Annotated in this window: 55 protein-coding genes (1 of these 55 running past the window's edge); 25 read left to right on the top strand and 30 right to left on the bottom strand. The window is 59.4% G+C overall.

Annotated elements, in window-relative coordinates:
• The 4 genes from rlmN to AC2FF7_RS11165 form a co-directional block, all read right to left on the bottom strand.
• A protein-coding gene (rlmN, locus tag AC2FF7_RS11150; protein ID WP_353394159.1) for a dual-specificity RNA methyltransferase RlmN crosses the window boundary here: on the bottom strand, positions 1 to 201 show its 5' end (the start). It extends 990 nt beyond the left edge of the window; the window shows 201 of its 1,191 coding nt (coding positions 1-201); it begins with the start codon at positions 199 to 201; its stop codon lies off the left edge, out of view.
• Between the two features lie 79 nt (positions 202 to 280).
• Positions 281 to 658 (bottom strand): lysozyme inhibitor LprI family protein, encoded by a 378-nt coding sequence (locus AC2FF7_RS11155; RefSeq protein WP_496905642.1) that lies wholly within the window; start codon positions 656 to 658, stop codon positions 281 to 283.
• 110 nt (positions 659 to 768) lie between these two features.
• Complete coding sequence (locus tag AC2FF7_RS11160) at positions 769 to 936, bottom strand: hypothetical protein (protein WP_480866555.1); 168 nt, start codon at positions 934 to 936, stop codon at positions 769 to 771.
• A gap of 172 nt (positions 937 to 1,108) precedes the next feature.
• Positions 1,109 to 1,642 (bottom strand): invasion associated locus B family protein, encoded by a 534-nt coding sequence (locus AC2FF7_RS11165; protein WP_170754671.1) that lies wholly within the window; start codon positions 1,640 to 1,642, stop codon positions 1,109 to 1,111.
• Positions 1,643 to 1,819: 177 nt separating this feature from the next.
• Here AC2FF7_RS11165 and AC2FF7_RS11170 point away from each other — a divergent pair, with 177 nt between their 5' ends.
• The gene (locus AC2FF7_RS11170; protein ID WP_480866557.1) at positions 1,820 to 2,818 is read left to right on the top strand and encodes an asparaginase; all 999 of its coding nucleotides are present in this window, start codon (positions 1,820 to 1,822) and stop codon (positions 2,816 to 2,818) included.
• Between the two features lie 3 nt (positions 2,819 to 2,821).
• Here AC2FF7_RS11170 and AC2FF7_RS11175 read toward each other — a convergent pair whose 3' ends face one another.
• The 8 genes from AC2FF7_RS11175 to hutI all read right to left on the bottom strand — a co-directional run bounded on the left by AC2FF7_RS11175 (position 2,822) and on the right by hutI (position 10,127).
• Positions 2,822 to 3,142 carry a YciI family protein gene (locus tag AC2FF7_RS11175; RefSeq protein ID WP_480505175.1) on the bottom strand — a complete coding sequence of 107 codons (321 nt, stop codon included), beginning with the start codon at positions 3,140 to 3,142 and terminating at the stop codon, positions 2,822 to 2,824.
• Between the two features lie 33 nt (positions 3,143 to 3,175).
• Entirely contained in the window at positions 3,176 to 3,604 is a 429-nt protein-coding gene (locus AC2FF7_RS11180; protein WP_496905643.1) for an SRPBCC family protein, read from the bottom strand.
• Complete coding sequence (locus tag AC2FF7_RS11185; protein ID WP_480866559.1) at positions 3,592 to 3,921, bottom strand: ArsR/SmtB family transcription factor; 330 nt, start codon at positions 3,919 to 3,921, stop codon at positions 3,592 to 3,594. Before AC2FF7_RS11185 ends, AC2FF7_RS11180 begins: the two co-directional genes overlap by 13 nt.
• Before the next feature lie 46 nt (positions 3,922 to 3,967).
• The gene (gene serB, locus AC2FF7_RS11190) at positions 3,968 to 4,846 is read right to left on the bottom strand and encodes a phosphoserine phosphatase SerB (RefSeq protein WP_496905644.1); all 879 of its coding nucleotides are present in this window, start codon (positions 4,844 to 4,846) and stop codon (positions 3,968 to 3,970) included.
• A 70-nt stretch (positions 4,847 to 4,916) separates the two neighbouring features.
• Positions 4,917 to 6,599 carry a urocanate hydratase gene (gene hutU, locus AC2FF7_RS11195; RefSeq protein ID WP_480866562.1) on the bottom strand — a complete coding sequence of 561 codons (1,683 nt, stop codon included), beginning with the start codon at positions 6,597 to 6,599 and terminating at the stop codon, positions 4,917 to 4,919.
• Positions 6,596 to 7,393 (bottom strand): N-formylglutamate deformylase, encoded by a 798-nt coding sequence (gene hutG / locus AC2FF7_RS11200; RefSeq protein ID WP_480866563.1) that lies wholly within the window; start codon positions 7,391 to 7,393, stop codon positions 6,596 to 6,598. Before hutG ends, hutU begins: the two co-directional genes overlap by 4 nt.
• A complete protein-coding gene (hutH, locus tag AC2FF7_RS11205; protein ID WP_496905645.1) occupies positions 7,393 to 8,922 on the bottom strand; it encodes a histidine ammonia-lyase in 1,530 nt (509 codons plus the stop codon). The genes hutG and hutH overlap by 1 nt, the downstream gene beginning before the upstream one ends.
• Entirely contained in the window at positions 8,922 to 10,127 is a 1,206-nt protein-coding gene (gene hutI / locus AC2FF7_RS11210) for an imidazolonepropionase (RefSeq protein WP_496905646.1), read from the bottom strand. Before hutI ends, hutH begins: the two co-directional genes overlap by 1 nt.
• Before the next feature lie 81 nt (positions 10,128 to 10,208).
• Here hutI and AC2FF7_RS11215 point away from each other — a divergent pair, with 81 nt between their 5' ends.
• The 3 genes from AC2FF7_RS11215 to AC2FF7_RS11225 all read left to right on the top strand — a co-directional run bounded on the left by AC2FF7_RS11215 (position 10,209) and on the right by AC2FF7_RS11225 (position 13,885).
• Positions 10,209 to 11,561: a formimidoylglutamate deiminase gene (locus AC2FF7_RS11215; protein WP_496905647.1), complete on the top strand. Its 1,353-nt coding sequence runs from the start codon at positions 10,209 to 10,211 to the stop codon at positions 11,559 to 11,561.
• A gap of 26 nt (positions 11,562 to 11,587) precedes the next feature.
• The gene (hutC, locus tag AC2FF7_RS11220; RefSeq protein WP_170754690.1) at positions 11,588 to 12,292 is read left to right on the top strand and encodes a histidine utilization transcriptional repressor HutC; all 705 of its coding nucleotides are present in this window, start codon (positions 11,588 to 11,590) and stop codon (positions 12,290 to 12,292) included.
• Between the two features lie 81 nt (positions 12,293 to 12,373).
• Positions 12,374 to 13,885 (top strand): malonate--CoA ligase, encoded by a 1,512-nt coding sequence (locus tag AC2FF7_RS11225; protein WP_480866572.1) that lies wholly within the window; start codon positions 12,374 to 12,376, stop codon positions 13,883 to 13,885.
• Here AC2FF7_RS11225 and AC2FF7_RS11230 read toward each other — a convergent pair.
• From AC2FF7_RS11230 to AC2FF7_RS11240, 3 genes are all read right to left on the bottom strand, one after another.
• The gene (locus AC2FF7_RS11230) at positions 13,878 to 14,603 is read right to left on the bottom strand and encodes a metallophosphoesterase family protein (protein ID WP_496905648.1); all 726 of its coding nucleotides are present in this window, start codon (positions 14,601 to 14,603) and stop codon (positions 13,878 to 13,880) included. The two genes, AC2FF7_RS11225 and AC2FF7_RS11230, sit on opposite strands and share 8 nt — an antisense overlap.
• A gap of 120 nt (positions 14,604 to 14,723) precedes the next feature.
• Entirely contained in the window at positions 14,724 to 16,319 is a 1,596-nt protein-coding gene (serA, locus tag AC2FF7_RS11235) for a phosphoglycerate dehydrogenase (protein ID WP_496905649.1), read from the bottom strand.
• A 71-nt stretch (positions 16,320 to 16,390) separates the two neighbouring features.
• Entirely contained in the window at positions 16,391 to 17,545 is a 1,155-nt protein-coding gene (locus AC2FF7_RS11240; protein ID WP_480866577.1) for a phosphoserine transaminase, read from the bottom strand.
• Between the two features lie 285 nt (positions 17,546 to 17,830).
• On the opposite strand from AC2FF7_RS11240, the gene AC2FF7_RS11245 reads away from it, so the two are divergent.
• The 8 genes from AC2FF7_RS11245 to AC2FF7_RS11280 all read left to right on the top strand — a co-directional run bounded on the left by AC2FF7_RS11245 (position 17,831) and on the right by AC2FF7_RS11280 (position 29,488).
• Positions 17,831 to 18,415, top strand: a complete 585-nt coding sequence (locus tag AC2FF7_RS11245) for an ANTAR domain-containing response regulator (protein WP_170754698.1) — start codon at positions 17,831 to 17,833, stop codon at positions 18,413 to 18,415.
• Positions 18,412 to 19,584, top strand: coding sequence for an ABC transporter substrate-binding protein (locus AC2FF7_RS11250; RefSeq protein ID WP_480866578.1), 1,173 nt, complete (start codon positions 18,412 to 18,414; stop codon positions 19,582 to 19,584). Before AC2FF7_RS11245 ends, AC2FF7_RS11250 begins: the two co-directional genes overlap by 4 nt.
• A gap of 272 nt (positions 19,585 to 19,856) precedes the next feature.
• The gene (locus AC2FF7_RS11255; RefSeq protein WP_480866580.1) at positions 19,857 to 21,224 is read left to right on the top strand and encodes a CmpA/NrtA family ABC transporter substrate-binding protein; all 1,368 of its coding nucleotides are present in this window, start codon (positions 19,857 to 19,859) and stop codon (positions 21,222 to 21,224) included.
• A 99-nt stretch (positions 21,225 to 21,323) separates the two neighbouring features.
• Positions 21,324 to 22,409 (top strand): ABC transporter permease, encoded by a 1,086-nt coding sequence (locus AC2FF7_RS11260; protein WP_480866582.1) that lies wholly within the window; start codon positions 21,324 to 21,326, stop codon positions 22,407 to 22,409.
• Positions 22,410 to 22,414: 5 nt separating this feature from the next.
• Entirely contained in the window at positions 22,415 to 24,100 is a 1,686-nt protein-coding gene (locus AC2FF7_RS11265) for an ABC transporter ATP-binding protein (RefSeq protein ID WP_496849555.1), read from the top strand.
• Between the two features lie 5 nt (positions 24,101 to 24,105).
• Complete coding sequence (nirB, locus tag AC2FF7_RS11270) at positions 24,106 to 26,538, top strand: nitrite reductase large subunit NirB (RefSeq protein WP_480866585.1); 2,433 nt, start codon at positions 24,106 to 24,108, stop codon at positions 26,536 to 26,538.
• A complete protein-coding gene (nirD, locus tag AC2FF7_RS11275) occupies positions 26,535 to 26,867 on the top strand; it encodes a nitrite reductase small subunit NirD (protein ID WP_480866587.1) in 333 nt (110 codons plus the stop codon). The genes nirB and nirD overlap by 4 nt, the downstream gene beginning before the upstream one ends.
• Positions 26,864 to 29,488, top strand: coding sequence for a molybdopterin-dependent oxidoreductase (locus AC2FF7_RS11280; RefSeq protein WP_496905650.1), 2,625 nt, complete (start codon positions 26,864 to 26,866; stop codon positions 29,486 to 29,488). Before nirD ends, AC2FF7_RS11280 begins: the two co-directional genes overlap by 4 nt.
• 2 nt (positions 29,489 to 29,490) lie before the next feature.
• On the opposite strand, the gene AC2FF7_RS11285 is transcribed toward AC2FF7_RS11280, so the two are convergent.
• On the bottom strand, positions 29,491 to 30,582 hold the full coding sequence (locus AC2FF7_RS11285; RefSeq protein ID WP_496905651.1) for a Gfo/Idh/MocA family protein: 1,092 nt from the start codon (positions 30,580 to 30,582) through the stop codon (positions 29,491 to 29,493).
• 12 nt (positions 30,583 to 30,594) lie between these two features.
• Positions 30,595 to 31,305: a GntR family transcriptional regulator gene (locus tag AC2FF7_RS11290; protein WP_480866592.1), complete on the bottom strand. Its 711-nt coding sequence runs from the start codon at positions 31,303 to 31,305 to the stop codon at positions 30,595 to 30,597.
• Positions 31,306 to 31,413: 108 nt separating this feature from the next.
• Here AC2FF7_RS11290 and AC2FF7_RS11295 point away from each other — a divergent pair, with 108 nt between their 5' ends.
• From AC2FF7_RS11295 to AC2FF7_RS11320, 6 genes are read left to right on the top strand one after another with little or no spacing between them, the layout of a single operon-like run.
• Positions 31,414 to 32,568 (top strand): LLM class flavin-dependent oxidoreductase, encoded by a 1,155-nt coding sequence (locus AC2FF7_RS11295; protein ID WP_480866594.1) that lies wholly within the window; start codon positions 31,414 to 31,416, stop codon positions 32,566 to 32,568.
• Positions 32,568 to 33,458: an aldo/keto reductase gene (locus AC2FF7_RS11300; protein ID WP_496905652.1), complete on the top strand. Its 891-nt coding sequence runs from the start codon at positions 32,568 to 32,570 to the stop codon at positions 33,456 to 33,458. Before AC2FF7_RS11295 ends, AC2FF7_RS11300 begins: the two co-directional genes overlap by 1 nt.
• Positions 33,458 to 33,973, top strand: a complete 516-nt coding sequence (locus AC2FF7_RS11305) for a flavin reductase family protein (RefSeq protein WP_496905660.1) — start codon at positions 33,458 to 33,460, stop codon at positions 33,971 to 33,973. The genes AC2FF7_RS11300 and AC2FF7_RS11305 overlap by 1 nt, the downstream gene beginning before the upstream one ends.
• Positions 33,974 to 34,026: 53 nt before the next feature.
• Positions 34,027 to 34,614: a TRAP transporter small permease gene (locus tag AC2FF7_RS11310; RefSeq protein WP_170355479.1), complete on the top strand. Its 588-nt coding sequence runs from the start codon at positions 34,027 to 34,029 to the stop codon at positions 34,612 to 34,614.
• A complete protein-coding gene (locus AC2FF7_RS11315) occupies positions 34,615 to 35,904 on the top strand; it encodes a TRAP transporter large permease (protein ID WP_209196873.1) in 1,290 nt (429 codons plus the stop codon).
• A 25-nt stretch (positions 35,905 to 35,929) separates the two neighbouring features.
• Entirely contained in the window at positions 35,930 to 36,991 is a 1,062-nt protein-coding gene (locus AC2FF7_RS11320; protein WP_170355481.1) for a TRAP transporter substrate-binding protein, read from the top strand.
• A 30-nt stretch (positions 36,992 to 37,021) separates the two neighbouring features.
• On the opposite strand, the gene AC2FF7_RS11325 is transcribed toward AC2FF7_RS11320, so the two are convergent.
• Entirely contained in the window at positions 37,022 to 37,492 is a 471-nt protein-coding gene (locus AC2FF7_RS11325) for a tetratricopeptide repeat protein (RefSeq protein WP_480866597.1), read from the bottom strand.
• 42 nt (positions 37,493 to 37,534) lie between these two features.
• Between AC2FF7_RS11325 and AC2FF7_RS11330 the strand changes: the two genes are divergently transcribed.
• Complete coding sequence (locus AC2FF7_RS11330) at positions 37,535 to 38,776, top strand: cytochrome-c peroxidase (protein WP_480866599.1); 1,242 nt, start codon at positions 37,535 to 37,537, stop codon at positions 38,774 to 38,776.
• A 32-nt stretch (positions 38,777 to 38,808) separates the two neighbouring features.
• Here the strand turns inward: AC2FF7_RS11330 and gcvP are convergent, their stop codons facing one another.
• The 3 genes from gcvP to gcvT form a co-directional block, all read right to left on the bottom strand.
• Positions 38,809 to 41,664 carry an aminomethyl-transferring glycine dehydrogenase gene (gene gcvP, locus AC2FF7_RS11335; protein ID WP_496905653.1) on the bottom strand — a complete coding sequence of 952 codons (2,856 nt, stop codon included), beginning with the start codon at positions 41,662 to 41,664 and terminating at the stop codon, positions 38,809 to 38,811.
• Between the two features lie 107 nt (positions 41,665 to 41,771).
• Positions 41,772 to 42,137 carry a glycine cleavage system protein GcvH gene (gene gcvH / locus AC2FF7_RS11340; RefSeq protein WP_170355485.1) on the bottom strand — a complete coding sequence of 122 codons (366 nt, stop codon included), beginning with the start codon at positions 42,135 to 42,137 and terminating at the stop codon, positions 41,772 to 41,774.
• An 18-nt stretch (positions 42,138 to 42,155) separates the two neighbouring features.
• Complete coding sequence (gcvT, locus tag AC2FF7_RS11345; RefSeq protein ID WP_353394221.1) at positions 42,156 to 43,250, bottom strand: glycine cleavage system aminomethyltransferase GcvT; 1,095 nt, start codon at positions 43,248 to 43,250, stop codon at positions 42,156 to 42,158.
• 353 nt (positions 43,251 to 43,603) lie between these two features.
• On the opposite strand from gcvT, the gene AC2FF7_RS11350 reads away from it, so the two are divergent.
• Genes AC2FF7_RS11350 through AC2FF7_RS11365 form a run of 4 tightly spaced genes read left to right on the top strand, consistent with a single transcriptional unit; the run spans position 43,604 to position 47,093 of the window.
• Positions 43,604 to 44,254: a histidine phosphatase family protein gene (locus tag AC2FF7_RS11350; RefSeq protein WP_480866604.1), complete on the top strand. Its 651-nt coding sequence runs from the start codon at positions 43,604 to 43,606 to the stop codon at positions 44,252 to 44,254.
• 10 nt (positions 44,255 to 44,264) lie between these two features.
• Entirely contained in the window at positions 44,265 to 44,879 is a 615-nt protein-coding gene (locus AC2FF7_RS11355; protein WP_496905654.1) for a glutathione S-transferase family protein, read from the top strand.
• Between the two features lie 15 nt (positions 44,880 to 44,894).
• Complete coding sequence (locus AC2FF7_RS11360; RefSeq protein WP_496905655.1) at positions 44,895 to 45,947, top strand: saccharopine dehydrogenase; 1,053 nt, start codon at positions 44,895 to 44,897, stop codon at positions 45,945 to 45,947.
• 3 nt (positions 45,948 to 45,950) lie between these two features.
• Positions 45,951 to 47,093: a saccharopine dehydrogenase family protein gene (locus tag AC2FF7_RS11365; RefSeq protein ID WP_480866607.1), complete on the top strand. Its 1,143-nt coding sequence runs from the start codon at positions 45,951 to 45,953 to the stop codon at positions 47,091 to 47,093.
• A gap of 109 nt (positions 47,094 to 47,202) precedes the next feature.
• Here AC2FF7_RS11365 and AC2FF7_RS11370 read toward each other — a convergent pair whose 3' ends face one another.
• The 5 genes from AC2FF7_RS11370 to parA form a co-directional block, all read right to left on the bottom strand.
• Complete coding sequence (locus AC2FF7_RS11370) at positions 47,203 to 47,406, bottom strand: DUF1127 domain-containing protein (RefSeq protein WP_170625461.1); 204 nt, start codon at positions 47,404 to 47,406, stop codon at positions 47,203 to 47,205.
• Positions 47,407 to 47,445: 39 nt separating this feature from the next.
• The gene (locus AC2FF7_RS11375; protein ID WP_170355492.1) at positions 47,446 to 47,682 is read right to left on the bottom strand and encodes a DUF1127 domain-containing protein; all 237 of its coding nucleotides are present in this window, start codon (positions 47,680 to 47,682) and stop codon (positions 47,446 to 47,448) included.
• A 403-nt stretch (positions 47,683 to 48,085) separates the two neighbouring features.
• Positions 48,086 to 49,291 (bottom strand): acyl-CoA dehydrogenase family protein, encoded by a 1,206-nt coding sequence (locus AC2FF7_RS11380; RefSeq protein ID WP_170355493.1) that lies wholly within the window; start codon positions 49,289 to 49,291, stop codon positions 48,086 to 48,088.
• Positions 49,292 to 49,461: 170 nt separating this feature from the next.
• The gene (locus AC2FF7_RS11385; RefSeq protein WP_480866609.1) at positions 49,462 to 50,490 is read right to left on the bottom strand and encodes an AraC family transcriptional regulator; all 1,029 of its coding nucleotides are present in this window, start codon (positions 50,488 to 50,490) and stop codon (positions 49,462 to 49,464) included.
• A 61-nt stretch (positions 50,491 to 50,551) separates the two neighbouring features.
• Entirely contained in the window at positions 50,552 to 51,190 is a 639-nt protein-coding gene (parA, locus tag AC2FF7_RS11390; protein ID WP_170355495.1) for a ParA family partition ATPase, read from the bottom strand.
• 79 nt (positions 51,191 to 51,269) lie between these two features.
• Here parA and AC2FF7_RS11395 point away from each other — a divergent pair, with 79 nt between their 5' ends.
• Entirely contained in the window at positions 51,270 to 51,683 is a 414-nt protein-coding gene (locus AC2FF7_RS11395; protein ID WP_496905656.1) for a hypothetical protein, read from the top strand.
• A 48-nt stretch (positions 51,684 to 51,731) separates the two neighbouring features.
• Here AC2FF7_RS11395 and AC2FF7_RS11400 read toward each other — a convergent pair whose 3' ends face one another.
• Complete coding sequence (locus tag AC2FF7_RS11400) at positions 51,732 to 52,139, bottom strand: universal stress protein (protein WP_480866611.1); 408 nt, start codon at positions 52,137 to 52,139, stop codon at positions 51,732 to 51,734.
• A gap of 57 nt (positions 52,140 to 52,196) precedes the next feature.
• Positions 52,197 to 52,646: a phasin family protein gene (locus tag AC2FF7_RS11405; protein ID WP_170355497.1), complete on the bottom strand. Its 450-nt coding sequence runs from the start codon at positions 52,644 to 52,646 to the stop codon at positions 52,197 to 52,199.
• Positions 52,647 to 52,845: 199 nt separating this feature from the next.
• Between AC2FF7_RS11405 and AC2FF7_RS11410 the strand changes: the two genes are divergently transcribed.
• Positions 52,846 to 54,003 carry a cation:proton antiporter gene (locus AC2FF7_RS11410; protein ID WP_480866615.1) on the top strand — a complete coding sequence of 386 codons (1,158 nt, stop codon included), beginning with the start codon at positions 52,846 to 52,848 and terminating at the stop codon, positions 54,001 to 54,003.
• Between the two features lie 15 nt (positions 54,004 to 54,018).
• On the opposite strand, the gene AC2FF7_RS11415 is transcribed toward AC2FF7_RS11410, so the two are convergent.
• Together AC2FF7_RS11415 and AC2FF7_RS11420 are read right to left on the bottom strand one after the other, a co-directional pair.
• Positions 54,019 to 54,426 carry a c-type cytochrome gene (locus AC2FF7_RS11415; protein WP_480866616.1) on the bottom strand — a complete coding sequence of 136 codons (408 nt, stop codon included), beginning with the start codon at positions 54,424 to 54,426 and terminating at the stop codon, positions 54,019 to 54,021.
• Between the two features lie 160 nt (positions 54,427 to 54,586).
• Positions 54,587 to 56,191: a Na/Pi cotransporter family protein gene (locus AC2FF7_RS11420; RefSeq protein WP_496905661.1), complete on the bottom strand. Its 1,605-nt coding sequence runs from the start codon at positions 56,189 to 56,191 to the stop codon at positions 54,587 to 54,589.
• Between the last annotated feature and the right edge of the window lie 425 nt (positions 56,192 to 56,616).

Below are 56,616 nucleotides of genomic sequence, written 5' to 3' on the forward strand. Positions count from 1 at the left end.
CGCAAAGTCGCGCTTGCCCCATTGATAGATCCACTGCCAGATCTGACCGGTGCGCATCTTGGCCTGCTTTTCCGGCGTGCCATGTTCGATCAAAGCCGCACGCATCTGGTCGCGGGTCAAGCCGACAAGGTTCACCTTTCCCTCGGGCAGTTTGCGAGGGAGGGTCAGGACGTCTTGAGTGATCGGCGCTTTGGGCGACATGGGGCTATCTCGGCAGATTCTGGCTTGGGATGCGCCTCTATATAGGACCTAGCGCAAAGATCAAAAGAAATCGTCGCGTTTAATTCGCGTAGCGCAGCAATTCGTCCACACGTGCCCGGCCCAACTCTACCCGACAGGCGGTAATGCCAATGCCGGTACCTGACCCACCGCCGAACGACGCGCCAACAGCCTCGCATTGAGCATCGCGGTAAGCCAGCCACGCGGTCTGAGCGCTGTCCAACGCGGGCACTGCCACAACACGTCCGGTAACATCATCCAGTTCTTTGGTCGACTGCATGGCGATGTCGTAACTTGCATCTATCGCCTGATTGACGCGGTCCTCCATCGCGCCCACGCATGCGCCGATCTCTACCTGAGACCCAGCATCCAGACATTCTAGTGCTGGATCGGCACTGGCAGCGGAGGACAGAAACAAAATCAAAAATGCAAAGCGCATCAGGCAGCTCCCTGTTGGTTGCCCAATACTAGCACAGGCCCGGGTTCATCCCAAAGCTACGAAGCCCCAGGCACGACGACATGGCCGTGCCACGATGGGACCCGCATGCGTCAAATGCCCGGTGGCAGGATATTGCAATCCGTTGCGTCCAGCGTTTGAACCGGATCATCCGGCCCGCATTGCTCGCCCGTGACCGGATATGTATCGGCCTCTTTCTCGCAGGCACTCAGGATAAGGGCGGCCATCATCAAGACGGTGGTGAGTGATTTCGTTGGCATTTCGGGCTCCTTCACTAGTTCAGAGCCTTATACATGCAGATATTTGCATTCATTTCTTTGACCGGAATCAAGTTCTGAATACGGGTGCCGCCTCCAGAACGCTGCACAATGCCTTGTCACAAAGCAAAAACCCCGCCGAACTGGCGGGGCAGCGGTCAGGCAAATGCCCAGTTTAGCTAGTGCAGCGCTTTTCCGCGTCTTCAATCGCCGCAGTGAACCCCAGCAATGAGAACGTGTCCTTGGTCTGCGTGCCACGCTCAGAGCGCGCAGTCAGTACAGCCTCGGTCCCGCGTTTCATCGCGGCAACAACCTTCAGGTCTTCGCCTTCGGTCGCAGGCCACGCCCATTCGCCTTCGGTGATCAGCTCGAACTTGGTGCCATCGACATCAAGACTCACGGTTGACCCTGCCGCGAAGGGATAGCCACCCGTAAAGGTAACCTGACCTTTAACCTCGGCGTTGGGGCGGTAGAACACGAACAGCAAAATATCACTGCGGCGCACCGAGACTACGCGACCGCCACGGGTATTCACTGTCTCTTTAGGTGCAGAAACGCTCCAGCACTCGGTTGGGTCGTCTTCGACGAAAACGCTCCAATCGGTTTTGGCAGCCACCCTGTTGGTGCTTGTTGCCTGTTGAGCGGTTGCAGTTGTGGCCAGCCCCGCCACGCAAAGGCCCGCGATCACGCGGACAAGCTTTGATCCCATCGTCCAGCCTCCTAGCTCGACTATTACCTCATACCCACCATCGTCGCGTGCGAACCCTGCCTGGTTCGTCTGTAAGTTGCGTCTTCTGGTGTTTGCCGACATACACACTGTAACGCAGGTTTCGCCACAGGCGAAAGGGCGATTGGCAGAATTTTGCGCATGTTTAGGAGGGTTCGCATGACACAAGCCGTACCAATGACAGAACTGTGGCGTGGACCCCTGTTGGAAAGCCTACATCTTGGGCATGCGGTGATCTGCGACGATACCGGCCAGATCGTTCAAAGTTGGGGGGACCCGAACGCTGTGATCTATCCGCGATCCTCGGCCAAGATGATTCAGGGGCTGCCGCTGATCACCTCGGGTGCTGCGGCAAAATACGGGCTGAATTCGGAACACTTGGCGCTGGCCTGCGCCTCGCATAGCGGTGCACATATCCACACGGATCGCGTCTCGGCCTGGTTGGACCATCTGGGTCTGGCGGAACCCGATCTTCGCTGCGGCCCGCAAGAGCCACAGGACATGGCTGCGCGCGACGGGTTAATTTTGGCCGACGACACGCCCTGTCAGATTCACAACAACTGCTCAGGCAAGCATTGCGGGTTTCTGACCGTTGCTCAGCATATGGGCGCCGGACCGGAATATCTGGAAATCGACCACCCCGTACAACAGGCCTGCCTATCCGCTCTTGAGGAAACAACGGGCGAGACCAGCCCTGCCTATGGGATCGACGGCTGCTCGGCCCCGAACTTTGCGACCTCGCTGGTCGGGTTGGCGCGTTCGATGGCGTGGTTTGCCAGCGCCTCGGATCGGTCAGATCGGGCCAGCGACGCGGCGCAACAGCTGACGGCCGCAATGATGAAACACCCCGAGCTGGTCGCCGGTGAAACCCGCGCCTGCACCGAACTGATGCGCGCCATGGGTGGTCGCGTTGCCATCAAAACCGGTGCCGAGGCTGTGTTCATCGCAATCCTACCCGAAAAACGCATGGGCGTGGCATTGAAGATCACCGACGGCACCACCCGCGCCAGCGAATGCGCCATTGCCGCGATTCTGGTCAGCTTGGGCGTGCTGGAGGCCGACCACCCGGCCACCCGCAAATTTCTGAACGCCACGCAATACAGCCGTCGAGGGCTGGAATGCGGCGTGATCAAACCCGCGCCGGGGTTCCCCAGCTAAAGGCTACATCTCAATCTCGTGAATCTCGGCCACTTCGACCGAGCCGGACCCGTTGACAACCATCGGGCAACCCTTGGCCATCTCGGTCGCAGCATCCATGCTTTCGGCTTTGACAACTGTAAAGCCCGAGGCCGGATTGGCGCCGCCATTGTCAACAACACCGCTGCTGCTGACGGTGTAAGACTGGCCAACCGGGTTTCCGGGGATGTCCAGTGCCTCGCCCATTCCGCCAAACCAAGCGCCCCAGGCGGCCATGGTCGCTTCGATTTCAGCGGGGTCGGTCGGGGTATGACCACCGTGATAGACAAATAGAAACTGTGGCATTTATTTCCTCCCTTATGCCTTCGTGATGAAAAACTAGGCCAGCTGTGCGGCCAGCTTGTTCAGCGTCGACGTCCAGCCTTTGTTGTGGTTCGCTGCGATTTCGTCATCGCCCAACTCGCGGTGGTCGATGATCAACTTTGCACCCTCTTCTGCTGCCTCGACCACCAACATCACATGGCTTTCGGCTCCGCGCTGGTCCTGATCGTCATGCCAGCCCCATGTGAACCCAACCGATTTGGGCGGATCGACATGCGTCACATGACCCGAAACCTTAAACCGCTGCCCTTCGCCATTTTGCATCACCGAATACCACGGACCCGTGCGAGAGAAATCCAGGTTGTGCTCGGGCACATGCATCCCTTCGGGTCCCCACCACTGCAGAAGCTTGTCGGGGGTGCTGATCCACGCATACAGATCGTCCGGTGCAAGCGGGTAAGCGCGCTCCAGTTTCAAATCGGCCATGAGGTCTCCTTTTCGATTGCATCACCCAGACGGTCCAGGCTGCCTTCCCAGAATTGACGTTTCGAGATGGTCCACTCCGCAATCGCGCGCAGCCCCTCGGGGCGGATCGAATACATCCGCTGGCTGCCCTGCACGCGCTGATTTATCAGCCCCGCCTCGCGCAGCAGTTTCAAATGGCGCGAGATCGCGGCGCCGGACATGCCGCGTCCTTCGATCAGGTCTCCGGCAGGTAATTCTCCATCCTGCATAAGCTGCTCGACGATGGAAAATCGCGTTGCGTCAGACAACGCGGAAAATGTGGTCAGAAGAGTGTTCATGACCATTGTTTAACATTTTTGTTAAATAAAAGAAAGCCGCGCTGTGTTAACCGGCCGCAAACTCAGATCGTGCATAGCCCTGCAGGAACAACAAAGCCGAAAGATCTCCGTGGTTTACCCGCACCTGACACTGTCCCGCGACCGAGGGCTTGGCGTGCAGCGCCACCCCGGTTCCAGCCCGGCCCAGCATACCCAGATCATTCGCGCCATCGCCCACGGCGATCACATCCGATTCGGACAGACCCAACCGCGCAGTGATCTGTTCCAAAGCATCCACCTTGGCCTGACGACCCAGGATGGGACGCCCGACATCACCGGTCAGCTTGCCGCCCTCGGCAAGCAGCGTGTTGGCGCGGTTCTCATCAAAGCCCAGTTCGGCCCCAACCTTGGACGTAAAGGCCGTGAACCCGCCCGACACTAACGCGGCATAACCCCCATTCGCCCGCATGGTCCCAACAAGTTCCTTGCCACCGGGCATCAGGGTAATTCGCTCGGCCAGCACCTTGTCGATCACGGCCTCGTCCAAACCTTTCAGCAACCCGACACGCTCGGTCAGAGCGCCCTCGAAATCCAGCTCGCCGTTCATGGCCCGCGCGGTGATGTCCTTGACGCGCTCGCCAACGCCCGCCTCATCGGCCAGTTCGTCGATGCATTCCTGCTGAATCATGGTGCTGTCCATATCGGCCAGCAGCATCTTCTTGCGGCGACCGTCGGCGGGTTGGACCACCAGATCGACACCCATGTTCTGCAAATCAGCCCACACGCCCCACTGATTATCCGGCAAGGCCGCCAGCGAAAACTCTGCGGCTTCATCCGGGCTCAACCACTGCACATCTCCGCCGCCCCAAGCATTGCGCAGGGAGTCGACCAACGCCTGATCAAACGTGTTCTTCTCGGGGTAGGTCAAAAGGGTGGCAACGTACATCTTCAATCTCCGGCAAGCTCACCTGCGAGATATCGCAGGTGCAGCATTTTCGCCAGAGGACAGATGCGCCCTAGCCCAGAATACCCGGCAACCGCAGCCCATGCGCACGGGCGCAATCCTTCGCCGCCTCATACCCGGCATCCGCATGACGCCACACGCCCGAGGCCGGATCGTTCCACAACACCCGCTCTAACCGCCGCGCGGCGTCCTCGGTCCCGTCAGCGCAGATCACCACACCCGCGTGCTGACTGAAGCCCATGCCAACGCCGCCGCCATGATGCAGCGACACCCATGTCGCCCCGCTGGCCGTATTGATCAACGCATTCAGCAAAGGCCAGTCACTGACCGCATCCGAGCCATCCAGCATCGCCTCGGTCTCGCGGTTCGGGCTGGCGACCGAGCCGCTGTCCAAGTGATCCCGCCCGATCACTATAGGGGCCCTTAGTTCACCATTGGCCACCATCTCATTGAAGGCCAGCCCAGCACGATGCCGATCCCCAAGCCCGATCCAGCAGATGCGCGCGGGCAAACCCTGAAACGCGATGCGGTCCTGCGCCATGTCGAGCCAGCGATGCAGGTGCTCGTTCTCGGGGAACAGCTCTTTCATCTTGGCGTCGGTTTTGTAGATATCTTCCGGGTCGCCGGACAGGGCGCACCAGCGGAACGGGCCGATCCCTTTGCAGAACAGCGGGCGTATGTAGGCAGGGACAAAACCGGGGAAAGCAAAGGCGTTTTCCAGCCCTTCATCCTGCGCCACCTGGCGGATGTTGTTGCCGTAATCCAGTGTCGGCACGCCTGCATTCCAGAAATCAACCATGGCCGCCACATGCTGTTTCATCGACGCACGTGCGGCTTTTTCCACCGACTTAGGCTCTGTTTCGCGCTTTTCCCGCCACTGTGCCATGGACCAGCCGATAGGCAGGTATCCATTGATCGGGTCATGGGCGCTGGTCTGATCGGTAACGATATCGGGGCGCATGCCCCCCTCGGCCATGCGACGGTAGATCTCGGGGAAAACCTCGGCGGCATTGCCCAGCAGTCCTACGGACTTCGCCTCGCCGGCTGTGGTCCAGCGGTCGATCATCTCAAGCGCTTCGTCCAGCGTCTCGGCCTTTTCATCCAGGTATTTGGTGCGCAGGCGGAAGTCGATGCTGTCGGGGTTGCATTCCACCGCCAGACAGCAGACCCCGGCAAAGACGGCCGCCAGAGGCTGCGCACCGCCCATACCACCCAAGCCGCCGGTTAGAATCCATTTGCCGGTCAGGTCGCCGCCATAGTGCTGACGCCCGGCCTCAGCAAAGGTCTCATAGGTGCCCTGAACGATGCCCTGCGTGCCGATATAGATCCACGAACCGGCCGTCATCTGGCCGTACATCATCAGGCCCTTCTTATCGAGTTCGTTGAAGTGATCCCAGTTGGCCCAATGCGGCACGATGTTGGAATTGGCGATCAGAACGCGCGGTGCATCCTTGTGGGTGCGGATGATGGCCACGGGCTTGCCAGACTGGACAATCAGAGTCTCGTCCTCTTCCAGATCCTTCAAACCCTCTACAATAGTGTCGAAATCCTGCCATGTACGTGCGGCGCGACCAATCCCGCCATAAACCACCAACTCATGCGGGTTCTCGGCTACGTCCGGGTGCAGGTTGTTCATCAGCATCCGCAAAGGCGCTTCGGTCATCCAGCTTTTGGCGTTCAGCTCTGGCCCAGTCGGCGGATAGATATCTCGCGTGTTCTTACGGGGATCGTTCATGGCGTAAGCTCCAATACTGTGTCTTGGATGGCATCCAGAATATCGCGCAACCACGGGCGCAGACGGTCGGCCTTCGCAGTGTCATAGCGCCACGGCGCGCGCTCGGCGGTTAGGTACGCGGACTGCGCAATTTCCATTTGAATGGCGTGTACACATTCGCTCGGTCGACCGTAGTGCCGAGTGGTCCACCCGCCGCGAAAACGTCCGTTCAAAACGGTGCTATACGGCGACGAATCCGCAAATTCGTACGCAACAGCCTCGATTTCCGGCGCGCAGGTCGTTCCGCCGTCTGTTCCAATGTTCAAGTCTGGCAGAACACCGTCAAACAGGAACGGAATGCGACTGCGGATCGAATGGCAATCAAACAAGACCGCCACGCCATGTTTAGCCCTGACGCGATCCAGCTCTGCTGCAAGCGCCACGTGGTACGGCGCGTGATATGCGCTGCACCTTTTCTGGACCTCATCGGCTGAGGGCACCTGACCGGCTTGCCAGATCGGCTGACCGTCAAAACCCGTCTCGGGCACGAGCGTTGTCGTATTCTGCCCAGGATAAAGCGAGGCACCTTCGGGATCGCGATTTGCATCAACGACATAGCGGTGAATATGAGATTGCACCACGGTCGCGGCCGGCAATAGCCCATCATAGAGCCTGTTGATGTGCCAATCCGTATCTGTCAGCACAGCGCCTGCTGCGTTCAATCGCCCAGCTATTTCGTTCGGAACAAACGTCCCGCCGTGCGGTTGGCCTAGCACAACCGGGCTGTCACCTTGTTGGACACCAACGACCTGCATCAGCGCAACTCTGGCATCGGGTTGCCAGCCGCCTTCAGAATGTCACCGCGCGCTACCAGTGCTTTCGCTGTCTCAAGGTCTGGCGCCATATAGCGATCCTGATCCAATGTAGGCACCTCGCGGCGTAGTCGGTTGATGACTTGCTGCAGCGGGGCGCTGGTCGCCAACGGCGCGCGAAACTCGACGCCCTGCGCGGCGCACAACAATTCTACCCCAAGGATGTTGGTCAGGTTTTCGACCATCCGTCCCAACCGCCGCGCCCCATGCGCAGCCATCGAAACGTGATCTTCCTGATTTGCAGAGGTCGGCGTGCTGTCGGTGACGCATGGGTTGGCAAGATGCTTGTTCTCGCTCATCAATGCGGCAGTGGTGACTTCGGCGATCATAAGGCCCGAGTTCAAGCCCGGATCGGGTGTCAGGAAGGGTGGCAGATCAAAGCTCAGCGCAGGGTCCACCATGAGGGCGATCCTGCGCTGCGCGATCGCGCCGATCTCGGACAGCGCCAACGCGATCATGTCAGCGGCAAATCCAACGGGTTCAGCGTGGAAATTCCCGCCCGAGACTATCGCATCTTCAAGAACCAACGGGTTGTCAGTGGCGGCATTTGCCTCGATTTCCAAAGTCGCGGCGGCCTGACGTATGACGTCCATCGCCGCCCCCGTGACCTGTGGCTGGCATCTGATGCAATAGGGATCCTGCACACGACTGTCTCCGTCGCGATGACTTTCGCGAATCTCTGACCCGGCCAGCACAGCGCGCATGGCGCTGGCGGCTTCGGTCTGGCCGCGATGTCCGCGCAGGGAGTGGATTTCGGGTCGCAAAGGGGCCGTAGATCCCATGATCGCATCAGTGGACAAAGCCGAAATGACGAGCGCAGTTTGCGCCGCTTGCCAGGCTTCGAACATGCCCGCCAAAGCGTAGGCTGTCGAAAACTGAGTGCCGTTGATCAAGGCCAACCCCTCTTTTGGGCCCAGCGCAACAGGTTCTAACCCTGCCGCTTTCAACGCGTCACGCCCCGGCATCATCTTGCCGTTCCAGTCGGCCTCACCCTCGCCAATCAGGACTGCCGCCATATGGGCCAATGGTGCCAGATCACCAGACGCGCCGACCGACCCCTGCGCCGGAACGACCGGGATAACATCGTGTGCCAGCATGTCTTGCAACAGCGCAATCAGTTGCCATCGAACGCCCGACGCGCCGCGGCCGAAGGACAGCAGTTTCAGCGACATCATAAGCCGAACGGTACGGCGCGGGACAGACGGCCCAACACCGCAACAATGGCTGAGGATCAGGTTGCGCTGCAAAACCGCAGTATCCTTGGGGGCGATCTTGTGGCTGGCCAGCTTCCCGAACCCGGTGTTGACGCCATAGACGGCCACGTCGCCCTCGGCGGCGTGCTGAACGCGCTGTGATGCGCGCTGCACGGCAGTTTCGCAGGCAGGGTCCAGTCGCACAGATGGCTGATTCCAGTAGATCTTGGCCAATTCCGAAAGGGTTACGCCTCCGGGTGTTACGGTGAGGTGCGCCATCACATCCCTCCGAAGATTCGCTGGTGGAGGGGATTGAACCCGATCCGATACGCCAGTTCAGCCGGGTGCCGCACATCCCAGACAGCCAGATCCGCCCGTTTGCCCACAGTGATTTCGCCCGTGTCCTGCAAGCCAAGCACACGCGCCGCATTCCGGGTCACACCAGCCAGCGCCTCTTCGGGCGTCAGGCGGAACATGGTGCACCCCATATTCATCGTCAGCAACAAAGACGTCAGCGGAGACGACCCCGGATTGCAATCTGTCGCCAATGCCATCGGCACGGATTTGTCTCGCAGTCTGTTCACGGGCGGAACCTGAGTTTCGCGTAGCGTGTAAAACGCGCCCGGCAAAAGCACGGCTACCGTGCCCGCCTCCGCCATGGCCGCGACACCGTCCTCATCCAGATATTCCACATGATCAGCCGACAGTGCTCCGTAACTGGCAGCTAATCTGGCCCCGCCAAGATTGGACAGTTGTTCAGCATGCAGCTTAACCGGCAGACCAAGAGATTGCGCCTCATCAAAGACAAGCGCCATCTGGGCGGGGGTGAAGGCAATGCCCTCACAGAAACCGTCAACCGCATCCACGAGCCCTTCGGCGTGGGCTGCGTGCAGGGTCGGGATACAAACCTCGGTCAAATAGTCTTTGGGGCGGGACTTGTACTCGGGCGGAACAGCATGCGCGCCAAGAAAGGTGGTCTTCACGCGCATCGGGCGCAGTTTTTCTATTTTTTGTGCAACCCGAAGCATTTTCAGTTCGGTTTCTACGTCCAACCCGTATCCCGATTTCACCTCGACACAGCTGACACCTTCAGACACCAAAGCATCAGCACGGGTCAAAGCGTCGGACAACAGCGCCTCTTCGGATGCCGCGCGGGTGGCGCTGACGGTCGACAGAATGCCCCCTCCGGCGCGTGCGATCTGTTCATACGATGCACCGTTCAACCGCATCTCGAATTCAGCCGCCCTGTTGCCCCCGAACACCAGATGCGTATGCGCGTCGATCAAGGCCGGGGTCACCAGCCTTTCACCATAATCCGTGGCCTCCCAACCCGAGAATCGCTCAGGCAACTCTTTTTTCGATCCGACCCAGACAATTCGACCACCCTCGATCGCGATCGCTGCGTCCACGCACAAACCGTAGGGCTCCCGGTCGCACTCCATGGTTGCGACATTTCCCGCAAAAATGACCATATTTGTCATCATCGAAGCTCTTTTCGGTTTCCGTGGTTGTTTATTTTTAAGTATACTTATAAAAATTTAAAGTCTATACAAATTGGATATGCCATGACGATCCACGCGAAGACAGCCTTGTTGGGAACGGGATGGGCTAAGAACATACGAGTCCACGTTCGGAATCGCCGGATATCCGGACTTGAAACCAGCGCGGCAGTCTTTGGGGATACCTGCGTCGACCTTTTGCTGCCGGCGCCGGGAAACCTGCATAGCCATGCGTTTCAACGCGCCATGGCCGGCATGACCGAAACCCGAGCGGCAGGGCGTGAAAGCTTTTGGACCTGGCGCACCTTGATGTATCGATTTCTCGACAGGCTGACGCCCGATCAAATCCAGGCCATAGCTGCGCTGACGTATGTGGAGATGCAAGAGGCCGGCTTTGCCGCAGTTGGTGAGTTCCACTATGTCCATCACCAGCCCGGCGGGCAGCCCTATGACACGCTGTCCGAACTGAGCCAACGAATCTTTGCCGCAGCGGATCAAACCGGGATCGGCTTGACACACCTGCCGGTCCTTTATTCCTACGGGGGCGTACAACAACAGGCTTTAGAGGGCGGGCAGTTGCGATTTGGGAACAGCTTGGACCGCTATTGTGACCTGACCGAAGAGTGCCGCACGATCCTGCCGCATGCAGACAGCAGGATCGGTGTTGCGCCTCATTCGCTGAGGGCGACCTCGCCCGGTGACCTGAAACAGCTGATGCAACTGGACCCAACTGGCCCGGTCCACATCCACATCGCTGAACAGGTACAAGAGGTTACCGATGTCGAGGCCGCATTAGGCCAACGCCCTGTGGCTTGGCTGTTGGACAATATGGATGTCGACCAAAGATGGTGTCTGATCCACGCCACCCACATGACCGATGCCGAAACCCGCATGCTGGCGCGATCCGGGGCTGTAGCAGGGCTGTGTCCGATAACCGAGGCGAACCTTGGCGACGGTATTTTCAACGGCTCCGCCTTTATCAACGAAGGGGGTCGGTTTGGTGTTGGTTCCGACTCTAACATCAGAATTTCACTGCCCGCAGAACTGCGAACGTTGGAGTATTCGCAACGCTTGCGCGACCGCGAACGCGCTGTTCTGGTTCGCGGAGAAGGGTCCGTGGGCCATGCGCTTTATACAGGCGCCACCAGCGGAGCAGCGCAGGCGTTGGATCGGGATTCTGGTTCGATAGCCATTGGTAAGTTGGCCGATCTTGTGGCCTTCGATCGCTCCCATCCGTCCTTATGGCCGCTGACGGATGATCAGGTACTGGACGGGCTGTGTTTTGCGGGCCCCGATGGGTTGGTCACGGATCTTTGGTCCGCCGGGCGGCACATGGTGCGCGAAGGCCGCCATGTCGCACGCGACCGCATTGTAGATACCTACCGCGCTGCGATTGCCGAGCTGCTGACTGACGTCTAAAACGAATCCCTGAAAGCAGGACGCACATGACCCAGACATCCGAGACCACCAGCTACAAGGACATCAAGAGAACGGTCCTGTCTCGTATTCGGTCCGGGGATTGGGGGCCGGATTCTCTGCTGCCCAACGAACAGGATCTGGCCGCCGAGTTTTCATGCACCCGCACCACAGTGAACCGCGCCCTGCGCGAACTGGCCGACGAAGGATATCTTGAGCGTCGTCGCAAAGCAGGCACACGGGTTCTGAGCGCCCCTCAGAGGCAAGCCAGATTTACCATTCCGATGGTCCGAGACGAGGTTGAGGCCCTTGGCGGGACCTATCGCTATGCGTTGGTCTCTTCGGCTCGGGAAAACGCGCCCGACTGGCTGGCGGCCCGGCTGGCATTGCGTACGGGGCAACCGGTGATGCATGTCAGGTGCATGCACTTTTCGGGCAACACGCCATTTCAATACGAAGACCGTTGGATCGTCGTCGATAGCGTTCCGCAAGTGATGCAAGCGGATTTCTCGCAGATCGGACCGAATGAATGGCTGATCCAGACAGTACCTTTCACAAATGTCGAACTGACGTTCCTGGCCAGCCGTGCCGACGCAATGGTTGCCGGATTTCTGGACGTTCCTGAAGGCGAGCCCGTTTTCACCGGTGAGCGCATCACTTGGCTGGAAGGCCAGCCTGTAACTTTCGCCAAGATGTATTTCGCGGCCGGCTACCGCATGACGACGCAGTTCTGATTTCGTCACGAATTGGCTTTACCGTCCTGCCGATCCGCGCCAGATTTCCACGAAATTGATCTGGCGAAAGGAACATCTGTCATGAGCAACCCGCTTTACGATCGCTTGTTCGGCATTCACGCGGGCAAAGACACACCGTTCCTGCATCTTCCGAACGGTCAGACTGTGACTCATGCCGATTTTCTGGACATGTCAGCCCGGCTGGCCAATGCGCTGATCGGGTATGAGCTTGAGCCCGGCGACCGTGTGGCTGTTCAGGTCGAAAAATCCCCCGAGGCGCTGGCGCTGTACGCCGCCTGCGCGCAGGCCGGACTGATCTTTTTGCCTCTCAATACCGGCTACACCACGGCTGAGCTGCAATATTTCATCGAAAACAGCGAAGCCGCGCTAGTGGTTTGCGATGACGCGAAATCCAAGGGTCTGGCCCCCATTGCCACTGCCCAAAACGCCCGGCTGGAAACACTGAACGCCGATGGATCGGGCAGTTTCATGCGACGCGCGCTTGGGATGCTGCCCGCGTTTGAACCCGTGCGCCGGTCCGAGGAAGATCTGGCCGCCTTACTGTATACCTCAGGGACAACCGGGCGCTCCAAGGGAGCGATGCTGTCGCAGGCCAACCTGCTGTCGAACGCGGAAACGCTGGTGCGGGAATGGCGGTTCAGCGCAGATGATGTGCTGCTGCACGCCTTGCCGACTTTCCACACGCACGGGCTGTTTGTGGCGACGAATGTTGTGCTGGCTTCGGGCGGGTCGATGATCTTTCTGCCCAAGTTCGATCTGGATGACATGATGCGCCTGATGCCGCAGGCGACGTCAATGATGGGGGTGCCGACCTTCTACACCCGCCTGTTGGGGGATGATCGGTTCACCGGTGATCTGGCCCGGCATATGCGGCTGTTCATCTCGGGCTCAGCCCCGTTGCTGGCGGAAACCCATGAACGGTTCGAAACCCGTACCGGCCACCGCATTCTTGAACGATACGGCATGACCGAGACCAACATGAACACCTCAAACCCCTATGACGGTGAGCGCCGCGCCGGTACTGTCGGTTTCCCCCTGCCCGATGTCGAATTGAAAGTGACCGACCCCGACAGCGGCGAGACCCTGCCGCTGGGTGAGATCGGCATGATCGAAGTGCGCGGCCCAAACGTGTTTCAGGGCTATTGGCAAATGCCCGAGAAAACCGCCGCCGAACTGCGCGAGGATGGGTTTTTCATCACCGGCGATCTGGGGCGCGTGGACGAGGATGGCTATGTCCATATCGTCGGGCGCGGCAAAGATCTGATCATCTCGGGCGGGTTCAACATCTATCCCAAGGAACTTGAGATGCTACTGGACGACCAGCCCCGTGTTCTGGAAAGCGCCGTGATCGGCGTGCCGCACCCGGATTTCGGCGAAACCCCCGTGGGCCTGCTGGTGGCGGAACCAGGCGCGACTCTTGATCTGGACGCGATCATGGCCCGTGCGCAGGCCGAACTGGCCCGTTTCAAACATCCTCGCAAGCTGATCGTTCTGGACGGGCTGCCGCGTAACACGATGGGAAAGGTGCAGAAAAACGCCCTGCGCGAGCGTTTCGCCGAGCTGTTTACCTAAGCGGCACGCGTCCGGTTGGGGTCAAAAGCCAGCACTTACGCCCCTCGAACACCGCCGTGGCCAAGGGACGGCCATAGCCTGCGCCCGCATCCAAATTGACCCGGTTGCCGCAATGCTCGGCCTGATCGACAGGCGTGTGGCCATGGACAATCAGCCACGGATGCGGCGCGGCTTCGATCAGGAATTCGTTGCGGATCCAGATCAGGTCATTCTCGGATTGCTGCTCCAGCGGAAGGCTCGGTCGGATACCCGCGTGAACGAACAGCATTTCGCCCTCTTGGTGATAGTTCGGCAGAGCATTGAGGAAATCCAGATGCTGCGGTGGAACAGTCTCGACCGCGCGTTGATGGACATGGATGATGCGGTCATTGTCGGTGACATCCACACCGTAAGAGGCCAATGTCTCGCGCCCGCCCAAACGCGGATGCAACCAACCGAGCGTGACCGGCAAGTGGCTGTCCGCGACCTCGCAATCCTGCACGAACCGCGCCATCATCCGGTCGTGATTGCCCCGGACCATGACCCAGTTACGCCCCGCACGCTGACCTTCGATCAACAGGTCAAGAACGCCGCGACTGCTCGGCCCGCGATCCACGTAATCGCCCAGAAACACGACCCGCGCATCCGGACCTCCATCCTGTTCGATCCGGCGCAGGGCGGTTTGCAGCATCTCAAGCTGACCGTGAATATCGCCAATGGCGTAGATGGGGGACGTCATAAAAAAACCTCGGGTCCAAAATTCACTTTGCTTGTGACGGGAAAACCGCCCATGGCAAAGAAAATTCCCGCGCCTTGGACGGCGCGGGCTGGGATTGTCTCAGAATTTCAACACAGACGGTCAGGAGACGTCGAATTTTAGCGGTTTGATTTGCGTGAACAGCCCTGTCTCAGCCAGTTTGGCTCGAGCCTCTACCGGAACGGGTTCATCCACATATAGCAGCGCGATCGCCTCGCCCCCGGCCTCAGACCGACCAAGGGTAAAGTTCGCGATATTGACATCGTTCTCGCCCATCGTCTGACCCAGCGCACCGATGATGCCCGGCACGTCTTCGTTGGTGGTATAGAGCATATGCGCCCCGACCTCGGCGTCGATATTGATGCCCTTAATCTGGATGAAACGCGGCTTGCCATCGCTGAACACCGTGCCACCGATCGAACGCTCCCGCTTATCAGTAACAACAGTGACCTTGATATAGCCTTCGAACGCGCCGGATTTGTCCTGATTGGTGGTCGAGATATTGATACCACGCTCTTTCGCGATCACGGGGGCAGACACCATGTTCACATCAGGATTGACCTTTTTCATGATCCCCGCAACGGCGGCACAATTAAGCGCTGCAAGGTTCATCTCGGCTGCGACCCCATCATAAAGAATGTTGATCGCTTTTATCGGTTCATCGGTCATCTGGCCGATGAAGCTGCCCAGATGACCGGCCAGCTTGATCCACGGCCCCATGACTTTGGCTTCCTCAGCAGTCACGCTGGGCATGTTCAGCGCGTTCTCAACAGCCCCGGTCAGTAGGTAGTTCGAGATCTGCTCGGCCACCTGCAGCGCCACGTTTTCCTGCGCCTCGGTCGTGGCAGCACCCAGATGTGGTGTGCAGACGACGTTGGGCAGGTTGAACAGAGCGTTTTCCTTGGCCGGTTCCTCGCTGAACACGTCAAAGGCCGCACCGGCCACATGGCCCGATTGCAGCATCTCGGCCAGCGCGTCTTCATCGACCAGACCACCACGGGCACAGTTGACGATGCGCACGCCCGGCTTGGTTTTCGCCAGATTCTCGCGGCTCAGGATGTTGCGCGTCTGATCGGTCAGCGGCACGTGCAGGGTGATGAAATCGGCACGTGCCAGCAATTCGTCCAGCTCGACCTTTTCGACGCCCATCTTTGCGGCTTTCTCTTCGCCCAGGAACGGGTCATACGCGACGACCTTCATCTTCAGGCCCAGCGCGCGCTCACAAACGATGCCGCCAATGTTGCCTGCACCAATGACACCGAGGGTCTTGTTGGTCAGCTCAATCCCCATGAATTTGGACTTTTCCCACTTGCCGGCGTGGGTCGAGGCGCTGGCTTCGGGGATTTGCCGCGCCACGGCGAACATCATCGCAATAGCGTGTTCGGCGGTGGTGATCATGTTGCCGAACGGCGTGTTCATCACGATCACGCCTTTTTTCGAGGCCGCTTCCTTGTCGACATTGTCTGTGCCAATCCCGGCGCGACCGATCACTTTAAGATTGTCGGCTTTCTCCAACAGGGTCGGCGTGACCTTGGTGGCCGAGCGGATGGCAAGGCCGTCATACTGACCGATCACCTCGGCCAGCTTGTCTTTGTCCTTGCCCAGATCGGGCATGAAATCCACATCAATGCCGCGATCGCGGAAAATCTGCACGGCGGTTTCGCTGAGCTTGTCAGATACGAGTACTTTGGGGGCCATTTCTCTGGTCCTTGAATATAGGGAGATGTCCGGGCCACAGGCGGGCCCAGATTTTTCGTCGAAAAATCTTGTCAGGCGGCTGCCGATTGCGTAGCGATCTCGGCCTCAAAGGCCCAGGCCAGCCAGGGCAGCATGGCCTGAATATCCGCGGTCTCAACCGTGCCGCCGCACCAGATGCGCAGGCCCGCAGGGGCATCGCGATAGGCACCTATGTCCAGCGCAATATTCTCGGCTTCCAGCCGTTTGGCCACGGCCTTGGCAAAGGTCGCGCCATCCTGAATGCGAGGATCGGTGAATTTCAGGCAGACGGACGTGTTCGATTGCGTCGCCACATCCTCGGCCAGATTGGCGATCCAGTCGTTCTGGTCACAAAACGCATGCACCGCACCGGCATTGGCATCGGCGCGGGCGATCAGGCCCTGCAAGCCACCCACCGAACGCGCCCAGTCCAGCGCGAACAGGTAATCCTCGACCGCCAGCATCGAGGGCGTGTTGATCGTGGCCCCGGTGAAAATGCCATCAATCAGCTTGCCGCTTTTGGTCAGGCGGAAAATCTTGGGCAGCGGCCATGCGGGGGTGTAGCTTTCCAGTCGCTCCACCGCACGCGGGCTGAGGATCAGCATGCCATGCGCTGCTTCACCACCCAGTACCTTTTGCCAGCTAAACGTAGTCACATCCAGCTTGTCCCACGGCAGGTCCATCGCAAAGGCAGCCGAGGTTGCATCACAGATCGTCAGACCCTGACGGTCATCCGCGATCCAGTCGCCATTGGGTACTCGCACGCCCGAGGTCGTGCCGTTCCACGTAAACACCACATCGTTGACGAAATCGACCGTGGCCAGATCGACGATCTGTCCGTACTCCGCCGTTTTCACCTCGGCGTCGATTTTCAGTTGCTTGACCACGTCGGTGACCCAACCGGCACCAAAGCTTTCCCACGCCAGCATCTCGACGTTGCGTTCGCCCAGCAGCGACCACAGCGCCATCTCGACCGCGCCGGTGTCCGATGCGGGAACGATGCCGATTTTGTAATCCGCCGGAATACCCAGCACCTCGCGCGTGCCTTCGATGGCCGCTTTCAGCTTGTCCTTGCCCACGGCAGCACGGTGCGACCGGCCCAGCGCGGCATCGGCCAACTTGTTCAGATCAAATGTGGGGGGTTTGGCGCAGGGGCCCGAGGAAAAACGCGGATTCGCCGGCCGCGTAGCCGGTTGTTCAATGCTCATGTGTATTACCCTTCCAGATACACGCCCCTCGTTGGGGAGGGGTGTCCCGCCGCCACACCTAGAAACCCCTCGGCAGTGCAGCAAGCAGAAAAGACGTTTGAATGCCGAAAAACGACATCACTTTTCGCTCCGCACACGGTCATAGGTTTCCGATAGGCGAAAAGATTTGCGCGCCATGAACATTCACGCGGCGGGGTTGACTGTTTTTTAGGCACTCTGTCTCGCGTCCCGACGGAAAAGCCACCGAACTCTTGAGATCGCGCAGCCACCCGGTGAAAAGGTGCCATGCCAGACACCCTGACCATTGTCGTAGTAGAGGAAGACCGCGAGCGTGCGATTGCCATCGTCGACGCACTCAACGCGTCCGGGGCCTATGATGTGCACGTGATCGGCAATGTCTCCAGCCTTGCGCGCAAGATTGCCGCCTTGATTCCGGATGTGGTGCTGATCGACATCGACAACCCGACCCGCGATATGCTTGAGGAACTGACGCTTGCATCCGGGCCTCTAGAACGGCCCGTGGCCATGTTCGTCTCGGGCGCAGCCGGAGATCTGGCCTCGACCGCGATTGAGGCGGGCTTGTCGGCTTATGTGGTTGACGGGATGCAGCCGGATCGGCTGAAGCCCGTGCTGGATGCCGCCATCGCGCGGTTTCAGATCGTGCGCCAGATGCGCCGCGAACTGGCCGAAACCAAACGTGCGCTGGAGGAACGCAAGGTGATCGACCGCGCCAAGGGTCTGCTGATGAAGGCGCGCGGGGTTGAGGAAGAAGAGGCCTATGCCCTGCTGCGCAAGGCCGCGATGGATCAGGGCCGCCGCGTCGCCGACGTGGCCGAGGCGCTTGTCACCGCCTCGGGGCTGTTGTCATGAACGCTGTTACCCTGCCTGTTGCCTATGTTCCGCTGGTGGACGCCGCGCCTTTGATCGTAGCGCATGAAATGGGTCTGGCCCGCGCTGAAGGGGTCGAACTGGACCTGATCGCTGCGCCCTCATGGTCATCCGTGCGCGACATGCTGGCCTTTGGGCGGGTGGATGCCGCGCACCTGCTGTCGCCGGTCCCTGTTGCCATGGCCTTGGGGCTGGGCGGGGTGACGCAGCCCTTGTCAGCCGTTTCGGTCCTGTCGGTGAATGGCGACGTGATCGGCGTTAGCCGCGCGCTGGAGACCCGCCTGCGCGACGCAGGCTATGAGTTCGACTTCCGCGATCCGTTCAAGGCCGCCGCCGCGCTGGCCTCAGTCGCGGATGGGCCATTGGTCTTTGGCGTGCCCTTCCCGTTTTCGCTGCATGTGGAACTGCTGCATTGCTGGCTTGAGGCCACCGAACTGTCCAAAATCGGGGTCGAGGTGCGCACCATCCCGCCGCCGCTGATGGCGCAGGCCTTGGCCGAGGGTGATGTGGATGCGTTCTGTGTGGGTGAACCCTGGGGTTCGGTCGCTGTGGAATCGCAGGCGGGGGCGTTACTGCTGCCCGGTCAGGCGATCTGGGCCTTTGCGCCGGAAAAGGTGCTGGCCGTGCGCACCGACTGGGCGGATACCGAGCCGCACCTGCTGGGCAAGCTGATGCGGGCCGTCTGGCGCGCCGGGCGTTGGCTGGGCCAACCGGGCAGCCACACCGCCGCCGCTGAAATCCTTGCCCGAGACACCTATCTGAACCTGCCTTCGGAACTGATCGACCGGGCGCTCTCGGGGCGCTTTACCATCACAGGCCACGCCGAACAGCGCGAGGTGCCGGGATTTGTCGAGTTCCACGACGGGGCCGCAAATTTCCCATGGCGCAGTCAGGCCAAGTGGATCGCCCACCGTCTGGCGCAACGATACGGTCTGGACCCGCATCTGGCGCTAGCCCAAGCGGGCAGCGTGTTCCGCAGCGATATCTACCGCAATCAACTAGCAGGATTGGGGGCCGATCTGCCCGGTGCGTCGGAAAAGCTGGAAGGCGCGATTCGTGAGACCACGCCCGTTGCTTCCCATAACGGGCAGCTGTCGCTAAAGCGGGATGCGTTCTTGGATGGGCGCATTTTTGATCCTCAGGATATCTGACGCCTAAGAATTAGGCAGACGCGAGCGCAACACCGCGCGATTGCAGCATTTAACGCCGCGTTGCAGCAAAATCGCTTGATCGGCAACGGCGCATTTACCACTCTGGACCCATCGGCACACAAAGGCGTGTGTCGCAAGAATTCCTCCCAAAGTTTGGGAACGACTGAGCAAAGCCGCTCACTCTCTGGTCACCTCCTCCCGGCCAGAGCGTGCAGCGGCTTTTTGTTTTTCACCAACCCGGTTGACCGGGACCAAGAAAGGGACAGACCCACATGAAGAAATTGCTTGCAGGCCTTGTCGCCACCACCGCCCTGATCAGCCCCGCGTTGGCAGAAACGCTGGAGCTGGAGAAGGACGAACTGACCTTTGGCTTTATCAAACTGACCGACATGGCCCCGCTGGCTGTGGCCTATGAGAATGGGTACTTCCTGGATGAGGGCCTGTTCGTAACGCTCGAAGCGCAGGCCAACTGGAAAGTGCTACTGGACGGCGTGATCGACGGACAGCTGGACGGTGCGCACATGCTGGCCGGTCAGCCGCTGGCCGCAACTATCGGGTACGGCACCGAGGCGCATATCATCACCCCCTTTTCGATGGACCTGAACGGCAACGGCATCACCGTGTCGAACGAGGTCTGGGAAGAGATGAAGCCCAACATCCCGAAAATGGATGACGGTCGCCCGCAGCACCCGATCAGTGCCGAGGCTCTGGCCCCGGTGGTCGAGAAATACAAGTCCGAAGGCAAGCCCTTTAACATGGGCATGGTCTTCCCGGTTTCGACCCACAATTACGAACTGCGCTACTGGCTTGCCGCTGGCGGACTGCATCCGGGCTATTACAGCCCTGAAAACGTAACCGGCCAGATCGGCGCGGATGTGTTCCTGTCGGTGACGCCTCCGCCACAAATGCCGGCCACATTGGAAGCAGGCACCATCTATGGCTATTGCGTAGGTGAACCGTGGAACCAGCAGGCCGTGTTCAAAGGCATCGGCGTGCCGGTCATCACCGATTATGAGCTGTGGAAGAACAACCCCGAAAAGGTCTTTGGCATAAATGCCGAGTTCGCCGAGCAGTACCCCAACACCACCCGCGCTGTTACCAAAGCTCTGATCCGCGCTGCGATGTGGCTGGATGAAAACGACAACGCCAACCGCCCCGCCGCGGTCGAGATGCTGAGCCAGCCGGAATATGTGGGTGCTGACTATGACGTGATCGCGAATTCGATGACCGGTACATTCGAGTACGAGAAAGGCGACAAGCGTGAAGTGCCCGATTTCAACGTCTTCTTCCGCTATAACGCGACCTACCCGTTCTATTCGGACGCCATCTGGTACCTGACCCAGATGCGCCGCTGGGGCCAGATCGCCGAACCGCAGACCGATGCCTGGTATGACGAGGTCGCCAAGTCCGTCTACCGCCCAGACATCTATCTGGACGCCGCCAAAATGCTGGTCGACGAAGGCCTGGCGAATGAGGCCGACTTCCCCTGGGACAGCGACGGCTACAAGGCCCCCACGCCCGCCGAGGATATCATCGACGGCATTCCCTATGACGCCCGTCAGCCCAACGCCTATCTGCAAAGCCTGCCGATCGGCCTGAAAGGCGAACAGGTCGTCGTCGGCACCGAAGTTCAGGGTTAACTCCCCTGCCTCCCGGCCCTTGGTGGCTGGGGGGCTTCCCCATTCACACAGAATTCCACCCCCGCCCGGCGCTGAACGACCGGGCCAGGAGACCGCAAGATGACAGCCATCGACCACGATACGCTATCCGCTGATGCTGAACGCGAGGCCCGACGCGCCCGCCTGTTCACCCGGATCAACGCCGCCGATAAATGGTTTCAGGTTCTGGGCTTGGCTTGGATCACCCCCATCCTGAAGGCCGGTGCAGGCGACAACCCGCGCGCCCAGATGGGCGAGATTTGGCGCCTGCTGGTCGTGCCTCTGCTGGCCATCTGTGCCTTTCTGGTTCTCTGGGGCACGTTGGCACCCAAGGTGCAAACCTCGCTGGGCGCAGTGCCTGGTCCGGCGCAGGTCTGGTCCGAAGCCATTAGCCTGCATCAGGACGCGCAGGCCAAGGCCGCCAAAAAGGCCAAGTTCGAGGCCATGGTTGAAAAGCGCAACCAGAAGTTCATCGACGCGGGCCAGCCCGAAAAAGTCAAAGAGGTCGCCTATACCGGCGCACCGAGTTATTACAACCAGATCTGGACCTCGATCAAAACCGTGTTCTTCGGGTTCCTGATCGCCACTATTGTCGCTGTGCCGCTGGGTATCGCTGCGGGCCTGTCACCCACCGCAAATGCGGCGCTGAACCCGCTGATCCAGATTTTCAAACCCGTCTCGCCGCTGGCCTGGTTGCCGATTGTGACTATGATCGTGTCGGCCGTTTACGTCACCAATGACGGCTGGTTCGCGAAATCCTTCCTGATCTCGGCCATCACCGTGACGCTGTGTTCTCTGTGGCCCACGCTGATCAACACCTCGCTGGGTGTGGCGTCGATCGACAAAGACTTGGTGAACGTCTCCAAAGTTCTGAAAATGAACACCTATACCAAGATCACCAAGCTGGTGCTGCCCTCGGCCCTGCCGCTGATCTTCACCGGCCTGCGTCTGTCGCTTGGCGTTGGCTGGATGGTTCTGATCGCGGCTGAAATGCTGGCGCAGAACCCCGGTCTGGGCAAGTTTGTCTGGGATGAGTTCCAGAACGGCTCGTCCAGCTCACTCGCCAAGATAATGGTTGCCGTCTTTACCATCGGCATCATTGGCTTCCTGCTGGATCGCGTGATGTATGCGCTGCAGTCGCTGTTTACCTTCTCGAACAACCGGTGACCCAAATGGCTGTGATCGACTTCAAGAATGTCAGCAAATCTTTTGGCACCGGCACCGCTGCGACGGATGTGCTGAAAGACATCAACCTCTCGGTTCAGGAAGGTGAATTCGTGGTACTGCTGGGCTTTTCTGGCACCGGTAAAACCACGCTGATCAACCTGATGGCGGGGATCGAATTCCCCTCCAAGGGCAGCGTAACCTTTCGCGACAAAGCCATCACCGGCCCCGCGCCGGAACGGGGGGTGATCTTTCAGAACTACTCGCTGATGCCGTGGCTGACGGTGACGGGCAATGTGCGGCTGGCCGTGGACGCGGTCTTTCCCAAGATGCCCAAGGCTGAGAAAGAGGAAAAGGTTGCCCACTACATCCGCATGGTCGGCCTTAGCCACGCCGCTGGTCGCCGCCCTGCCGAGCTGTCGGGTGGGATGCGGCAGCGGGTGAACGTGGCCCGCGCGCTGGCGATGGACCCCGAGGTTCTGCTGCTGGACGAGCCCTTGTCGGCGCTGGATGCATTGACCCGTGGCAATCTGGCGGAAGAGATCGAAAAGATCTGGGAGGCCGACCGCAAGACCTGTGTCCTGATCACCAATGACGTGGACGAAGCGATCCTGCTGGCCGACCGCATTATGCCGCTGAACCCCGATGGCACGTTGGGGACCGAGTTCAAGGTCTCGATCCCCCGCCCCCGCGACCGGTCCGCCATGAACCATGATGAGACGTTCAAGGCGCTGCGTGGCGAGGTCACGAAATACCTGATGGATGTGGGCATCGAGGCCAAGGTCGAAGGCACCAAGACCCTGCCCGACGTCACCCCGATCCACGGTGTACCGGCAGCGGTGAAAGAGGCGCAGTCGGGTCTGATCGAAGATCGCTATCTGGATTTCAGCCAGTTGCACAAGGTCTACCCCACCCCCAAGGGTCCGCTGACCGTGGTCGAGGATTTCAACCTGAAACTCAACCGAGGCGAGTTCATCTCGCTGATTGGTCACTCGGGCTGTGGCAAGTCCACGGTGCTGACCATGGCCGCTGGTCTGAACGAAATCTCCAAGGGTGCGATCAAGCTGGATGGCCGCCACGTTGAAGGCGCCGATCCCGAACGCGCCGTGGTGTTCCAGTCGCCTTCGCTGTTCCCATGGCTGACCGCCAAAGAAAACGTCTCGGTCGGTGTGGACCGCGTGTATCCGCGCGCCAGCCAGGCCGAGCGGCAGGATGTGGTGGAATATTACCTCGAACGGGTCGGTTTGGCCGACGCGATGGACAAATCCGCCGCCGACATGTCGAACGGGATGCGCCAGCGTGTTGGCATCGCCCGCGCCTTTGCCCTGTCGCCGAAACTGCTGCTGCTGGATGAGCCCTTCGGGATGCTCGACAGCCTCACCCGGTGGGAGCTGCAGGAGGTTCTGATGGAGGTCTGGTCGCGGACCAAAGTCACCACGATCTGTGTGACTCACGACGTGGACGAGGCGATCCTGCTGGCCGATCGCGTGGTGATGATGACAAACGGCCCGCAGGCCACCATCGGCAAGATCACCAATGTCGACCTGCCGCGCCCGCGCACCCGCAAGGCGCTGCTGGCCCATCCTGATTACTACGAATACCGGCAAGAGGTTTTGGATTTCCTCGAGGAATATGAGCACGGAGCCAAACCCAAGCCCAAATCCCCTACCCCCAAAGCCATCGCTGCGGAGTGAATGACATGAAACAGAAACTGGTTGTCATCGGAGCCGGCATGGCCTCGGGCCGGGTGCTGGAGCACCTGACCGACGCTGCCCCCGATGCGTTCGACATCACCCTGTTCAACGCCGAACCACGCGGGAACTACAACCGCATCATGCTGAGCCCGGTTCTGGCAGGCGATCAGACCTATGAAGAGATCGTCACCCATGACGACACTTGGTACGCGGAGCGCGGCATCGCCTGTCGATTCGGCGAGAAAGTGGTCAAAATTGACCGTGATCTGAAGGTGGTCGAAGGCGAGTACGGCCATGTGCCTTACGACAAGCTGATCTTCGGCACCGGATCGAACCCTTTCATGATCCCGATGCCGGGGCATGATCTGGACGGCGTCATCGCCTATCGCGATCTGGAAGACACAGAACAGATGATGGGCATGGGCGCGGGCAACAAGGTCGTCGTGATCGGCGGCGGTTTGCTGGGGCTTGAGGCCGCCGCAGGCATGGCCGCGCGCGGAGCTGATGTGACCGTCGTGCATATCATGGGCCACTTGATGGAACGTCAGCTGGACCCTGCTGCAGGGTATCTGCTCAAGAAATCGCTGGAAGAAAAAGGCATCACCGTTCTGCTGAATGCCAAATCGACCGAAATCGCGGGCAAGGATGGCAAGGCCCGGGCGCTGTTGTTGGAGGACGGCACGGAATTGCCCTGCGACCTGTTGGTGATGGCTGTGGGCATCCGACCCAACACCGCGCTGGCGCAGGAAACGGGCCTTGCCGTGGGTCGGGGTATCCATGTGGATGACCAGATGATCACCTCGGACGCCGATATCTATGCCGTGGGCGAATGCGTCGAGCATCAGGGCGAGGTCTTTGGCCTTGTCGCGCCGCTGTACGATCAGGCCAAAGTGCTGGCGCAGACCCTGCTGGGCGAGGATGCGGCGTTCAAACAACGTTCGCTCTCGACCAAGCTGAAGGTCACCGGCTGCGACCTGTTCAGTGCAGGGGACTTTGCCGAGAGCGAGACCCGCGAGGACATCGTCTTCCGCGACCCTGCTCGCGGCGTTTACAAACGGCTGGTGCTAGAAGGCGACACGCTGGTTGGCGCGGTCATGTATGGCGACACCGCCGACAGCAACTGGTTCTTCGGCCTGATCCGCGATGGTGAGGACGTGTCCGAGATGCGTGAGACGCTGATCTTCGGCCCGGCCTATCAGGGGGGCGGCTCTGCGGACCCTCTCTCAGCCGTTGCAGCATTGCCGCCTGAGGCGGAAATCTGTGGCTGCAACGGCGTTTGCAAATCCGACATCACCACCGCTATCGAAGGCGGCGCAACCGATCTGGGCGCCATCCGCGCGACCACCAAGGCTAGCGCCTCCTGCGGAACATGCACCGGACTGGTCGAGCAACTGCTGCAGGTCACACTGGGCGATGACTTCCAGATGCCCACTGCACAGCCCATCTGCGGCTGCTGTGACCTGACCCACGAAGACGTCCGTCGCCTGATCAAATCGCAAGAGCTGAAAAGCCAGGAGGCCGTCTGGCAGGAGCTGGGCTGGAAGACGCTCAACGGCTGTCATGTCTGCCGCCCGGCGGTGAATTACTACCTGCTGGCCGACTGGCCGGTGGAATATCAGGACGACCCGCAAAGCCGCTTCGTCAACGAACGCAAACACGCCAACATCCAGAAAGACGGCACTTTCAGCGTTGTGCCCCGAATGTGGGGCGGCATCACCAACCCGGCGGAACTGCGCGCCATCGCCGATGCCGCCGAGAAATACGATGTGCCCACTGTCAAAGTCACCGGTGGTCAGCGTATCGACCTGCTGGGCGTGAAAGGGTCCGACCTGCCCTATATCTGGTCCGATCTGAACAAGGCCGGGCTGGTCTCAGGTCACGCCTATTCCAAGGGTCTGCGTACGGTGAAAACCTGTGTCGGCACCGATCACTGCCGGTTCGGCACGCAAGACAGCACGGGCCTCGGCGTGAAGCTTGAGAAAATCCTGTGGGGTTCGTGGACGCCGCACAAGCTGAAGCTGGCGGTCTCGGGCTGCCCGCGCAACTGCGCCGAGGCGACCTGCAAGGATATCGGTGTGGTCTGTGTGGACTCGGGCTTCCAGATCAGCATCGGCGGCGCGGCGGGCATGGACGTTAAGGAAACCGAACTGCTGGTGCAGGTTCCGACCGAGGATGAGGCGATTGAGGTCGTGATGGCCGTCACCCAAGCCTATCGCGAGGGCGGCAAGTATCTGGACCGTTTGTATAAATGGATGGCGAAGGTCGGTCTCGACTGGATCAAGGAAACCGTGGTGGATGACCTCGAAAACCGCCGCGCATTGGTTGAGCGGTTTGAACTCAGCCAATCCATCTATCGCAAAGACCCATGGGCCGAGCAGGCCAAAGAGGCCCCGCGCTTTGCGCCCATGGCCGATCTGACATTGGAGGCCGCAGAATGAGCTGGATCGACATCGGACATATCGGCGACATCCCCCTGCGCGGCGCGCGCGTGGTGAAAACGCCCGTGGGCTGCATCGCCCTGTTCCGCACTGCCAAAGATGAGGTCTTTGCCGCCTCGGACACCTGCCCCCACAAGGGCGGTCCGCTATCTGAGGGCATCGTGCATGGCCAGTCCGTCACCTGCCCGCTGCACAACTGGGTTTTCGACCTGAACTCGGGTCAGGCACAAGGCGCGGATGAAGGCCAGATCGCCACCTACCCGGTGCAGCTGGACGGAGAGCGCATTCTGCTCGACAGCACCTCATTGGGGCAAAGGAGCGCCGCGTGAAAGACCTGAGTGCCTGCGCCACACGCTCGACCTGCCCTTATTGTGGGGTGGGCTGCGGGGTTCTGCTGCAACCGGATGGCGCGGGTGGCCTGACCGTCACCGGCGACCCGGATCACCCGGCCAATCAAGGGCGGCTGTGTTCCAAAGGCTCGGCTTTGGCCGAAACGGTGCGCCTGTCGCAGCGACTGCTAGCACCCTTGGTAGCGGGCAAAGAGACTGGCTGGGACCACGCGCTGCAACTGGTCGCGGACCGGTTCCGCGAGACCATCGCCGAACACGGGCCGGATTCACTGGCTTTCTATGTATCGGGCCAGTTGCTGACCGAGGACTACTATGTCGCCAACAAGCTGATGAAAGGTTTCATTGGCTCGGCCAATATCGACACGAATTCGCGGCTGTGCATGGCCTCAACCGTTGCGGGCCACAAACGCGCTTTTGGCACCGACACTGTGCCCGGCACTTATGAGGATCTGGACGAGGCCGATCTGGTCGTGCTGGTCGGATCCAATCTGGCGTGGTGCCACCCGGTTCTGTATCAACGCCTGATGGCAGCCCGGCAGGCGCGCGGGACCAAGATCATCGTTGTCGATCCGCGCCGCACGGCGTCCTGTGACAGCGCCGATCTGCACCTGCCACTGGCCGCGGGCAGTGATGTCGCACTGTTCAACCATCTGCTGTCACAAATCGACACTGCCGGTTTGGTGGATGCGGATTCCCTGACCCACACCACCGGTATTCATGAGGCGCTGGGCAGTGCGCTGGCCGACGATGTGTCGGTCACCAGGCTCAACCCCGACGATATCGCGCAGTTCTGCCAGATGTGGATGGGCACCGAAAAGGTCGTGACGATCTTCAGTCAGGGCGTGAACCAATCCAGTTCGGGCAGCGACAAGGTCAACGCGATCCTGAACTGCCATCTGGCCACGGGGCGGATCGGCAAGCCCGGCTGCGGGCCTCTGTCGGTCACCGGTCAGCCCAACGCGATGGGTGGGCGCGAGGTCGGCGGTCTGGCCAATATGCTCGCCTGTCATTTGGATATCGAAAACGCCGATCACCGCGCCGCCGTGCGCGATTTCTGGTCGGCCCCGACCATGCCCGAGGCCCCGGGCCTCAAGGCCGTGGACCTGTTCCGCGCCGTGGGCGACGGGCGCGTCAAGGCACTGTGGGTGATCCACACGAACCCCGTGGTTTCAATGCCCGAGGCCGACGCGGTGCGCGATGCCATCGCGGCCTGCCCGTTCACTGTGGTCTCAGACATAACGGCCCGCACCGATACGGCGCGGCTGGCCGACGTGCTGCTGCCTGCGGCCGCGTGGGCCGAAAAAGACGGCACAGTCACCAATTCCGACCGCACGATCAGCCGACAACGTTCGGTCCTGCCCGCACCGGGACAAGCGCGCGCGGATTGGGACATTCTGGCCGAGGTCGGACGGCTGATGGGGTGGGCCTCGGCCTTTGATTATCAAACGCCCGGAGAGATTTTCCGAGAATACGCAACCCTGTCCGGAGTGGCCGCCAAGTTTGGGCGTGATTTCGATATCTCGGGCCTCCGCGATCTGGACGCGGCGGGCTATGACGCTCTTCAGCCGACGCGCTGGCCTGTCACCGCCACACGGCAGGGCGGGCGGTTCTTTGCGGATGGGCAATTCTATCACCCCGACGGCAAGGCGCGGCTTTTACCAGTTACATGGCGCGCGCCTGCAGCCAAAACAGAACCGCGCTATCCGTTCTGGCTGAACACCGGTCGGCTGCGCGACCAATGGCACACGATGACCCGCACCGGTCTGTCGGCGCGGCTGTCGGCCCACCTGCCCGAGCCGTTTCTGGACATTCACCCCGGTGATGCGCGCGCCACGGGGATAAACCCCGCCGATCTGGTGCGGGTCGCAAGCCCGCATGGAACATCCGTCCTGCGGGCCCGGATTACCAGCGATGTCACACAAGGACAGGTCTTTGCGCCTATACACTGGACCGGAGAAACCGCCCCTTCAGCCCGGATCGACGCCGTGGTCGCGGCGGCGACCGACCCTGTATCCGGGCAGCCCGAAAGCAAAGCCTCCGTGGTGAACGTCACCCGCTTTGACGCCAAATGGTACGGGTTTGCGGTGTCACATCGCGAAATGAAACCGGTTTGCGAGTATTGGGCGCAGACCCCCACAAAACTCGGCTATCGCGCTGAACTGGCCGGGATAGGCACAATAAATGACTGGCAAACCGCCGCGCGTGATCTTTTCGGATTGCCCGAGGCGCAGACAACCATAGTTGAGGACCCGGCGCGCGGCATGGCGCGACTGGCGTTTCACGAACACGGACAACTGGTCGCTGCACTGTTCATTTCGCCCGAGCCCGTGGCGGTGATGCGCGACTATCTTGCGACTCTGCCACAGGTGCCCGACCTGCTGTCAGGCCGCGCGCCGGCCGACCGGCCCGATCCCGGTCCGGTCCTGTGTTCCTGTTTCGACGTAGGCGTGAACACCATCCTGACCGCTATTGAGACCAAAGGGCTGATGAGCGTCGAAGCCATTGGTGAGGCGTTGCAGGCCGGAACCAATTGCGGCTCATGCCGCCCGGAACTGGCGACACTGTTGGCGTCGGCACATCAGAAAGAGGCCGCTCAGTAGTTCTAGAACCAAACCGCCTCTCCGGTCTCCAGCGCCTTTTGCGCGGCCAGACCCATGCGCACAGCCCACATCCCGTCCTGCAGAGTCACCTCGGGGGCGGGTTTATCACCACGCAGGACGGCTAGGAATCCTTGATGCTGATAGAAAGTAGACCCGTTATGGTCACCCGCGGCCAATAGCGTTGGATCAACGGGGATGTCCTCGGCGACCGGTCCCTTAGGCGCACGTGGGCTAACGATCAGTTGCGGCACCGGCGCATCACCAAGATGCTCGGGCCAGAAACGGCCCGGTCCGGGCACCAGCGCCTCGATCTTCGCGTCCGACCCGACGGCCGAGATCTCCTCCTGATACCGCGCACCTTCCGCGAACATACACAGCTCCAGCATTGCTCGCGCACCCGAGGCGAAATCGACCATGACATAACCGTGGTCCAGAATGTCGGGGGTTTCGCCGTTATACGCCTCGTCCAAATGATTGACAGCCTGCCCCCCGCTGGCTGTCACGCGCACAGGGTCCGATTGCAGGATCAGGCGCATGAGGTCGAAGAAGTGACAGCATTTTTCGACAAAGGTACCGCCCGTATTGCGGTTGAAGCGGTTCCAGTTGCCGACCTTTTCCAGGAAGGGAAAGCGGTGCTCCTTGATGGTCAGCATTTTGACACCGCCGGTCACCTGCGCCCCCTCAATCAAGGCTGCGATGGGCGGCATATAGCGATACTCCATCGCCACCCAGATCGGATGAGGGTAGTCACGCTGGATGGCGTCAAGCCGCGCCGCATCTGCCGGGTCGGTGAACAGAGGTTTCTCGACCAGCAAAGGCAAAGGTCGCACCCGCGCGATCTGCTCGATCTGGTCCACGTGCAGATGGTTGGGGCTGGCAATCACGATGCAGTCCAGATCATCCACGGCCAGCAGATCTTCGACCGAACCCACCATCTGCGCATCCGGTACAATCGTCTGCGCTGCCTTGGCCATCGCGGCATCGGGTTCGAAAATCGCCGAGACGCGCGTACCTTCCAGCAACGCGATATTATGCAGGTGTTCCTGCCCCATCATACCGCAACCGATCAGCCCGTAATGGATGGTCCGGGTCATGCGTTTTTCCTTTTATTTCAGACGTTGGACATAGGTGGCCCGATCCGGGTCGAACCACGTTTTTGAAAACTCGACCGGTTCTGGCCCCTCGGACCAGCTGAACCGCTCAATATAACCGGCCGTTTCGCCAGCGGGTTTGGTGAAGGTCTCAGGCGTCCAATGGGGCAGCGCACGGACCGAAACCCGATCCTCGGCCCGCGTGATCCAGAACCCAAGCTGCTGCTGGTAATAGCGATAAAGCGAATCCGACAGCAGCGCCTGATCGACCTTTCCGGCGGAATCATCCAGCCAGATTTCCTCGACTGCGATGATTGTGTCATTCAAATAGCGCATCCGGCGCACTCGCGACGCCTTGGGCGATGTACCGAATTCCGGCAGATCGGAGGGCTTTTCCAGATGATCCACCGACAGGATATCTGCGCGCGGCAGGCCCCCGCCTTCGGGTAGTTCCAGCCGGAACATCGCATAAACGCTGTTCTGCGTCCCGGTCTCGCGGATGTAATTGCCCGAGCCTTGGATACGCTCCAACATCCCTTTTTTCTCAAGCTCCGCCAGCGATTTTCGCAGCGTCCCGACCGAGACATTGAGGTTCGCAGCCATGTCTCGTTCGGGTGGCAAACGTTCACCGTCGATCAGCCGACCCGCGGCAATGTCGCGGATCAGAAGCTCGGCGATCTGCACATAGATCGGCAGCGCGTTGGGGTTGCGGCTGTTGGCAGTCATTTTCGAGGTGCTTCACCGAGTCGTGGAAAAAATTGATACACTATTGATCTACATCAAAGTGATTGCTACGCAAGAGGAAAGTCAAAAGATGCACGGAGAACGAATCAAATGACCATCGTCCCCATCACATCCCCCGATCTGGATGCGGCCGAGGTTTCGTGGTTCGCCGCGCTGTGCTCAGACGATTATCAGTTTCTGGGTGTCCCGGATGGTGACCTGCGATCGAGTTGGGAGCATTGTTCCGGCATCGTCCGCGAGGCCGAGGCGCAAGGGTTCCGCAACATCCTGTGCCCGTCTTCCTATCAGGTCGGTCAGGACACGCTGAGTTTCGTGGCTGGCTGCGCGCCGATCACCGACAAGATCAATTTGCTGGCCGCCGTGCGCTGTGGCGAGATGCAGCCGATCATGCTGGCGCGTACAATTGCAACGCTGGATCACATGCTGCAAGGGCGGCTGACGGTGAACATCATCTCGTCTGATTTCCCCGGCGAGAAAGACGATAGCACGTTCCGCTATCAGCGGTCCCGCGAGGTGGTCGAGATCCTCAAGCAAGCTTGGACTCAGGATGAGATCAACCATGCGGGTGAGGTCTATAACTTCTCTGGCCTGACCACTGACCCGGCCAAGCCCTATCAGACTGGGGGTCCGCTACTGTATTTCGGAGGCTACTCCCCTTCTGCGCTCGATCTTTGCGGCGAGCATTGCGATGTCTACCTGATGTGGCCCGAAACCAAGGATCAACTGGCCGAGCGGATGAAGGCCGTTCACGCGGTGGCTGAAAACTACAACCGCACGCTGGATTACGGTCTGCGCGTTCACATGATCGTCCGCGATACCGAGGCCGAAGCGCAGGAATATGCGGACTACATCGTTTCGAAGCTGGATGACGAATATGGCCGTGCGATCCGGGAGCGGGCGCTGGATTCGACCTCACTGGGCGTGGCGCATCAGGCCAAGAACCGCGATCTGGCGGATGAGTATGGCTATGTCGAACCGGGCCTGTGGACCGGCGTTGGGCGCGCGCGATCCGGCTGCGGCGCGGCTTTGGTCGGGTCGACCGATCAGGTGATGTCCAAGATCGAAGAATACCAGAAGATGGGCATCCGCGCTTTCATCTTCTCAGGCTATCCGCACATGGATGAGGCCAAGCATTTCGGGGCCCGCGTCCTGCCCAATCTGAAAACCTGCTCGCTGCCCGAAGAATACGGGCGCGTGCCTGCAAAGACCCCGGCCACCCCGCTGGGCAATGGAGTTCGTCGCTGATGCAACGTGTGAAACTATCCGACACGCTGGAACTGAGCCGCATTGTATATGGTATGTGGCGCATCGGGGATGACGATGACACCTCGGCCGCGCATGTCGAGGCCAAGATACAAGCCTGTCTGGATCAGGGGATCACCAGTTTCGATCAGGCGGATATCTACGGCGACTACACGGCCGAAGGCATTCTGGGTGCCGCCCTGCGCGCCAATCCGACCCTGCGGTCAAAGATGGAGATCGTCACCAAATGCGATATCGTCGCGCCCTGCGGACGGTATTCGGACGCGAAGGTCAAGTACTACGACACTTCGCGCGCGCATATCCTGAAATCGGTCGATACTTCTCTGACCGAGATGGCCATCGACCATATTGACCTGTTGCTGATCCACCGTCCTGATCCGTTCATGGACCACCATGAAACCGGCGCCGCACTGGATGAGGTGGTCGCCAGCGGCAAGGTGCGCGCTGTCGGCGTGTCGAACTTCCGTCCCTGGGACTGGAACCTGCTGCAATCGGCGATGAAGACGCCGCTGGTCACCAACCAGATCGAGCTGTCTCTGGGTCAGATCGACCCTTTCACCAATGGCGATCTTGCCTTTCATCAGCAGCACGGCCAGCACGTTATGGCGTGGTCTCCGCTGGGGGGTGGGTTGCTGATGGCCGGAAACCCTCCGGTCGGCATAGTTGCAGATGAGATAGCTGCCGAATTCGGCGTGGATCGCGCGGCAGTCGCCATCGCTTTCCTATTGGCGCACCCAGCAGGAATTCTTCCGGTTCTGGGCACGAACAATCTGGACCGGATCAAAAGCATCTCGGACGCATTGAAAGTAAATCTGGATCGCGAAAGCTGGTTCCGCCTGTACGAGGCGGCGCTGGGGCATGAGGTACCATGATGAACGCAATCTCAAAGGACATCACTCACACATTCGTCCCGCATAAAGATGACACCCGCACCTTGCGGGACGCTTTTGGCAAGTTTGCGACCGGCGTGACCATCGTCACCTGTGACAGCGACGATGGCCCGGTCTGCATCACCGCCAACAGCTTTTCATCGCTGTCGCTGGACCCCCCGTTGGTGATGTGGGCAGGCGACCGCAATTCGCGCCGGTTCCCCTATTTCCACAAGGCGCGCCATTTCAGCGTGCACGTGCTATCGTCGGAACAGGCCGATCTGTGTTTTGGCTGCTCGAAAGACGCGTTCGCCCTGCGGGATATCGACCACGACCGCTGCGGGAACGGAACACCTCTGCTGCCGGATTGTCTGGCGCGGTTTGAGTGCGAACAGCACGCCTATCACGATGCAGGCGATCACGTGATCGTGGTGGGCAAAGTCCTGAAAGTCAGCATGGCGGACGGAGACGCGCTGACCTTTTACGCCGGGCAACTCGGCCAATTCGCGCAGCACTAGGCGTGATTTGACGACCGCGGGACAAACCTGCGGCTGAACAAGGGAGGATCCGCATGGGCGGACTGGCAACGGCGCTTGCGCCGATTGCATTCGTGAACGAAACCGTGCTGCGTTTGGGCCGCGCGGTTGGTGTCGTTGCGATTGCATTGATGGTGATCGCAATCCTGATTCAGGTGTTCTTCCGATACGTTTTAGGCAACGCCCTACCCTGGCCAGATGAGGCCGCGCGCTTCTGCATGTTGTGGATGACCGGGCTGATGGCCCCCACCGCGTTCCGGCGCGGCGGGTTTGTGGCTATTGATATGCTGCCCATGATGCTGCCGCGCGTGCTGGGGCAGGTGTTGATGCTGTTTCTGCTTTTCGTCTCGCTGGCAGTGTTGGCCGTCGCCGTGAATATCGGCTGGTCCGAGGTCACGGGTTTTGGCGGCCGCTTCGCCACGGCGGCGCTCTATATTCCGACCTCGCTGGGGTTTGACGAGTGGTACCGCGTCCCGCGCAGCTGGATGATGGCATCGTTGCTGGTGGGGGTCATCCTTCTGCTAGTCGTCAATATCGAGCTTATCCTGCGGTCGATCGTCAAGATGATGGGCGGCGGGGACTTGCTGCCCGAAATCGCAGATGCACCGGTGGGGGCTGAATAGATGCTGATCTGGTTTCTGCCCACCTTCCTGATTTTCCTGATGATCGGCCTGCCGGTCTTTTTCGCGCTTTTGGCCGCGCCCGGCATTCTGCTGTGGCTGAACGGTCAGACCGCCGACATCACTCTGTTGTACCGGAACGTCTACAACGGCATGGACAGCTTCCCGTTGATGGCCATTCCCTTCTTCATGCTGGCCGGAGAGTTGATGAACCGTGGCGGCATCACCATTCGTCTGGTCGAGTTCTCGCAGGCCCTGATGGGGCACCTGCGCGGCGGTCTGGCCCACGTGAATGTCCTGAGTTCGATCCTGTTTGCCGGACTATCGGGCTCGGCGGTCGCAGATACCTCGGCACTGGGGTCTATGCTGATCCCGGCGATGGAGAAACAGGGCTATACCCGCCGCTTTGCCGCTGCGATTACGGCGGCCAGCTCGGTGATCGGGCCAATCATTCCGCCCTCGGGCATCATGATCATCTATGCCTATGTGATGGGTGAAAGCGTGGCCGCCCTGTTCCTTGCGGGTATTGTGCCGGGTGTAATGGTGGGCGTTGGCCTGATGCTGATGATTAAGGTGATGGCCGACAAATACGACTTCCCCGTCGCCAGCCGCAAATACACATGGGGCGAGCGTCGTCAGGCCAGCCTCAAAGCGTTCTTCCCGCTGCTGACCCCTGTCATCATTCTGGGCGGGATTCTCGGCGGCATCTTTACTCCGACCGAGGCTGCTGCGGTTGCTGTGGGGTACGCCTTCATCATCGGCTTCTTCGTCCTGCGCACACTGACCCTGAAAGAAGTGCCCGAGATCCTCAGCAACGCGGGCCTGACCTCGGCCGTGGTTTTGCTGCTGGTGGGCGCGGCGATGGCATTCAAGACCGTTGTCAGCCTTAGCCATGCGCCTGAACAATTGGCGGCACTGATCCTTGGCCTGTCAGAAAACCCGCTGATCCTGCTGTTCCTGATCAACCTGTTGCTGTTTGTCGTGGGCATGTTTCTGGACGCAGGCCCGGCAATCATCATTCTTGGTCCCATCCTTGGCCCGATCTTTACCAGCCTCGGCGTGGACCCGATCCACTTTGCTATTATCATGAGCGTTAACCTGACCGTCGGTCTGGCCACTCCGCCCATGGGGCTGGTGCTGTTCGTGGCCGCCGCCGTATCGCGCGAAAAGGTCGAAACCATTGCCAAGGCGATCCTGCCGTTTCTGGCTGTCGAAATCATAGTGATCTTCCTGATCACCTATGTCCCCGCACTATCCATGACGATCCCGAGGATAACGGGATTTGCAAACTGAACTGAGTATCACAGGGAGGAAACGAATGCTCAGAGACTTCATCAAAACCGCTGCGGTGGCCACCTCGCTGGTGGCTGCATCCGCACTTGCCGCCACCGCCGCAGATTATACCCTGCGCGCGACAGCCAACTCGAACGAAAACGACGAAGACTATGATGGTCTGATCGTCTTCAAGAACTACGTCGAGGCTGCCTCGAACGGCGCCATCGAGGTGGAACTGTTCATCGGGACGCAGCTGTGCTCGAACGGGGCCGAGTGCCTGCAAGGCGTGGCTGATGGCACGATCGACATTTATATTTCGACCTCGGGCGGCGCGTCGGGCATCTTCCCCTACGTGCAGGTTCTGGACCTGCCCTATCTGATGGCCGATGACCGCGTGGCCGAGCATGTCTTGTCCGGCGATTTCACCCGCAAGGTCCGCGACATGGCGCTTGAGGATTCTGGCGGCGCGATCCGTCTGATGACCATTGGCAACACCGGCGGCTGGCGCAACTTTGCCAACACCCAGCGTCGCATCGCCGAACCTGCGGATATGGAAGGTCTGAAAATCCGCACCGTGGTCGCTGACCTGCCGCAAGAGCTGGTCAAGGCACTGGGTGCATCGCCCACCCCGATCCCGTGGCCTGAACTGTTCACCAGCTTCCAGACCGGTGTGGTTGAAGGGTCCAAGAACGGGATCACCGACATCATGGGGATGAAATTCCCCGATGCCGGTCTGCAATACGTCACGCTGGACGGCCACGCCTACATGGGTGCGTTGTGGTGGATGAATAACGCCAAGTTCCAGGAGATGCCCGAGGACATGCGCCGCGTGGTGGTCGATGGCTTCTATGCTCTGCAGCAGGCCACCTTTGCCTCGCCCAAGCGCAAGTCGATCCAGGCTTATGAAGATTTCGTCGCCGGTGGCGGGGATCTCTATGTGCCGACACCTGACCAGAAAGCAGCGTTCAAAGAAGCCGCAACGCCGGTCTATGACTGGTTCCAGTCCAACGTGGCCCGCGGGGACGAGGTGTTCAACGCCCTGACCGAAGCGGTTGCAGCAGCCGAGGCCGATATCAACGCCTCTCGCGATGCGGATCTGAACTAAGCGAAAGGGGCCGGGCGCTGCGTCCGGCCCTTACCGAAACGGGTACATCCACCCTTTGTAATCATTCACCAGCACATGCGCCCTTTCAATCTGCTCCAGCGACATTTTCTTGACCACTTCCTCAAGGCTGATCGCCGCATCGGGATCACCGCCAATGGCACTGAGCGTGTACCACATATACGCCCGCACCAGATCGGGCGCGGGCATGCCCAGACCCAGCTCGTAATACCAGCCGACACCCGACTGCGCCCCCGGATGCCCCTTCATCGAAGCACGCAGATACCAGTCAAACGCCCGCTCGTAATCCTGCTCGACCCCCAGCCCAAGGCCGTACATGACGCCGATGAGTTCTTCGGCCTCGGCATTGCCAGAGCGCGCGGCTGGCAGCAGTTCCTCACGCGCGGCCTCAAATTCACCCGCTTCCATCATGTCGCGCGCTTGTTCCAATTCGGCCAGCGCCGGGGTCGCAAAAAGGCAAAGGGCAAGTACAAGCTGGCGCACGGGGTTTTCTTCCTTTTCGTCGGAGCGGCTGCGGCTCAGGACTTGCCACGCCCGCTGACAGATGATGACTTTATCCTATTTGATATGGAACAGGCTGCCATCGGTCATCAACTGTTTTACGACCCCATTCTGTCGGGCAATCAGAACATTTCCTGTGCCCACTGCCATCATCCTGATTTCGGCACCTCGGACGGGTTATCGCTGGGTATTGGTGAAGGCGGGCAAGGCTTGGGGCCAGATCGGACACCGGGCGTAGGAACCGATAAGATTCGCAAACGCATCCCCCGTAATTCACCGGGGCTGTGGAACCTTGGCGCGAAAGAGATTCACACCGTATTCCACGATGGCCGCCTGAGTATCTCGGATGTCTACGGCAACGGGTTTAACTCTCCGGCGCAGGAATGGTTGCCTGAGGGGCTGAACTCGCTGCTCGCCGCACAGGCGCTGTTCCCGCTGACCTCACAATTCGAAATGGCCGGCAATGTCGGCGAAAATCAGGTGACCGGAGCGGTTGCCGACCGAATTGATCTGGGCTGGCCGATCCTTGCCAAGCGCGTGCGCACCGATCCGCGTTATGGCCCGGCCATGGTCGCTGCTTTTGATGAGGTCAACACGACCGAGGACATCACAATCACCCAGATCGCCAACGCCTTAGCCGCGTTCATGGCGGTTGAATGGCGCAGCACCGACAGCGCGTTCGATCAATACCTCGCGGGTGACTCCTCGGCGCTGACGGCGGAACAGAAGGGCGGGATGGATCTTTTCTATGGCAAAGCGCAGTGTTCCATCTGCCATTCCGGGCCGCTGATGTCAGATCAGGAATTTCACGCCTTGGCCTTGCCCCCTTTTGGGCCGGGCCGCACGCGGCAATGGGACCCCTATGTGCGCGACGTTGGCCGCATGGGGGAAAGCGACCGGCTGGAGGACGCCTATCGCTTTCGCACGCCGATGTTGCGCAACGTGGCCTTGACTGCGCCCTATGGTCATAACGGAGCTTTCCCCGACCTCGAGGGTATGATCCTCCATCACCTGAACCCCGAAAACAGCCTGTCGAAATGGAATCGTGATATGGCTGACCTGCCGAACGTTCCTTGGTTGCACAAAGCCGATTTCGTCGTCTGGGACGACCGGTTGGAAATGGCGCGTGTGCGCGGCAAGGTAGACATCACGCCATTGGAATTGTCCGAAGCTGACATCGCGAGTCTCCTGGCATTCCTCGACGCACTAACGGGATCCAGCGTGGACTCCCCGCCATTCGGGGTGCCAAAAGGCTTCGTTCCCTAAGAAAAACCCCCGCCAAGGCGGGGGTTTTCTGTTTATTCCGCCGCTTCCGCGTATGCGTCCATTGGCGGACATGTGCAAACGAGGTTGCGGTCGCCATAAGCGTTGTCGACGCGGTTGACGGGGGACCAGTATTTGTCGACGCCCATCGAGCCAGGAGGGAAACAGGCCTGTTCGCGGCTGTAAGGCCGGTCCCAGTCACCAACCAGATCGCGCACCGTGTGGGGGGCGTTCTTCAACGGGTTGTTCTCCGCATCGATCTTACCGTCGATGATATCCTGCGCCTCGGATCGGATCGAGAGCATGGCGTCGCAGAAGCGGTCCAACTCATCCTTGGGCTCAGATTCCGTGGGCTCGACCATCAGGGTGCCTGCCACCGGCCAGCTCATCGTCGGGGCGTGGAAACCTGAATCGACCAGACGTTTGGCAACGTCATCGACGGTCACATGCGCCTCGGCGTCCAGCGGACGGGTGTCGAGGATGCATTCATGCGCGACCCGACCGGTCTCGGAGGTGTAGAGGATCGGATAGGCTTCCTGCAGACGCGCTGCGATATAGTTGGCGTTCAGGATCGCCACTTTGGTCGCCTGCGTCAAACCCGCACCACCCATCAGCAGCACATAGGCCCATGAGACCGGCAGGATCGAGGGCGAGCCAAAGGGCGCCGCCGAGACCGGCCCCAAGGCGGTGCCGTATTCCGGGTGACCAGGCAGGTGTTCTTCCAGGTGTGCCTTGACGCCGATCGGGCCCATGCCAGGGCCACCACCGCCATGCGGGATGCAGAAGGTCTTGTGCAGGTTCAGGTGGCTGACATCGCCGCCGATATCACCGGGGCGCGACAGGCCGACCATGGCGTTCATGTTGGCGCCGTCGATATAGACCTGACCGCCGTGGTCATGGGTGATCTGGCAGACCTCCTGCACGGTGGTCTCGAACACGCCATGGGTCGATGGGTAGGTGATCATGCAGCCGGCCAGATGATCCGAATGCTTCTCGGCCTTGGCGCGGAAGTCCGCAAGGTCGATATTGCCGTTCTCATCCGATTGCACCGGCACCACCTGCCAGCCCACCATCTGCGCCGAGGCCGGGTTGGTCCCGTGTGCCGAGGTCGGGATCAGGCAGACATTGCGGTGCCCTTCGCCGCGAGCGAAATGATAGTTGCGGATGGTCAGTAGACCTGCGTACTCGCCCTGCGCGCCCGAGTTGGGCTGCTGGCTGATCGCGTCATAGCCGGTGATCTGGCACAGCTTGTCGTTCAGATCGGCAATCATCTCGTGATAGCCCTGCACCTGATCTTCGGGGCAGAAAGGGTGCAGATTGCCGAACTCGGGCCAGGTGACCGGGATCATCTCGACCGTGGCGTTCAGCTTCATGGTGCAGGACCCCAGCGGGATCATCGCCCGGTCCAGCGCCAGGTCGCGGTCGGCCAGACGGCGCATATAGCGGGTCATCTCGGCCTCGGCCCGGTTCTTGTGGAAGATCTCGTGGGTCAGATACGGCGTCTCGCGCAGGGCGTAATCCGGCAGGCGGTAGGCGACGTTCGAGCTGTCATCCTTCCGGTCGATGCCGAAGGCGCCCCAAACCGCCTCAATCGTCTCGGCGCGGGTCTGTTCATCCAGGCTGATGCCCACTTTCGTCTCGCCGACCTTGCGCAGGTTGATGCCACGGGCAACGGCGGCCTCCATGACGGTCGTCTGCAAGTGGCCGACCTCAACAGTGATGGTATCAAAGAACACTTCGGGTTCGACCGAGAAGCCCGCCTCTTCCAGACCGGCGGCCATACGCGAGGTTTTGCGGTGAACAGATTGCGCAATCGCCTTGATGCCGTCGGGACCGTGATAGACAGCGTACATCGAGGCCATCACCGCCAGCAGCGCCTGTGCGGTACAGACGTTCGAGTTGGCTTTCTCGCGCCGAATGTGCTGCTCGCGGGTCTGCAGCGCCAGGCGATAAGCCTTGTTGCCACGGCTGTCGATGCTGACACCAATGATCCGGCCCGGCATCGCGCGTTTCAGCTTGTCGGTGGTCGCCATATAGGCCGCGTGGGGCCCGCCATAGCCCATCGGCACGCCGAACCGTTGGGTCGAGCCGATGGCGATATCCGCGCCCATCTCGCCCGGTGACTTCAGCAGCGCCAGCGACAGGATGTCAGCGGCGACAATGGCAATGGCTTTGTGTTCATGCAGCGCCGCAATCTCGGCGGTGAAGTCGCGCACATGGCCGTGGGTGCCGGGGTATTGGAAGATCGCGCCAAAAACCGCGCCCGCGTCTAGTTGATCCGGGTCGGCCACCTGCACATCGATGCCCAGCGGCTCGGCGCGCGTTTTGATCACCGCGATGGTCTGCGGGTGGCAGTTGCGGTCGACAAAGAAGGCGGCGTTGTTGGCCTTGGACCGACCACCGCGCTTGGCCATCGCCATGGCCTCAGCCGCGGCGGTGGCTTCGTCCAGCAAGGACGCATTGGCCACGTCCAGCCCGGTCAGATCGCTGACCATGGTTTGGAAGTTCAACAACGCTTCAAGCCGGCCTTGGCTGATCTCGGGCTGATAGGGCGTATAGGCGGTGTACCAGGCCGGGTTTTCCAGAATGTTGCGTAGGATCGGAGCAGGCGTGGTGGTGCCGTAATATCCCTGCCCGATCAACGAGGTCAGAACCTTGTTCTTGCTCGCCACCTCTTTCATATGGAACAGAGCATCGCGTTCCGTCATCGCCGGACCCCAGTCCAGCGGCTCTTTCTGGCGGATCGCGGGCGGGACGGTGGCGTCGATCAGCGCGTCCAGCGTCTTGAAGCCGATCACCTTGAGCATGTCGCGCATCTCGGTCGGGCTGGGCCCGATATGGCGGCGATTGGCAAAGTCATAGGCTTCGTAGTCGGTCAGTTTGAAAGCCATTGCAGCGCTCCTATGAATAAGTCAGACACGGCGGAGGCTGCGGGAGCCTCCGGCGGAGGTATTTTAGCCAGATGAAGGGCGGATCCGTGTAAAGATCCGCCGTTGAATTAACCGATGAAGTCCTTGTAGCCGGCCTCATCCATCAGATCTTCGAGCTGCGACGCGTCCGTGATCTTGATTTTGTAGATCCATGCATTGCCTTCTGGGTCTTCGTTCAGCGCGCCCGGATTGTCGGCCAGCGCCTCGTTCACTTCGATGATTTCACCATCAACCGGAGCATAAAGCTCGGACGCCGCCTTGACGGATTCGATCACGCCGATCTCGCCGTCCTTGGCGAATTCTTCGCCGACTTCCTGCTGTTCCACGAAGACCACATCGCCCAGCTGTTCCGCCGCGTGTTTGGTGATGCCCAAAGTGGCGGTGTCACCATCGACGTCAATCCACTCATGCTCTTCGGAATAATAGGTTGCCATTGGGTTTTTCTCCTGACTTCAACGCTTATAATTCTGGGTAACGAAGGGCAGCGCCACGATCTGCGCCGGTTGCGGCTTGCCCCGAATGATCAAGTTGACCACCTCGCCCGGTTCGCCATGGCCTGCGGACACATAGCCCATTGCCACAGGGCCACCGACCGTGGGGCCGAACCCGCCAGAGGTTATCTGACCGATGGTGTTGCCTTCCGTGCACTGGATCTCAACACCCTGACGGGCGGGCGCGCGGCCTTCGGGTTTTATGCCGACCAGCTTGCGTGCGGGGCCTTCAGTTAGTTCTTTCTGGATGCGGTCGGCACCGGGAAAGCCGCCCTCTTCCTTGCGGCGCTTTTGGATCGCCCAGCCAAGGCTCGCCTCGATCGGCGAGGTCGTTTGGTCAATGTCATTGCCATAAAGGCACAGCCCAGCCTCCAGCCGCAGGCTGTCGCGCGCGCCAAGGCCCGCCGGTTCACAATCCTCATGCGCCAGAAAGGCGCGGGTGATATCGATGGCCTTGTCCTCGGGGATCGAGATCTCGTACCCGTCCTCACCGGTGTAACCCAGGCGCGAGATACGGCATTCAACGCCGTTGATATCCGCCACAGTGGTTTCCATGAATTTCAGATCCCGCGCCACAGGGCAGAGCGCGCCCACCACATCCTCGGCCTTTGGTCCCTGCACCGCAACCAGCGCACGGTCGAAAATCTCGATCACTTCGACGCCGTCCAGATGTTCGCGCATATGCGGAATGTCCTGATGACGCAGCGCCGCATTCACCACCACGAAGTAGTGATCCCCTGCATTCGACACGATCAGGTCATCCATGATCCCGCCTTCCGGGTTGGTAAAGAACCCGTACCGCGCCTTGCCGTCCTTCAGCGTAGCATAAGCCTGCGGGCAGAGCGTTTCCAGCTTCTCGCCCACATTCTCGCCGCGCAGGATCACCTGACCCATATGGCTAACATCGAACACCGCCGCCTTTTCGCGACATTGCTTGTGTTCCCCCATGATCCCCAGTGGATACTGAACCGGCATCTCCCAGCCCGCAAAATCAACCATCTTGCCGCCCAACTCAACGTGCAGATCATACAAAGGCGTGCGCTTAATCTCGGTCATGGGTGGTCGCTTTCCTAAGCCGTTGTCACAGACTGTCGCAAACGCCCCGTCCTGCAAAAAGGCGGTGTTCCGCCAGCTTCCCACTCCTTTGCTGTAAGTCAACAGAGTTAGACACGTGTTCCACGCCAGAGTGGGCCGCAGTACCTTCGGGAATGGTGTATACACCCGCATGCCACAGCTTGGTTTCCTATAGGAAACTTTTTTTCGTGGCGCAATAGAAAACCCCCCTGTCCCGCGTAAAAAACTGACCATGGGGAAAGCTTCGAACGGCCAAGATTTTGCAAACAGAATTCCAAACGCCTCTGGTCCTGGCCCACAACCTGCCCTAAGACTTTGCGGCAAGAGGGGCGACCATGTCACATATTACACTGGTGCGTCACGGGCAGGCCAACACCGCCGCGCGAGACGAGCAAAGCTATGACAAACTCAGCGATCTGGGTCATCAGCAAGCACGCTGGCTGGGCGGGCATCTGCAGGACACCCGCGCGCACTATCCCCGTGTCTACAGCGGCACGCTGACCCGGCATGTGGAAACAGCGGCGAGCATGGGCTTGCCGGAGCCGATCCGCGATCCGCGTCTGAACGAGGTCGAGTATTTCACCCTCGCGCAGCTTTTCGAACAACAGCACAACGTTATGGTTCCCACCGACCGTGAGGGGTTCGTCGAACACCTGCCCCGGACATTCACGGCATGGGCCAATGGCCAGATCGCGGATGCGCCCGAAACCTTTGCCGCGTTCGAGGCGCGCGTCGCAGACGCCTTGCACGATATCGGAACCGAAGGCGGGCCGGCGATTGTGGTGACCTCAGGCGCGCTGATTTCGATGGCAGTGCGCCAGGCGATGGGGCTGGACATTCCGGCGATGGCGCGGGTGGCGCTTGCCATCATGAACACGTCGATGCATCGTCTGCATCCGATTGGCAGCCAGTTGAGTCCGGTATTGTTCAACGCGGTGCCCCATCTGGAAGCGCCCGACCGGCACTACGCCCAAACTCACCTGTAAGGAGGCCCCGATGCAGCTTTATTACGCCCCCCGCACGATCTCGGTCGCCGTGGCCATCGCTTTGGAAGAGGCCGGGCTGGAGTATGAGGCGATCAAGCTGGACTTTGCCGGGGGTGAGCAGACCAAACCCGCCTATAAGCAGATCAACCCCAAGGGCCGCGTGCCCGCGCTGGTGGTGGATGGCGGCATTCTGACCGAAACAGGCGCGTTGCTGGATTATATCGCCACGATTGCGCCGCAGGCAGGGTTGGTGCCCTCGGACCCGATCATGGCCGCTCGGATGCGCGAGGTGATGTATTACCTTGCCTCGACCATGCATGTGAACCACGCCCACAAGATGCGCGGGGCGCGGTGGGCCGACAAGAAATCCAGCTGGAAAGACATGAAGGACAAGGTGGCGCAGACGATGACTGCGTCCTGTGACTATATCTGCTCAAACGGGCTGCGGGGTCCATTTGTGCTGGGGGATGAGGTCTCACTGGCGGACGCCTATCTGTATGTGGTTTGCAGCTGGCTGGAGGGCGACGGCGTTGACGTCGCAGCCTTTCCCAAGATTATCGCGTTTCGCGAAGCGATGGAGGCACGGGCCTCGGTTCAGGCCGTACGCGCCGCCGGAATGCTCTGAACATAAGGAACTGACATGACACATCTCTGGGTCCGGGCAGAACAGCGCCCGAACGAGGAACGGGTAGGGTTGACCCCCGAAGGTGCCGCCGCCCTGATCACCGCAGGCATCCGCGTGACGATCGAGGAAAGTTCCGTGCGCGCCATTCCGCTGCAGGGGTACAAAGACGCAGGGTGTGAGATCGCAGCCGAGAATGCGTGGCCCGAGGCCCCGCTGGATGCGATCATCTTTGGCCTCAAGGAACTGCCCGAGGACGGCACGCCCTTGCCGCATCGTCATATCATGTTCGGCCATGCCTATAAGGGGCAGCATTCCGGGCGCGCGTTATTGGAGCGGTTCAAGGCCGGCGGCGGCACGCTCTACGATCTGGAATATCTGGTTGCCGAAGACGGCCGCCGGGTCGCCGCCTTTGGTTATTGGGCCGGATACGCAGGCGCGGCGGTAACGCTGAAAACATGGGCTGCGCAGCAGCGCGGGCAGGAATGCCCTCCGGTCGGAGTGTACCAAAACAAAGATGCGCTGAACGCCGAACTGCTGGCCGAGCTGGATGCCACCGGCACCCGCCCCCGCGCAATCGTCATCGGCGCTTTGGGCCGCGTTGGCACAGGCGCGGCCGATATGTGCGAGGCGATGGGCGTCTCAGTGACCAAATGGGACATGGCCGAGACCGCCAGCGGCGGGCCTTTCCCCGAGATCCTTGACCATGATCTGTTCCTGAACTGCATCTTCGCGCGCCCCGGCACGCCGGTCTTTGTCCCGCGCGATACGCTGAACGCACCGCGCAACCTGACTGCCATCGGAGACGTGGCCTGCGACCCCGACAGCGATTACAACCCCGTGCCGGTCTATGATCGCGCCACCACATGGGACGCGCCCGCCCTGCGCGTGGCCAGTGATCCGGTGATGGACGTGATGGCCATCGACAACCTGCCGTCGATGCTGCCCGTCGAAAGCTCGGAAGACTACGCCGCGCAGCTGCTGCCCTCCCTGCTGAGCCTGACCGATCTGAACAGCGGCGTCTGGGGCCGGGCCGAAGCAACTTACAAAACCCATATTGAAGGGATCTGAGAGATGACGATTCACTGGTGTGGCACCGGCCTGTCGGCCATCCCCGGCCTGCGCCGCCTGATCAAGGGCGGTCACAAGGTCACCGTCTGGAACCGGACCATCGACAAGGCCAAGGCTGAGGTCGGAGACCTGACCGACGACATCCGCGCCTTTGACATCGACGCCTTGGGCGCGGTGCTGGTCAAGGGCGACGTGATAGTTTCTATGCTGCCGGGTGACTGGCACGTTCCGCTGGCGGAACTGGCGATCTCCAAAGAGGCGAATTTCGTTTCGTCGTCCTACATCGCCCCCGAAATGCGCGCGCTGGATGACAAAGCCCGCGAGGCCGGTGTGGCTCTGGTCAATGAGGTTGGGCTGGACCCGGGCATTGACCACCTGATGGCGCACGCCTTGGTGGCCGATTATCGCGCGTCCGACGCGTTCGATGCGCAAAACCACCTGAGCTTTATCTCCTATTGCGGTGGCATCCCGAAAAACCCCAACCCGTTCCGCTACAAGTTCAGCTGGTCGCCGCTGGGCGTTTTGAAAGCCCTGCGGTCGCCCTCAAAATCCATCCGGGACTACGCCCCGCTGGATGTGGCCCGCCCGTGGGACGCGATCACCAGCTATGTCGCGCCGCTGCCCACACCCGAAAGCTTTGAGGTTTACCCAAACCGCGACTCGATCCCCTTCATGGCCGAATACCAGTTCGAGGATCACTGGCCGGTCAAAGAATTCGTCCGCGGCACCCTGCGCCTGAACGGCTGGGCCGATGCGTGGTCGGATGTGTTCACCGAGATCGAGACCCTGTCCGGCCCCGAAGGCGACGCGCGTCTGAAAGAGATGTCGGACCAGTTCTGGGATGAGAACGCCTATGATGAAGGCGAGCCCGACCGCGTTGTTCTGTGCGTGGGCCTGAAAGCCGAGAAAGAAGGCGTCGAGACCTGGCACAAAACCTATGTCATGGATGCATGGGGTGACGCGCGAGGCACGGCGATGGCGCGTCTGGTCTCGATCCCGGTATCCTTGGCAGTTGAGGCAGTTCTGAACCGCGCGATCCCCGCCGGAGTGCATGCCGCCCCCAGCGATCCGAAACTGGTGCAAGCCTGGATGGCCGAAATCGACAAGCTGGCCCAACATCTGCAAGTGGTCGATCACCAGGCCTGACCACACCACAAACCTTCATGCGAATAAAAGCCGTTCTGAAACCCTCAGAGCGGCTTTTTTGGTTCTCTCGCGTCCTACATCATTGCCGGCAAGGGATGGGGCAGGCATCTCAGATATACCTTGCGATCATCTCGTCAATATCCGTGCGATTGATCCCCATCTCAGAAAGCTGACGATCACTCAGGCAGTTCAGTTCTTGCGCGGCTCGAACGATATCGGCACGGATAGCATGGATTTTCATTGCCCGGTCAAACAGCACCAAAGCGCTCGTGCTTGGGGTTGCGCCCGAGCAAGTATGTGTATCAAGCATCATATCCCTCCACCTTCAAATCCAGTTTCAACAATGCGACGCTTATTGCACGCGGTGGTCATACGGCATCTGGTGATAGACGCTTTGATACGCGCGCTGCTTGATCTCGCTCCGGGGGATGCCGATGTCCTCCAGCTGTTGATCGCTCAGCTTCTCCAAAACGCGGACTGTATTGCCATAGATTTTACGGCGAAATTGTTCGACGCGCGCTTCTGCATAGTTCGAAAACAAGCTAAAAAACAAACCCTTCCGAGGGCTGGCTGTCTGTGCGTAGTCCATCTTCTCCTCCTTTATCATTAAGGTGATGTTGCGGGGTACACAGTCGATAAAGGTTGGCCCGATTAACGAATGTCGGGCGGAGAGTTAAACTTTGTTAATGTCAGTAGCTCTGCTATTGAGGCGCAAAATCCTATGCAAACCCAGCGCGACGCGGACGTGACCTCAAATCAGCAATTCCACTGGGGAAGTTCGCGACGCGTCCGTCACCTCTTCGCAATCTAAACCCAAGGCACCGAAACCATGGTGATGGCTAAGTGAGCGCAGCAGTCCCCGCGAGCCTTAAAAAAGTGTCGCGCAAACCAAGAGATTGATCCGACCCGGACTTGCGCTCAAGCAAGAAACCCAGCCTTCTTTCGAAAGCTGGGCTTTGCAGTCTTGTGCCGGCAGGCACGCCGCATCTGACTTATTCGGCCGCAACGGATGGGCTGGCGTCGTCAGTTTCTCCGAACCCTTTAGGCACCGGAAGATCAGGCAGACCAGCAGCGCGTTTCTGCAGCGCCCGGCCGATCACAACCCGGCTGATCTCGGTCGTTCCGTCCACAATACGCAGCATCTGCGCCAGACGTGACAAGCGATCAAGCCCGTAGGGTTGCAGCAGGCCCATTCCACCAAGAACCTGTGTACAGGTATTGGCCGCCTTGACCGCCGCATCCGGCACGAACCGTTTGGCATGGGCTGCCATCAACGGGCCTTCGGGCGTTCCCAGCGCCTCTGCCGCTTTGCGGTACAGAAGCTTCGAGACTTCAAGCTCGGTCGCGACCTCACCCAGCATCCATTGAATTCCATCCAGCTGAAGGTTTGTGCCACCAAACATCTTGCGGTTTTTCGAATAGGATAGCGCGGTATCCAACGCCGCTTGCATCAGCCCGCAACACCCCGAAGCAATCGAAACCCGGGCTATATCGATCGCCATCAATGATCCCTGAAGTCCCTGACCAACCGGCAAAATGATGTTGTCTTCGCTGACAACAACCTTGTCGAGATACATTTCACCAATCGGGAGGAAACCGTAAGAGGGTGTGTCGTACAATGGCCCGAAGCTGACACCCGGTGCGTCAGCGGGAATCGCGATCATCGCCATGTCCGTGTGGCCTGGCGCGTCGCTTGTCTTGACGACAGTGAAATATACATCCGCCTCAGTCGCCAGGCTGACCCATGCCTTGGCGCCGCTGATCGTCCACGTACCGTCCCCGTTGATGGTCGCTCGGGTGTACATCTTCATGGGGTCAGACCCGGATTGAGGCTCGGTCAACGCGAAGTTCGCCAATTTGCGCCCCGAGGTCAGATCACGTGCCCATTTTTCCTTGAATGCATCGGTCCCGTAACCACATCCGGCGAAAGTGCAGATGTTATGCATGGACAATGCAAAAGCATAGGCGCCATCGCCAAGCCCCAGTTGTTCGTAGACCTGAATGCCTTTTGACATAGGAAGACCCTGACCGCCCCACTCCTCAGGAGCGTACAGGCCCGTCAACCCGACAGCACCCGCCTTGTCCGAGGCGTCACGAGGCCAGGCCCGCGCCGCGTTCCACGAATCCACGTTGGGTGCAATGACATCCTCGGCATGCTGGCGCGCGGCCTCAAGAATTGTGGCGAGTTTTTCTGACATGAGAAGTCCTTTCACAAGCAATATTGCCCGAAATCGTCAATCCACCGACCACCCCAGAAGCAAGAGAATTCGGCACACTGAACGTTTCATTTATTTTTAAGGGTTCTATCCGCGCGTCAGGATGCTCGCCATCTCATGAGACGACAGACAATTGTCCAAAAGTGACAAAATTATCGAGATCCAATCGGCGAGCGCCTGTAGGCACTCGGAGCAGCCCCTGTCCATCTTTGGAACGCTTTGTGAAAGCTGGCCGACGACGAAAACCCAAGATCCTGAGCGATCGCCTCAACGCTTTTGCGCCCTGCCTGAAGGTGCCCAATAGCAATGTCCCGGCGCAGTGCGTCTTTGATCGCCTGAAAGGATGTGCCGTCTGATTCCAATCGGCGCATCAAGGTACGCGGTGTCATATTCATTGCTTTCGCAGCCGCCGACAGGTTCGCGTGATCCCACCCCGTTTTGGTTAGGAAACTGCGCACCCGCAGAGACTGGGTGTGTTCACTTGATCGCGTGAATATCCAATCTCTTGGCGCATTTTCCAGAAACAGGTCTAGGTCGCTCGTCTGGCGGGCATGAATCGGACCCAATACACTTGCGTCAAAAGAAATGAAGGAGGCCGGCTGGGCGAAATATACCGGCGCAGGAAAGATAACCGAATAATCCTCGTCAAAGACCGGACGGTCGAACGAAAACCCCACGGCTTTGACAGGCACTTCACCTCGGGCCAGCCAGGACATGAGGCCGTGGGCCAGCTTTAGGATCAACATATGACCAAACCGCTGGGCCTCGACCTCGTGCACAGGCATAAGCGCCAGTTCGACGGCTTGATCGGCCTCGGTCAATTTGAACTGATAGTCGTCCAGTAACAGGTTCCAGAAGGTTGAGAACCGATAGAGCGCCGATGACAATGACGTCGCTTCGCGAACAGACGTCAGCAAGTGCTGCAAAGCTCTGGGTCTAATCGGCCGCGACCAAAGACCCATCATCTCGTCTCCGGTTTCAACAGCCGCCAGCTGATACAGGTCGACAATCTGATCCAGCGTTACCCGGTCCTGACGTGTATCGCCCGCCGACGGCAGTTCGGACCGTTCCAATAACGACCCAAAATGTGAAACCGTGCAAAGTGGCTCCAACGCCGACAGCCAGTCGGCGATAAAGTCACTTGAAACCGTCGAAAACAGATTGGGTGATGTTTCGTTCATTCACGCTCTCTGCCACAGACGATCCAAGACCGCAAAATTCCAAGTGAGCGGCTTTCAGGGGTCAGCCATTCAAAAGCCCCGCGACCTCATCCGCAAGCGCGCGCACCTCTTCCGCAGCGGAACTGGCGCGCTTCGCCTCAAGCACACCCAGCCCTTGACCTAAAGCTTCCGCATATATCACCCTATTGGCCAATGAGGATTGAAACTGCGCCGCGCCAATCTCGCTAAGGGATTTCGCAACATCTTCACCGACGCGAGTGCCGGCCCGGGTTCGGTTCAAAACGATTTGCGTCGGCTTCCCGATACGGTCAGCCAGATCCAGAATATCATGAGTTGCCCAAACATCTGCCTGACTGGCCGAGACCGGCACCAACACAAGGTCAGACTCGCGCAGGACCCACCGCACGTCACTGTCGGCTTTGGGCGGCGTATCGACAAGCACGATATCAGCATCCCCGCCGACGCCACGAATTGCCCGTGAAATTCCATATGCGGTCGCCGTCGAAAACCGAAGGTCTGCGTTCTCGCCAAACGTTTCTTCGCGCACGTCCAGCCATTTTCCAAGACTTCCCTGCGGATCGGTATCCACAAGCGCGACGCTTTTCCCTTCTTGCAGGAAGGCGATTGCCAAGTTCGAGACAAGCGTCGTCTTCCCCGCCCCGCCCTTTTGCTGCGCCACACAGATAATACGACCACCCATAGATCAAGCCTCCAACAGCCATTCTGCACCGCAGAATAGCGTGTCAGACAGGGAAAGGCGATAGGAGCGTTTGGGGATCATGTCCGGCCAACAAGGCACCGTCAAAAATCAATGGCAACAACGAGTTTGTTACGGCGTTCGCCTCAGTCTGAGTTCGCTCCTGTTTGCATTCACAGTGCTTCCAGTTGTGATGGCACAAATAGAAACACCGCCCGAAGGCGGCGCTAGAGCTTTGCTATCTGTCTGGGATTATTGGTTGCGGGAGCAGGATTTGGCCTTCATCGAACAACCGTCCCTCGAAGAAAAGGAAAGTAGACTACGTCTCGAAACACAAACTGAGGCTCCGAGGCAACTCAAGTGTCGAAAGCCTCCAAGCGACCGACCAGCAACTGCTCTGCACAATAAAGTAATCCAGCATTCTAATAAATTCGAAACCGCAGGCCAGCTGCAGTCCAAGGGTTCTTTGGCTCAGCGGTCAATTCTCTCGATCTGATTTGGCTCACGGGCCAATCAAAAAGGAAGCCACACCGCTAACACTGGCTCAACGAATTACATGAACCGAGCACCTGGCGTGATGCACGACTCTGTTCGCAGTGGAACCTAAAAATATGTCCTCAAAACCAGGCTTGTGCGAAGCCAAGACGATGCAATCCGACTCGTTCTCATTTGCGAAGTCGACAATAGCCCTGCCCGCGTGCCCAGAGATAAGCCGAGCCTTCGCGCCCGGAATTTCAGAAGCAGTCTGATGCAGGTTTTCCAGGATTTCATGCCGCGTATTGGCAAGTACCTCGCTGGGAATCTGAGACCCTACATACGCCGGAATTGGTTCTTGGACGTGTATCACGGTGAATACAGTTTCCGCATCAGCCAATTGGCGCGCGGCTTCAAACGACGCTTGTGTATCGTGTTCTTGGTCCAGAGCAACCGGGATCAGGATGTTCTTGTACATTTGACCTCCTATCTACTGCTCCGATGATTTCAGTTTGGTTATTCGGCAGCACAAACCTTAAACAGGCTCGGACTTTGAAGATTTCCCCGCGCTCTTTGTAGCGGCTGCAACATCACCAACTGTTTTCTCAACAGCTGCAACTTCGGTTTCAGTGACATAAGATGCACAACGGGACACGGTTTCGAACCATTCCTGCGCGTCAGCAACCAACCGCTCAGCCGAATGGCGCTGCCATTCCGTCATACTCTGAAGCGCTTTCGTTGGATCGGACGGGTTCGCAGAAGACACTTTGCGTGCAGCTTGTAGAGCCGTCCGAACCGCCTCGTGACGCCGTTCGAACCAATGCTGCGCAAAGGCCTCTGTTTCTTCGAGCAATTTTTCTTGCGCGTCCCAAAATTGTTCGATCTGGGCGCCGAAGGCCGGATTGCCAGACATGGGCGGCTGCATTTGCTTGAAAACATCCACAAGTGAGGTCGGGCTATTTGTGCTAGATTTCTTTGTCGGCATCGAAAATTCCTCCTCGTTTCCTGAATGAGCTATTGTGCCACCTGCTGCGCGCTTTCGCCTTAATACAGATCAATATCCCTATTTTTAGGATCTTCAGCTTAGGCAGCGACGGGACATTCGCATTCTCTCCGACACCGGTTCCTAGCAGGCAGTATTGGAGTTAGAGTAGTCTGGACAAGAACTTAACGCTTGGTTTTCTATGCACATTGCCGGCTTTTTGATTACCCTTGGCATCCTCTTCCTTGCCGGATTGGCGGCTGACCAACTTGGCCGGGCCACGCATCTTCCTCGTGTTACAACCTTACTTTTCCTCGGTCTGATCGCAGGGAACGCCGGAATTGGTTTGATCCCACTAGAAGTTGCAATGTGGTTCGACGAGATTTCCATTGTGGCTTTGACGATGGTCGCGTTTCTTCTTGGAGGTTCTTTGACCCGCGAGAACCTGGTTCGGCATGGTCGAGCCATCCTTACGATTTCTATTTCAATCGTGGTTGCAACCCTTGCTATTGTGTCTGCTGGACTGACCGCCATTGGCGTGCCCTTCGGGTTGGCGTTGGTGCTGGCGGCAATTGCTACGGCTACAGCTCCGGCCGCCATGACAGACGTGATCAATCAATCTGGAGTGTCCAACAGCTTCACCGAGACATTAAAGGGCGTCGTCGCAATTGATGACGCTTGGGGTCTGATCGTTTTCAGCATCGCCTTAGTTCTGGCCGGTCATTCGGATGGTTGGGCCACAGTCACGACCACAGCGATGTGGGATTTCGGAGGGGCTATTTTGTTGGGTGCCGCACTAGGCGTGCCATCCGCTTACCTGACCGGCCGCTTGAAACCGGGAGAGCCGATGCAGGCAGAAGCAGTGGGTATAGTCTTTCTGACAGCGGGCCTCGCGCTTTGGCTGGAAGTTTCATTCTTGGTAGCAGGCATGGTTGCGGGCGCAGCTATCGGGAATCTTGCCCGCCATCATGACCGTGCTTTTCATGAGATCGAGCACATTCAGTGGCCATTCATGATCCTGTTCTTCCTGTTGGCGGGTGCCACGTTGGATATCGAAGCCTTCGGCTTGATGGGCTGGGCTGGTGCACTTTTCCTGATCTTGCGCGCCGTGGCCCGTCTTGTCGGAGGGTATTGCGGAGCGAGACTGGGTGGCCTGCCTCGCCATCAGACCCGCTGGTACGGCCCCGCTTTGTTGCCACAGGCTGGTGTTGCGGTCGGAATGGCTCTTGTCGCCGGAGAGCAATTTCCGAATTGGGCCGCGTCCATCATGGCCTTTACTATTGCCAGCACTGTGGCCTTCGAAGTGTTGGGGCCGCCACTGACTCTCATGTCAATCAGACGCACGGCTGATACAGATTAGCAGATTGACCCGTGGCTATTCAGCCTGAATCGATTCCAAAAAGGCGAGCAAATTCGCCAACGGCAAGCCTACCATCATTCGTTGCCCACCAGGCAAAGCCACCGCGATTTGTTGGTCTGTCTCAAACACCGCACCAAAGATTGGCATTTCGCCCCCATGGGCGAGCAATTGCGAACGGCCGTCAATCTGTTCAGCTATACGATCTATCGGAAACACACCGTCGTTTTCGCCTGCCAATTTGGTGAGGTCAGGTGTTCGAATAGCAAGCATTTCCGCCATTGGCCCGTCTCCGGTTGCTTCGAAACCGTGACATTGCCAGCAATACGTCCGGTACAAATCTCGTCCCTCATCGACGCTGACCTCCTGCGCTAGTACGGGCCCCGTGACGAACAGTGCCAGTAAAATCCCGCGAACAATCTGCATACGCTCCTCCAATTAGCTGCCCCGGATGCAAATCTTATTAATGCGCATCCTTAAGAAACTTCTTTGACCTCGCTCATGTTGCACCCTTCAGCACGAAGATTGGCGTTTAGGTCGAATAACGCTTGAGCAAGTGCCGAATCTAATCCAGGTCAGCCTCCAACTACGCCACGCCGTCAGTGACCTCACCACCCTTGCGCCCAGACGGCACTCCTTCCAATGCGTTCATGTGCCAGCGAATTCGCCAGAGGTGATAAGACACACGATGCAACCATCTGAGGGCATCCAAGCGAGCCCAGACCACTTCATCCGGCAGACTGTCAGTCGCAGCGTCGGAGATGAGCAAGTCTCTGCGAAGTTTCCTCTGTCGCCGCATAAAACGGCGAAGACGGTTCAGCGTGCTTTCACACTGCACTGGATTGTCGATCTCTAAATAGCCGTCAGTCGCTGTAATCAACACCGAAGCAAGCCGTTTCAAACGCCGGTCTTTTGGTAACTCGCTTATCCGATCATCTTGGCTACACCGGTAAAGCAGCCGGTCAAGATGGTCGAGGACATGGTACATACCCTTGATGCTGGATATCTCTGCGTCGGACCTGCTGGGCAGTTCAATCTTGTCTAGGTACGAGCGCGCTTCCGATACAGCAGTCTCAATGCTGTCCCGCCCATAGTCGGGTCCGCTTGGCTGAGATGCCCCGATACATGACCGAAGGTGCGCCACTTCGGCCCTTACAATTTGTTCGACTGCGGCTTTTGCTGCATCCACCGCTATTTCCGGCATCCCGAGGACGAGAGGATCCAGAGGTCTCGTTAAGTCAGCCCCTTTGTCGGGTACGAGCGCCTCGACAAATCTGGCGAAAGGTTTCGCGAACGGCAAGATCAGCGCCACGCCTATCGGGTTGAAGAAACTATGGAACGCGACAAGCGCAGTGAGAGAGTTTCCAGCCCCCGTCGCGCTTACAAAGACCGCAGTAAACGGCCCCAGCAGAAAAAATGCCATTGCCCCTGTCATCACGTTGTAGATCACATGAGCAAAACCGGTGCGGCGCGCCATCGTGCCCCCGCCCAAGGTGGCCAGAACAGCGGTGAAAGTTGTCCCCACGTCCATTCCAATGACCAGAGCCGCTGCTTGGGGGAAGTTCACGGCACCGGCGCTCAACGCAGCCAATGCCGTTGCAACACCAGCACTCGAAGACTGCGTCACCATGGTGATAACGACACCGATCAATACAAGCTTCAGCCTGCCCAGCAGCGTATCAGGTGGAAAATCGGCAGGGGTAACTACGCCGCGAAAGGCGTCAAGCCCGGATTTGAGTTGCTCGATCCCAATGAAAATCAAGCTGAATCCGGCCAACGCCAGCCCAAAGCCGGCAACCGCTTTCCTTCCCGAAAGCGCCAGCAAAGCCCCAACAAAAACAACGGGCAACATCACTTGCCCCAAATCCAGCTTGAACCCCAAAAGCGCGACAAGCCAACCTGTCATCGTCGTTCCGATATTGGCCCCAAAGATGATCCCAAGCGCTTGGGGAAACGTGAGCAGACCAGACGCGACAAATCCAACGGCCGCAACGGTGGTCGCACTGGAAGACTGGATTGCAGCTGTCGTGACCGCGCCCGTTACCGCCCCGGTAAAAGGTGTCGATGTGAATCGGCCCAAAATATCTCGCAGTTGCGCCCCTGCCAAAGCCTTCAAACCGTCCGTCATCAACAGCATGCCGATAAGGAATAGGCCGATGCCACCCAGGGCTGGTAACAGGTTCCAGAGCATCACGAATTGCCTTCCACCCTAAATCTCACACCACCTAACATGTTTGCTTTGCCTTTAAGTCCGACGACAAACGATAGTTGGTTTGCGTTCAGCCTCGCAGACCAGAAGCCGCGAGTTGATTGACATAGATCAAAGCACCAATACGATTTACATAGTGAAATTCGAATGTTTCAACATTCTCTACGTTCACCCTCCTGTCCCCAAGTAAACACAAAGGTGAACGGAATTTTGAAGGAGTGGAGGTTCCACCCACGGGGGCTCGGCAGGAGTGATGGCGAGCCCCCCAGTTAGTTGATTGGCGCCCAATGCGCCCAGACGTTGAGACATAAGGCATTCGGTGTGGCTTGGACCATAGGACTAAGCCGCTGCGCCAATCGAGACAAAAAGAGAAGGACGCTACTGACGACGTTCGGAATGGGCAGTTG

It is taken from the genome of Ruegeria sp. YTSC325 (assembly GCF_059609525.1).

Bases quoted from the DNA above. Each gene is read 5' to 3' on its own strand.
- AC2FF7_RS11155 (WP_496905642.1), bottom strand. From the start codon at position 658: ATGCGCTTTGCATTTTTGATTTTGTTTCTGTCCTCCGCTGCCAGTGCC.
- AC2FF7_RS11160 (WP_480866555.1), bottom strand. From the start codon at position 936: ATGCCAACGAAATCACTCACCACCGTCTTGATGATGGCCGCCCTTATC.
- AC2FF7_RS11165 (WP_170754671.1), bottom strand. From the start codon at position 1,642: ATGGGATCAAAGCTTGTCCGCGTGATCGCGGGCCTTTGCGTGGCGGGG.
- AC2FF7_RS11170 (WP_480866557.1), top strand. From the start codon at position 1,820: ATGACACAAGCCGTACCAATGACAGAACTGTGGCGTGGACCCCTGTTG.
- AC2FF7_RS11175 (WP_480505175.1), bottom strand. From the start codon at position 3,142: ATGCCACAGTTTCTATTTGTCTATCACGGTGGTCATACCCCGACCGAC.
- AC2FF7_RS11180 (WP_496905643.1), bottom strand. From the start codon at position 3,604: ATGGCCGATTTGAAACTGGAGCGCGCTTACCCGCTTGCACCGGACGAT.
- AC2FF7_RS11185 (WP_480866559.1), bottom strand. From the start codon at position 3,921: ATGAACACTCTTCTGACCACATTTTCCGCGTTGTCTGACGCAACGCGA.
- serB (WP_496905644.1), bottom strand. From the start codon at position 4,846: ATGTACGTTGCCACCCTTTTGACCTACCCCGAGAAGAACACGTTTGAT.
- hutU (WP_480866562.1), bottom strand. From the start codon at position 6,599: ATGAACGATCCCCGTAAGAACACGCGAGATATCTATCCGCCGACTGGG.
- hutG (WP_480866563.1), bottom strand. From the start codon at position 7,393: ATGCAGGTCGTTGGTGTCCAACAAGGTGACAGCCCGGTTGTGCTAGGC.
- hutH (WP_496905645.1), bottom strand. From the start codon at position 8,922: ATGGCGCACCTCACCGTAACACCCGGAGGCGTAACCCTTTCGGAATTG.
- hutI (WP_496905646.1), bottom strand. From the start codon at position 10,127: ATGATGACAAATATGGTCATTTTTGCGGGAAATGTCGCAACCATGGAG.
- AC2FF7_RS11215 (WP_496905647.1), top strand. From the start codon at position 10,209: ATGACGATCCACGCGAAGACAGCCTTGTTGGGAACGGGATGGGCTAAG.
- hutC (WP_170754690.1), top strand. From the start codon at position 11,588: ATGACCCAGACATCCGAGACCACCAGCTACAAGGACATCAAGAGAACG.
- AC2FF7_RS11225 (WP_480866572.1), top strand. From the start codon at position 12,374: ATGAGCAACCCGCTTTACGATCGCTTGTTCGGCATTCACGCGGGCAAA.
- AC2FF7_RS11230 (WP_496905648.1), bottom strand. From the start codon at position 14,603: ATGACGTCCCCCATCTACGCCATTGGCGATATTCACGGTCAGCTTGAG.
- serA (WP_496905649.1), bottom strand. From the start codon at position 16,319: ATGGCCCCCAAAGTACTCGTATCTGACAAGCTCAGCGAAACCGCCGTG.
- AC2FF7_RS11240 (WP_480866577.1), bottom strand. From the start codon at position 17,545: ATGAGCATTGAACAACCGGCTACGCGGCCGGCGAATCCGCGTTTTTCC.
- AC2FF7_RS11245 (WP_170754698.1), top strand. From the start codon at position 17,831: ATGCCAGACACCCTGACCATTGTCGTAGTAGAGGAAGACCGCGAGCGT.
- AC2FF7_RS11250 (WP_480866578.1), top strand. From the start codon at position 18,412: ATGAACGCTGTTACCCTGCCTGTTGCCTATGTTCCGCTGGTGGACGCC.
- AC2FF7_RS11255 (WP_480866580.1), top strand. From the start codon at position 19,857: ATGAAGAAATTGCTTGCAGGCCTTGTCGCCACCACCGCCCTGATCAGC.
- AC2FF7_RS11260 (WP_480866582.1), top strand. From the start codon at position 21,324: ATGACAGCCATCGACCACGATACGCTATCCGCTGATGCTGAACGCGAG.
- AC2FF7_RS11265 (WP_496849555.1), top strand. From the start codon at position 22,415: ATGGCTGTGATCGACTTCAAGAATGTCAGCAAATCTTTTGGCACCGGC.
- nirB (WP_480866585.1), top strand. From the start codon at position 24,106: ATGAAACAGAAACTGGTTGTCATCGGAGCCGGCATGGCCTCGGGCCGG.
- nirD (WP_480866587.1), top strand. From the start codon at position 26,535: ATGAGCTGGATCGACATCGGACATATCGGCGACATCCCCCTGCGCGGC.
- AC2FF7_RS11285 (WP_496905651.1), bottom strand. From the start codon at position 30,582: ATGACCCGGACCATCCATTACGGGCTGATCGGTTGCGGTATGATGGGG.
- AC2FF7_RS11290 (WP_480866592.1), bottom strand. From the start codon at position 31,305: ATGACTGCCAACAGCCGCAACCCCAACGCGCTGCCGATCTATGTGCAG.
- AC2FF7_RS11295 (WP_480866594.1), top strand. From the start codon at position 31,414: ATGACCATCGTCCCCATCACATCCCCCGATCTGGATGCGGCCGAGGTT.
- AC2FF7_RS11300 (WP_496905652.1), top strand. From the start codon at position 32,568: ATGCAACGTGTGAAACTATCCGACACGCTGGAACTGAGCCGCATTGTA.
- AC2FF7_RS11305 (WP_496905660.1), top strand. From the start codon at position 33,458: ATGAACGCAATCTCAAAGGACATCACTCACACATTCGTCCCGCATAAA.
- AC2FF7_RS11310 (WP_170355479.1), top strand. From the start codon at position 34,027: ATGGGCGGACTGGCAACGGCGCTTGCGCCGATTGCATTCGTGAACGAA.
- AC2FF7_RS11315 (WP_209196873.1), top strand. From the start codon at position 34,615: ATGCTGATCTGGTTTCTGCCCACCTTCCTGATTTTCCTGATGATCGGC.
- AC2FF7_RS11320 (WP_170355481.1), top strand. From the start codon at position 35,930: ATGCTCAGAGACTTCATCAAAACCGCTGCGGTGGCCACCTCGCTGGTG.
- gcvP (WP_496905653.1), bottom strand. From the start codon at position 41,664: ATGGCTTTCAAACTGACCGACTACGAAGCCTATGACTTTGCCAATCGC.
- gcvH (WP_170355485.1), bottom strand. From the start codon at position 42,137: ATGGCAACCTATTATTCCGAAGAGCATGAGTGGATTGACGTCGATGGT.
- gcvT (WP_353394221.1), bottom strand. From the start codon at position 43,250: ATGACCGAGATTAAGCGCACGCCTTTGTATGATCTGCACGTTGAGTTG.
- AC2FF7_RS11350 (WP_480866604.1), top strand. From the start codon at position 43,604: ATGTCACATATTACACTGGTGCGTCACGGGCAGGCCAACACCGCCGCG.
- AC2FF7_RS11355 (WP_496905654.1), top strand. From the start codon at position 44,265: ATGCAGCTTTATTACGCCCCCCGCACGATCTCGGTCGCCGTGGCCATC.
- AC2FF7_RS11360 (WP_496905655.1), top strand. From the start codon at position 44,895: ATGACACATCTCTGGGTCCGGGCAGAACAGCGCCCGAACGAGGAACGG.
- AC2FF7_RS11365 (WP_480866607.1), top strand. From the start codon at position 45,951: ATGACGATTCACTGGTGTGGCACCGGCCTGTCGGCCATCCCCGGCCTG.
- AC2FF7_RS11370 (WP_170625461.1), bottom strand. From the start codon at position 47,406: ATGATGCTTGATACACATACTTGCTCGGGCGCAACCCCAAGCACGAGC.
- AC2FF7_RS11375 (WP_170355492.1), bottom strand. From the start codon at position 47,682: ATGGACTACGCACAGACAGCCAGCCCTCGGAAGGGTTTGTTTTTTAGC.
- AC2FF7_RS11380 (WP_170355493.1), bottom strand. From the start codon at position 49,291: ATGTCAGAAAAACTCGCCACAATTCTTGAGGCCGCGCGCCAGCATGCC.
- AC2FF7_RS11385 (WP_480866609.1), bottom strand. From the start codon at position 50,490: ATGAACGAAACATCACCCAATCTGTTTTCGACGGTTTCAAGTGACTTT.
- parA (WP_170355495.1), bottom strand. From the start codon at position 51,190: ATGGGTGGTCGTATTATCTGTGTGGCGCAGCAAAAGGGCGGGGCGGGG.
- AC2FF7_RS11395 (WP_496905656.1), top strand. From the start codon at position 51,270: ATGTCCGGCCAACAAGGCACCGTCAAAAATCAATGGCAACAACGAGTT.
- AC2FF7_RS11400 (WP_480866611.1), bottom strand. From the start codon at position 52,139: ATGTACAAGAACATCCTGATCCCGGTTGCTCTGGACCAAGAACACGAT.
- AC2FF7_RS11405 (WP_170355497.1), bottom strand. From the start codon at position 52,646: ATGCCGACAAAGAAATCTAGCACAAATAGCCCGACCTCACTTGTGGAT.
- AC2FF7_RS11410 (WP_480866615.1), top strand. From the start codon at position 52,846: ATGCACATTGCCGGCTTTTTGATTACCCTTGGCATCCTCTTCCTTGCC.
- AC2FF7_RS11415 (WP_480866616.1), bottom strand. From the start codon at position 54,426: ATGCAGATTGTTCGCGGGATTTTACTGGCACTGTTCGTCACGGGGCCC.
- AC2FF7_RS11420 (WP_496905661.1), bottom strand. From the start codon at position 56,191: ATGCTCTGGAACCTGTTACCAGCCCTGGGTGGCATCGGCCTATTCCTT.